Origin of the sequence: Bradyrhizobium jicamae (genome assembly GCF_018130215.1) — a bacterium.
GTDB classification, from domain to species: domain Bacteria; phylum Pseudomonadota; class Alphaproteobacteria; order Rhizobiales; family Xanthobacteraceae; genus Bradyrhizobium; species Bradyrhizobium jicamae_A.
Genome location: NZ_JAFCKQ010000023.1, coordinates 55,104 through 108,644, shown reverse-complemented (window position 1 = coordinate 108,644; position 53,541 = coordinate 55,104). Strand labels below are relative to the sequence as shown.

57 protein-coding genes and 1 pseudogene (1 of these 58 cut by a window edge) are annotated in these 53,541 nt (G+C 65.1%); 35 read left to right on the top strand and 23 right to left on the bottom strand.

Going from position 1 to position 53,541, the window contains the following annotated elements:
• The first annotated feature begins 503 nt into the window (after positions 1–503).
• Positions 504–887 carry a hypothetical protein gene (locus JQ586_RS23580; RefSeq protein ID WP_212397003.1) on the top strand — a complete coding sequence of 128 codons (384 nt, stop codon included), beginning with the start codon at positions 504–506 and terminating at the stop codon, positions 885–887.
• A gap of 99 nt (positions 888–986) precedes the next feature.
• Here the strand turns inward: JQ586_RS23580 and JQ586_RS23575 are convergent, their stop codons facing one another.
• Entirely contained in the window at positions 987–1,892 is a 906-nt protein-coding gene (locus JQ586_RS23575; RefSeq protein WP_212397002.1) for a LysR family transcriptional regulator, read from the bottom strand.
• 125 nt (positions 1,893–2,017) lie between these two features.
• Here JQ586_RS23575 and JQ586_RS23570 point away from each other — a divergent pair, with 125 nt between their 5' ends.
• Together JQ586_RS23570 and JQ586_RS23565 are read left to right on the top strand one after the other, a co-directional pair.
• Positions 2,018–2,440: a DoxX family protein gene (locus JQ586_RS23570; protein WP_212397001.1), complete on the top strand. Its 423-nt coding sequence runs from the start codon at positions 2,018–2,020 to the stop codon at positions 2,438–2,440.
• A 44-nt stretch (positions 2,441–2,484) separates the two neighbouring features.
• Positions 2,485–3,357, top strand: coding sequence for an NmrA family NAD(P)-binding protein (locus JQ586_RS23565; protein WP_212397000.1), 873 nt, complete (start codon positions 2,485–2,487; stop codon positions 3,355–3,357).
• A gap of 178 nt (positions 3,358–3,535) precedes the next feature.
• Here the strand turns inward: JQ586_RS23565 and uvrB are convergent, their stop codons facing one another.
• The 5 genes from uvrB to JQ586_RS23540 all read right to left on the bottom strand — a co-directional run bounded on the left by uvrB (position 3,536) and on the right by JQ586_RS23540 (position 9,387).
• Complete coding sequence (uvrB, locus tag JQ586_RS23560; protein WP_212396999.1) at positions 3,536–6,460, bottom strand: excinuclease ABC subunit UvrB; 2,925 nt, start codon at positions 6,458–6,460, stop codon at positions 3,536–3,538.
• Between the two features lie 254 nt (positions 6,461–6,714).
• Positions 6,715–6,906 (bottom strand): hypothetical protein, encoded by a 192-nt coding sequence (locus JQ586_RS23555; protein ID WP_212396998.1) that lies wholly within the window; start codon positions 6,904–6,906, stop codon positions 6,715–6,717.
• Between the two features lie 11 nt (positions 6,907–6,917).
• Positions 6,918–7,154, bottom strand: coding sequence for a hypothetical protein (locus tag JQ586_RS23550; RefSeq protein ID WP_212396997.1), 237 nt, complete (start codon positions 7,152–7,154; stop codon positions 6,918–6,920).
• Between the two features lie 114 nt (positions 7,155–7,268).
• Complete coding sequence (locus tag JQ586_RS23545; protein ID WP_212396996.1) at positions 7,269–8,492, bottom strand: NAD(P)-binding domain-containing protein; 1,224 nt, start codon at positions 8,490–8,492, stop codon at positions 7,269–7,271.
• Positions 8,482–9,387 carry a LysR substrate-binding domain-containing protein gene (locus tag JQ586_RS23540; protein ID WP_212396995.1) on the bottom strand — a complete coding sequence of 302 codons (906 nt, stop codon included), beginning with the start codon at positions 9,385–9,387 and terminating at the stop codon, positions 8,482–8,484. The genes JQ586_RS23545 and JQ586_RS23540 overlap by 11 nt, the downstream gene beginning before the upstream one ends.
• A gap of 159 nt (positions 9,388–9,546) precedes the next feature.
• Between JQ586_RS23540 and JQ586_RS23535 the strand changes: the two genes are divergently transcribed.
• Positions 9,547–9,780, top strand: coding sequence for a hypothetical protein (locus tag JQ586_RS23535; RefSeq protein ID WP_212396994.1), 234 nt, complete (start codon positions 9,547–9,549; stop codon positions 9,778–9,780).
• Here JQ586_RS23535 and JQ586_RS23530 read toward each other — a convergent pair.
• From JQ586_RS23530 to JQ586_RS23520, 3 genes are read right to left on the bottom strand one after another with little or no spacing between them, the layout of a single operon-like run.
• Positions 9,777–10,403, bottom strand: a complete 627-nt coding sequence (locus JQ586_RS23530) for an SCO family protein (protein WP_212396993.1) — start codon at positions 10,401–10,403, stop codon at positions 9,777–9,779. The genes JQ586_RS23535 and JQ586_RS23530 overlap by 4 nt on opposite strands.
• Complete coding sequence (locus tag JQ586_RS23525) at positions 10,400–11,515, bottom strand: MBL fold metallo-hydrolase (RefSeq protein WP_212396992.1); 1,116 nt, start codon at positions 11,513–11,515, stop codon at positions 10,400–10,402. The genes JQ586_RS23530 and JQ586_RS23525 overlap by 4 nt, the downstream gene beginning before the upstream one ends.
• Before the next feature lie 50 nt (positions 11,516–11,565).
• Positions 11,566–11,733 carry a hypothetical protein gene (locus JQ586_RS23520; protein ID WP_212396991.1) on the bottom strand — a complete coding sequence of 56 codons (168 nt, stop codon included), beginning with the start codon at positions 11,731–11,733 and terminating at the stop codon, positions 11,566–11,568.
• On the opposite strand from JQ586_RS23520, the gene JQ586_RS23515 reads away from it, so the two are divergent.
• The gene (locus JQ586_RS23515) at positions 11,732–12,439 is read left to right on the top strand and encodes a glutathione binding-like protein (protein WP_212396990.1); all 708 of its coding nucleotides are present in this window, start codon (positions 11,732–11,734) and stop codon (positions 12,437–12,439) included. The two genes, JQ586_RS23520 and JQ586_RS23515, sit on opposite strands and share 2 nt — an antisense overlap.
• 18 nt (positions 12,440–12,457) lie before the next feature.
• Here JQ586_RS23515 and JQ586_RS23510 read toward each other — a convergent pair whose 3' ends face one another.
• Positions 12,458–13,246: a crotonase/enoyl-CoA hydratase family protein gene (locus tag JQ586_RS23510; protein WP_212396989.1), complete on the bottom strand. Its 789-nt coding sequence runs from the start codon at positions 13,244–13,246 to the stop codon at positions 12,458–12,460.
• Positions 13,247–13,334: 88 nt separating this feature from the next.
• Here JQ586_RS23510 and JQ586_RS23505 point away from each other — a divergent pair, with 88 nt between their 5' ends.
• Positions 13,335–13,943, top strand: coding sequence for a TetR/AcrR family transcriptional regulator (locus JQ586_RS23505; protein WP_212396988.1), 609 nt, complete (start codon positions 13,335–13,337; stop codon positions 13,941–13,943).
• A gap of 106 nt (positions 13,944–14,049) precedes the next feature.
• Complete coding sequence (locus JQ586_RS23500; protein ID WP_212396987.1) at positions 14,050–14,697, top strand: VOC family protein; 648 nt, start codon at positions 14,050–14,052, stop codon at positions 14,695–14,697.
• A 61-nt stretch (positions 14,698–14,758) separates the two neighbouring features.
• On the opposite strand, the gene JQ586_RS23495 is transcribed toward JQ586_RS23500, so the two are convergent.
• The gene (locus tag JQ586_RS23495; protein ID WP_312017004.1) at positions 14,759–15,448 is read right to left on the bottom strand and encodes an HAD family phosphatase; all 690 of its coding nucleotides are present in this window, start codon (positions 15,446–15,448) and stop codon (positions 14,759–14,761) included.
• 330 nt (positions 15,449–15,778) lie between these two features.
• Here JQ586_RS23495 and JQ586_RS23490 point away from each other — a divergent pair, with 330 nt between their 5' ends.
• From JQ586_RS23490 to JQ586_RS23480, 3 genes are all read left to right on the top strand, one after another.
• Complete coding sequence (locus JQ586_RS23490) at positions 15,779–17,347, top strand: DUF1800 domain-containing protein (protein ID WP_212396985.1); 1,569 nt, start codon at positions 15,779–15,781, stop codon at positions 17,345–17,347.
• Complete coding sequence (locus JQ586_RS23485) at positions 17,344–18,588, top strand: DUF1501 domain-containing protein (RefSeq protein ID WP_212396984.1); 1,245 nt, start codon at positions 17,344–17,346, stop codon at positions 18,586–18,588. Before JQ586_RS23490 ends, JQ586_RS23485 begins: the two co-directional genes overlap by 4 nt.
• A gap of 81 nt (positions 18,589–18,669) precedes the next feature.
• The gene (locus JQ586_RS23480) at positions 18,670–19,020 is read left to right on the top strand and encodes an endonuclease domain-containing protein (protein WP_212397012.1); all 351 of its coding nucleotides are present in this window, start codon (positions 18,670–18,672) and stop codon (positions 19,018–19,020) included.
• 474 nt (positions 19,021–19,494) lie between these two features.
• On the opposite strand, the gene JQ586_RS23475 is transcribed toward JQ586_RS23480, so the two are convergent.
• On the bottom strand, positions 19,495–19,956 hold the full coding sequence (locus JQ586_RS23475) for a GNAT family N-acetyltransferase (protein WP_212396983.1): 462 nt from the start codon (positions 19,954–19,956) through the stop codon (positions 19,495–19,497).
• A 76-nt stretch (positions 19,957–20,032) separates the two neighbouring features.
• Complete coding sequence (locus JQ586_RS23470; RefSeq protein ID WP_212396982.1) at positions 20,033–20,851, bottom strand: PAS-domain containing protein; 819 nt, start codon at positions 20,849–20,851, stop codon at positions 20,033–20,035.
• Positions 20,852–21,060: 209 nt separating this feature from the next.
• Between JQ586_RS23470 and JQ586_RS23465 the strand changes: the two genes are divergently transcribed.
• Positions 21,061–21,411 (top strand): DMT family protein, encoded by a 351-nt coding sequence (locus JQ586_RS23465; RefSeq protein WP_212396981.1) that lies wholly within the window; start codon positions 21,061–21,063, stop codon positions 21,409–21,411.
• 89 nt (positions 21,412–21,500) lie between these two features.
• Here JQ586_RS23465 and JQ586_RS23460 read toward each other — a convergent pair whose 3' ends face one another.
• From JQ586_RS23460 to JQ586_RS23450, 3 genes are all read right to left on the bottom strand, one after another.
• Complete coding sequence (locus JQ586_RS23460) at positions 21,501–21,641, bottom strand: hypothetical protein (protein WP_212396980.1); 141 nt, start codon at positions 21,639–21,641, stop codon at positions 21,501–21,503.
• A gap of 61 nt (positions 21,642–21,702) precedes the next feature.
• Positions 21,703–21,894 carry a hypothetical protein gene (locus tag JQ586_RS23455; protein WP_212396979.1) on the bottom strand — a complete coding sequence of 64 codons (192 nt, stop codon included), beginning with the start codon at positions 21,892–21,894 and terminating at the stop codon, positions 21,703–21,705.
• A 164-nt stretch (positions 21,895–22,058) separates the two neighbouring features.
• Positions 22,059–22,712, bottom strand: coding sequence for a glutathione S-transferase family protein (locus JQ586_RS23450; RefSeq protein ID WP_212397011.1), 654 nt, complete (start codon positions 22,710–22,712; stop codon positions 22,059–22,061).
• A 738-nt stretch (positions 22,713–23,450) separates the two neighbouring features.
• Here JQ586_RS23450 and JQ586_RS23445 point away from each other — a divergent pair.
• The 3 genes from JQ586_RS23445 to JQ586_RS23435 all read left to right on the top strand — a co-directional run bounded on the left by JQ586_RS23445 (position 23,451) and on the right by JQ586_RS23435 (position 26,152).
• A complete protein-coding gene (locus tag JQ586_RS23445) occupies positions 23,451–24,653 on the top strand; it encodes a pyridoxal phosphate-dependent aminotransferase (protein ID WP_212396978.1) in 1,203 nt (400 codons plus the stop codon).
• 273 nt (positions 24,654–24,926) lie between these two features.
• Positions 24,927–25,445, top strand: a complete 519-nt coding sequence (locus tag JQ586_RS23440) for a DUF992 domain-containing protein (RefSeq protein WP_212396977.1) — start codon at positions 24,927–24,929, stop codon at positions 25,443–25,445.
• Between the two features lie 221 nt (positions 25,446–25,666).
• Positions 25,667–26,152 carry a DUF992 domain-containing protein gene (locus JQ586_RS23435; RefSeq protein ID WP_212396976.1) on the top strand — a complete coding sequence of 162 codons (486 nt, stop codon included), beginning with the start codon at positions 25,667–25,669 and terminating at the stop codon, positions 26,150–26,152.
• 50 nt (positions 26,153–26,202) lie between these two features.
• On the opposite strand, the pseudogene JQ586_RS40605 reads toward JQ586_RS23435, so the two are convergent.
• A pseudogene (locus JQ586_RS40605) lies at positions 26,203–26,493 on the bottom strand (LysR family transcriptional regulator); the annotation flags it as partial.
• Here JQ586_RS40605 and JQ586_RS23430 point away from each other — a divergent pair.
• From JQ586_RS23430 to JQ586_RS23405, 6 genes are all read left to right on the top strand, one after another.
• Complete coding sequence (locus tag JQ586_RS23430; protein ID WP_212396975.1) at positions 26,425–26,568, top strand: hypothetical protein; 144 nt, start codon at positions 26,425–26,427, stop codon at positions 26,566–26,568. The pseudogene JQ586_RS40605 and the gene JQ586_RS23430 overlap by 69 nt on opposite strands.
• Positions 26,569–26,738: 170 nt before the next feature.
• Complete coding sequence (locus JQ586_RS23425) at positions 26,739–28,787, top strand: elongation factor G (RefSeq protein WP_212396974.1); 2,049 nt, start codon at positions 26,739–26,741, stop codon at positions 28,785–28,787.
• Between the two features lie 74 nt (positions 28,788–28,861).
• The gene (locus JQ586_RS23420; protein ID WP_212396973.1) at positions 28,862–29,503 is read left to right on the top strand and encodes a YoaK family protein; all 642 of its coding nucleotides are present in this window, start codon (positions 28,862–28,864) and stop codon (positions 29,501–29,503) included.
• A gap of 13 nt (positions 29,504–29,516) precedes the next feature.
• Entirely contained in the window at positions 29,517–30,377 is an 861-nt protein-coding gene (locus JQ586_RS23415; RefSeq protein ID WP_212396972.1) for a shikimate dehydrogenase, read from the top strand.
• 153 nt (positions 30,378–30,530) lie between these two features.
• Positions 30,531–31,109 carry a hypothetical protein gene (locus tag JQ586_RS23410; protein ID WP_409334527.1) on the top strand — a complete coding sequence of 193 codons (579 nt, stop codon included), beginning with the start codon at positions 30,531–30,533 and terminating at the stop codon, positions 31,107–31,109.
• A 162-nt stretch (positions 31,110–31,271) separates the two neighbouring features.
• Positions 31,272–31,880: a hypothetical protein gene (locus JQ586_RS23405; protein ID WP_212396970.1), complete on the top strand. Its 609-nt coding sequence runs from the start codon at positions 31,272–31,274 to the stop codon at positions 31,878–31,880.
• Positions 31,881–31,951: 71 nt separating this feature from the next.
• On the opposite strand, the gene JQ586_RS23400 is transcribed toward JQ586_RS23405, so the two are convergent.
• Entirely contained in the window at positions 31,952–33,088 is a 1,137-nt protein-coding gene (locus JQ586_RS23400) for an alpha-hydroxy acid oxidase (protein WP_212396969.1), read from the bottom strand.
• 110 nt (positions 33,089–33,198) lie between these two features.
• Here JQ586_RS23400 and JQ586_RS23395 point away from each other — a divergent pair, with 110 nt between their 5' ends.
• From JQ586_RS23395 to JQ586_RS23345, 11 genes are all read left to right on the top strand, one after another.
• Positions 33,199–33,372 carry a hypothetical protein gene (locus tag JQ586_RS23395; RefSeq protein ID WP_212396968.1) on the top strand — a complete coding sequence of 58 codons (174 nt, stop codon included), beginning with the start codon at positions 33,199–33,201 and terminating at the stop codon, positions 33,370–33,372.
• A gap of 205 nt (positions 33,373–33,577) precedes the next feature.
• Positions 33,578–34,921, top strand: coding sequence for a phosphoglucosamine mutase (gene glmM, locus JQ586_RS23390; protein WP_212396967.1), 1,344 nt, complete (start codon positions 33,578–33,580; stop codon positions 34,919–34,921).
• A gap of 301 nt (positions 34,922–35,222) precedes the next feature.
• A complete protein-coding gene (locus JQ586_RS23385; protein ID WP_212396966.1) occupies positions 35,223–36,479 on the top strand; it encodes an MFS transporter in 1,257 nt (418 codons plus the stop codon).
• A gap of 304 nt (positions 36,480–36,783) precedes the next feature.
• On the top strand, positions 36,784–37,629 hold the full coding sequence (locus JQ586_RS23380) for an outer membrane protein (protein WP_212396965.1): 846 nt from the start codon (positions 36,784–36,786) through the stop codon (positions 37,627–37,629).
• Between the two features lie 195 nt (positions 37,630–37,824).
• Positions 37,825–38,652, top strand: coding sequence for an outer membrane protein (locus JQ586_RS23375; protein WP_212396964.1), 828 nt, complete (start codon positions 37,825–37,827; stop codon positions 38,650–38,652).
• Positions 38,653–38,729: 77 nt separating this feature from the next.
• Complete coding sequence (locus tag JQ586_RS23370) at positions 38,730–39,320, top strand: glutathione S-transferase family protein (RefSeq protein ID WP_212396963.1); 591 nt, start codon at positions 38,730–38,732, stop codon at positions 39,318–39,320.
• A 19-nt stretch (positions 39,321–39,339) separates the two neighbouring features.
• Positions 39,340–39,810 carry a GNAT family N-acetyltransferase gene (locus JQ586_RS23365; protein WP_212396962.1) on the top strand — a complete coding sequence of 157 codons (471 nt, stop codon included), beginning with the start codon at positions 39,340–39,342 and terminating at the stop codon, positions 39,808–39,810.
• Positions 39,811–39,979: 169 nt separating this feature from the next.
• The gene (locus JQ586_RS23360) at positions 39,980–40,192 is read left to right on the top strand and encodes a hypothetical protein (RefSeq protein WP_212396961.1); all 213 of its coding nucleotides are present in this window, start codon (positions 39,980–39,982) and stop codon (positions 40,190–40,192) included.
• Positions 40,193–40,270: 78 nt separating this feature from the next.
• A complete protein-coding gene (locus tag JQ586_RS23355) occupies positions 40,271–41,443 on the top strand; it encodes a phosphoserine transaminase (RefSeq protein ID WP_212396960.1) in 1,173 nt (390 codons plus the stop codon).
• A 204-nt stretch (positions 41,444–41,647) separates the two neighbouring features.
• A complete protein-coding gene (gene serA, locus JQ586_RS23350; RefSeq protein ID WP_212396959.1) occupies positions 41,648–43,237 on the top strand; it encodes a phosphoglycerate dehydrogenase in 1,590 nt (529 codons plus the stop codon).
• 238 nt (positions 43,238–43,475) lie between these two features.
• Positions 43,476–44,648: a thiolase family protein gene (locus JQ586_RS23345; protein ID WP_212396958.1), complete on the top strand. Its 1,173-nt coding sequence runs from the start codon at positions 43,476–43,478 to the stop codon at positions 44,646–44,648.
• A 57-nt stretch (positions 44,649–44,705) separates the two neighbouring features.
• On the opposite strand, the gene JQ586_RS23340 is transcribed toward JQ586_RS23345, so the two are convergent.
• Positions 44,706–45,167, bottom strand: a complete 462-nt coding sequence (locus tag JQ586_RS23340; protein ID WP_212396957.1) for a MarR family winged helix-turn-helix transcriptional regulator — start codon at positions 45,165–45,167, stop codon at positions 44,706–44,708.
• 89 nt (positions 45,168–45,256) lie between these two features.
• Here JQ586_RS23340 and JQ586_RS23335 point away from each other — a divergent pair, with 89 nt between their 5' ends.
• From JQ586_RS23335 to JQ586_RS23320, 4 genes are all read left to right on the top strand, one after another.
• Entirely contained in the window at positions 45,257–46,681 is a 1,425-nt protein-coding gene (locus JQ586_RS23335) for an MFS transporter (RefSeq protein ID WP_212396956.1), read from the top strand.
• Between the two features lie 178 nt (positions 46,682–46,859).
• A complete protein-coding gene (locus JQ586_RS23330) occupies positions 46,860–48,542 on the top strand; it encodes a mucoidy inhibitor MuiA family protein (protein ID WP_212396955.1) in 1,683 nt (560 codons plus the stop codon).
• Between the two features lie 83 nt (positions 48,543–48,625).
• On the top strand, positions 48,626–49,462 hold the full coding sequence (locus JQ586_RS23325; protein ID WP_212396954.1) for an enoyl-CoA hydratase-related protein: 837 nt from the start codon (positions 48,626–48,628) through the stop codon (positions 49,460–49,462).
• Positions 49,463–49,554: 92 nt separating this feature from the next.
• Positions 49,555–49,890 carry an antibiotic biosynthesis monooxygenase gene (locus JQ586_RS23320; protein WP_212396953.1) on the top strand — a complete coding sequence of 112 codons (336 nt, stop codon included), beginning with the start codon at positions 49,555–49,557 and terminating at the stop codon, positions 49,888–49,890.
• 20 nt (positions 49,891–49,910) lie between these two features.
• Here JQ586_RS23320 and JQ586_RS23315 read toward each other — a convergent pair whose 3' ends face one another.
• The 4 genes from JQ586_RS23315 to JQ586_RS23300 all read right to left on the bottom strand — a co-directional run.
• Positions 49,911–50,807 (bottom strand): carbohydrate ABC transporter permease, encoded by an 897-nt coding sequence (locus JQ586_RS23315; RefSeq protein ID WP_212396952.1) that lies wholly within the window; start codon positions 50,805–50,807, stop codon positions 49,911–49,913.
• Complete coding sequence (locus JQ586_RS23310; RefSeq protein WP_212396951.1) at positions 50,800–51,756, bottom strand: carbohydrate ABC transporter permease; 957 nt, start codon at positions 51,754–51,756, stop codon at positions 50,800–50,802. Before JQ586_RS23310 ends, JQ586_RS23315 begins: the two co-directional genes overlap by 8 nt.
• Positions 51,757–51,885: 129 nt before the next feature.
• On the bottom strand, positions 51,886–53,232 hold the full coding sequence (locus JQ586_RS23305) for an ABC transporter substrate-binding protein (protein ID WP_212396950.1): 1,347 nt from the start codon (positions 53,230–53,232) through the stop codon (positions 51,886–51,888).
• A gap of 150 nt (positions 53,233–53,382) precedes the next feature.
• Positions 53,383–53,541: the 3' end of a C-terminal binding protein gene (locus JQ586_RS23300; RefSeq protein ID WP_212396949.1), read on the bottom strand. The gene runs 885 nt beyond the window's last position; the window shows 159 of its 1,044 coding nt (coding positions 886–1,044); its start codon lies off the right edge, out of view — the gene reads right to left on this strand; its stop codon occupies positions 53,383–53,385.

Below are 53,541 nucleotides of genomic sequence, written 5' to 3'. Positions count from 1 at the left end.
CAACCCGGCTTTCCCTGCGCGATGGGTTACGGCTTATACGTGCTCTCCCCGGCGAGACTGGGCTTTCTTGTCACCGCCGTCAGCAAGAGACCTTGGTCTCTTGCTGACAGGACACCTGCCACCAGGGCGTCAGGCCTGCACGACTTCACCGTCCGCGCCGGCTGCTCTCGTCAGTCGCAGTCGTCGCGTCCACCGCATCCCACACCACGTTCATGACGATCGCGAGCGCCCCTCGAGCGGGTGAGACGGATCGATCTATATACTGATTTTGTATTTTGATAAACAGAAACATTTCTTCTGCCGGCGCTTGACAGGTTTTGCGCTGATTTGCCCGTCGTGTCGAATTTGTCACGACTCTGCTCTCGGCGTCATTCCGGCGAATGCCAGGGCGACGATGCAGATGGGCAACGTCGTTCCCGCGGCGTGACACGCATCACGTCGCGGCTCGTCGCCCGCGGCTAGCGTGGCGGCATCGGATCAATCGATCGCACAGGGAATCCGCCATGAACGCCATCACCGCACCGAAATCCTCCGCGCAGAACCGGCTCGAGGGCTTTGCGCTGACCGCAATCTTCCAGGGCCTGCCGACCTTCGCCGCCGCCGTGCTGATGCTGAAGCTGATCGGCGCCCGCGAGATCGTCGGCGACCGCGGCGGTGCCGCGACCTTCGTCGTGCTCGCCTCGCTGATCTACGCGCTGCTCGCGCCGAAGCTCGCATCCTGGTTTCCGCGCATGCGGAACGGCCACGAGCCGCTGTTCTATGACGCGAGCCTGTCGGTTTCGAACAAGATCGCGCAGTGGCGCGCCCAGCCGAAGGTCTCGCAGCAACTCGTGACCACGGCGATCATGCTGTCGCTGCTGGCGGTGGCGGTCGTGAGCGTGGGGTGACGCCGTCGGATCAGGCGGCAAGAAATTCCAGCGCCTTCTCGCGCGAAGTGAAGCGACCGAGCTCGCAATAGTCTGGATCGAGCTCAGCAAAGGCCCTTGCTACTCCAGATACGGCTTCAGCACTTCTTCGATCCATTTCATGAATGCGCGGACTCGGCGCGACAGATTGCTCCGATGCGCTACGACGAGGGACACGGCGAGCGCCCGGCGACGAAAATCGGGTATGATCTCCACAAGCGCTCCACTCTCCAAGTATCGGCCAATCCCCAAGAGTGGCGCCTGAATCAGGCCAAGGCCGGCGAGGGCAGCGGCTTCGTAGGTCTGCGCGCTGTTGACGTGCAGCGCACCTGGCAACTGAAGCGTCGCGTAGCTGCCGCCGTCCGGATATTCCCATCCATATGGTCTCGCCCCCAGCATCGTCGAAAAATGAATTGTCCGATGTTTCTGACGCTGGAGATCTTCTAACGATCGAGGGACGCCATAGCGCGCCAGGTAGGCGGGACTGGCTGCGTTGATCATGCGCAACTTGCCCAGCGGGCGGGCGATCAGCGTCTCGTCCCCAATAGGGCCAAGCCGCAATACACAGTCGAACCCCTCTTGAACCAGATCGACTTGCCGGTCCGTACTCGACACCTCCAGCTCCAACTCGGGGTGGGTCGCCATGAAATCCGGCAAGGCTGGCACTATCGTCGAGCGCGCCACCTCGGTCGGAAGATCGACCCGCAAACGCCCGCGAAGTGCCACGCGATCGCCTGCGAACATCGAGTGTAGGTCATCGACTTCAGCAAGCAGATCGCGGGCACGGGCATGAAATGCGCGTCCGTCCTCCGTCAACTGCACGCTGCGCGTTGTCCGGTGCAAGAGTCTGGCACCGATATCTTCCTCCAGCTTCCGGACTGCCGTTGAGGCCCTCCCCTTTTGGATGCCCAGGCTATCAGCCGCGCGGGTGAAGCTCCCCATTTCTGCAACCGTTATGAAAATGAGGATGGGTTCGAGGTTCTGCATTTTCGTGCCTTAGGATTGTTCACCGTAACGAGAACAGTGAGTTCATTTCCTCGGCATTTATTATACCCGAGAGACACAGTAGGCAGTAGGCCACGAATACAGGTGCCCCCCTCGGAGAACCACAAATGTCTGAAACGATGAACCTGCTGCAGGTGCCTGAAGCCATCAACTTGCATCGTGCCCTGTGGGCCGGCCGGATAATGAGTGCGGTTGTCGTTGTCGCTCTGGTGGCAGACGGCACTATTCAGCTTTTCGCGCCGGCACAGATCGCGAGCATGTTGCAGGAAACCGGGTTCGCGATGGACCTGACCCGTGTCGTGGGTCCGATCATATTCGTCTGCGCCATCCTCTACGCCATCCCAGCGACCGCCGTCCTCGGCGCGATCCTGGTGACGGGCTTTTTGGGAGGCGCCATCTGCGCCCATGTCCGGATCGGTGAGTTGGGGTCGCCGCCGGAAATCATTTCCCTGCTTCTCGGCGCGATGACATGGGGCGGCCTCTACGCGCGCGATCCCCGAATCCGGGCCTTCCTGCCACTCATCCGTTGAACCAGCAGGGCACTGCCCTGTCCCTCAAAATCAGGAGAATGCACATGTTTTTAGTAATGGGAATCACGGGAAAGGTAGGCGGCGCAACGGCAGAACATCTGTTGGCGCGCGGCAAGGAGGTACGCGCGCTGGTCCGCAATCGCGAGAAGGCATCAGGCTGGGCGAACAAGGGCGTGGAACTGGTTGACGGTGATTGGAATGATTCGGCGGCCATCGAGCGGGCACTCAAAGGCGTCGAAGGCGCGTATGTCATGTTGCCGGCTGTCTGGGCACCCTCGCCCGATTACAAGGAAGCAAAGGGCGTGATTGCAAACTACGTCGAGGCGCTCACCAATGTAGCGCCGCCGCGAGTGGTTGCGCTCTCGTCGATGGGTGCGAACAGGACCAGCGGGCTTGGGATGATCACGGCCTTGTCGCTTCTGGAGCAAGCTTTTCGCGCGCTGATATCGCCAATCGCGTTTGTGCGCGCAGGTGGATTCTTTGAAAACTTCCTCTACGGCTTGCAGGTCGCCCGGGGCGGAACGCTACCGGTCTACTACAGTCCGACAAACCGGAAATCGACCATGGTCGCGACAAACGACATCGGCGCGGAGGTCGCAACCCTTTTGACCGGGCCAGCGTGGTCAGGGCAGCGCGTCGTCGAGCTTGGTTCGATGGTCACTGCGGATGAAGTCGCGGAACAATTGGGTGAAGTCCTGGGTCTCGACGTGAAAGCCTTGGCAGTCCCGCGTGCAGGGTGGACGGAAGCGTTCGAACAGTTCGGCATCCCGAAGGGGCACACCGGACCCGCCGAAGAAATGTTTGAGGCCGTGAACGCGGGATGGATGGACCTCGGAGCCGAGGATACGGAGCACGTCGCGGGTACGACGTCCGCACGCGAGGTATTCGAGGCTGCACGGAATGCCGCCAAGGCGTGAGTTCGGGACAGATCATGGCGGGCCGTATGGCGTTGCCAGGAAAGGCCGCGGGCGCGGCCGGCATCGATGGTGTAGTCGACCATCGACGTCAGCGGTTCCGTATTTTCAGCGCCTCGTGCCGAAGGGCGCGCCTGCGCCGCGATGTCAGCTACCTGCGCCGCCGACCTCGTGTGAGAACCTACCGCTTCTTCCACCCGCCCCGCTTGCCCGGTGCCCCGCCGCTGCTTCGCGGCGACGGGCCGAACTCCGGGCCCGACTGCCGCGAGTCCGTCGGCTGGATGATCCGGCTCGTCGTGCCGAACGGTTTTGCGGGCAGGGCCCCGCTCGGGCGGAAGGGCAACGACTCCGGGCCGTGCATCTCGTCGAGATCGGGCTTGTGCACCCGCGAGCCGGACTTGCCGCCGCGGCCTGCCTTCAAGGACGTCGCCGCGCCCTTGTTCTTCATGGCGCTGACCGGAAGATTTGCGGCTTCGCCGTATTTCTTCATGCCGGCATAGGCACCGGCCTGTTTCTGCACATTGCGCTGCTTGGCGGTCGGGTCGTCGACCACGGCCATCTCGGTGGCGCGCAGGCGCTTCACCTCGTCGCGGAGCCTTGCGGCTTCCTCGAAGTTCAAATCGGCGGCGGCTTCGCGCATCCGGGTTTCGAGATCGCTCAGCACGGCCTCGAAATTGTGGCCGATGCTGATGACATCGTCGGCCATGCCGCCGTCGCCGATCTCGACCAGCACGTGGTCGCGCTCGTAGACCGAGTTGAGGATGTCGCCGATCGATTTCTTCACGCTTTCCGGCGTGATGCCGTTGGCCTCATTGTATTCCACCTGCTTCTCGCGGCGGCGCGTGGTCTCGGCCATCGCCCGGTCCATCGAGCCGGTCATGCTGTCGGCGTAGAGGATCACCTTGCCGTCGACATTGCGCGCGGCGCGGCCGATGGTCTGGATCAGCGAGGTCTCGCTGCGCAGGAAACCTTCCTTGTCGGCGTCGAGGATGGCGACCAGCGCGCATTCGGGAATGTCGAGGCCTTCGCGCAGCAGGTTGATGCCGACCAGCGCATCGAAGGCGCCGAGGCGGAGATCCCTGATGATCTCGATGCGCTCGATGGTGTCGATGTCGGAGTGCATGTAGCGGACGCGGATGCCCTGCTCATGCAGATATTCGGTGAGGTCCTCCGCCATGCGCTTGGTCAGCACCGTGATCAGCGAGCGATAGCCGGCGGCCGCGGTGGCGCGGACCTCGCCGACGAGATCGTCGACCTGGGTGCGGGCGGGGCGGATGTCGACGGGCGGATCAATCAGGCCGGTCGGGCGGATCACCTGCTCGACGAACACGCCGCCGCTCTCGTTCAGCTCCCAGCCGCTCGGCGTCGCCGACACCGCGACCGTCTGCGGCCGCATCATGTCCCATTCCTCGAAGCGCAGCGGGCGGTTGTCCATGCAGGAGGGCAGGCGGAAGCCGTATTCGGCGAGCGTCGCCTTGCGGCGGAAGTCGCCGCGGAACATGCCGCCGATCTGCGGCACCGTGACGTGGCTCTCGTCGGCGAAGACAAGCGCATTGTCGGGCACGTATTCGAACAGCGTCGGCGGCGGCTCGCCGGGGCGGCGGCCGGTGAGATAGCGCGAATAGTTCTCGATGCCGGCGCAACTCCCGGTCGCTTCCATCATTTCCAGATCGAAGGTGGTGCGCTGCTCGAGCCGCTGCGCTTCCAAGAGGCGGCCCTGGTCGTTGAGCTGGTCGAGGCGCAGCTTCAATTCCGATTTGATCGACTTGATCGCCTGCACCAGGGTCGGGCGCGGCGTCACATAGTGCGAGTTGGCGTACATCTTGATGAATTCGAGCTCGTCCTGCTTGTGGCCGGTGAGCGGATCGAATTCCTCGATGGTCTCGATGGTGTCGCCGAACAGGTTCACGCGCCAGGCGCGGTCCTCGTAGTGCGCCGGGAAGATGTCGATGACGTCGCCGCGGACGCGGAAGGTGCCGCGGGTGAATTCGGCCTGGGTGCGCTTGTACTGCAGCGCGACGAGGTCGGCGATCAATTGCCGCTGGTCGATGCGTTCGCCCTTCTTCAGCGCGAACGTCATCGCGGTGTAGGTCTCGACCGAGCCGATACCGTAGATGCAGGACACCGACGCGACGATGATGACGTCGTCGCGCTCCAGCAGCGCACGTGTCGCGGAGTGGCGCATGCGGTCGATCTGCTCGTTGATCGAGGAATCCTTTTCGATGTAGGTGTCGGTACGCGGGACATACGCTTCCGGCTGGTAATAGTCGTAGTACGAGACGAAATACTCAACGGCGTTGTCGGGGAAGAAGCTCTTGAACTCGCCATAGAGCTGCGCGGCCAGCGTCTTGTTCGGCGCCAGGATTAGCGCCGGGCGCTGCGTCGCCTCGATCACCTTGGCCATGGTGTAGGTCTTGCCCGAGCCGGTGACGCCGAGCAGCACCTGGGTGCGGTCGTTGCGCTGGATGCCCTCGACCAGCTCGGCGATCGCGGTCGGCTGGTCGCCCTTCGGCTCGTAGGCCGACTTGATCTCGAAGCGCACGCCGCCCTCGGATTTTTCCGGGCGCGGCGGCCGGTGCGGAGTCCACACCTTCAGCGAGCCGTCGTCCTTGCGGAACTCGGGACGGCCGTCGCGGATCAGATTCTCCAGCGCGTCGGCGGTTGCCTTGACGCCGAGCGCCTCCATCTTGCTGCGCGGCGGACGCGCCAGGGCTTCCTCGTCATCCTCTGCGGTCGGCAGCCCGAGTTGCCGCGCCAGCTCGGGGTCGAGGGTCGGGATGGTGGCCGAGGTGCCGTAATTGGGGCCGTAATTTCCTTGGGGCGCTTCCTCTAGACCCGAGGCATCGCGCCTGGCGACATCCTCGCTGGTTCCGCGGGTCGACGCTCGCGCGCGGTGCGCGGCAGCCTCGCCGCCGGCGCGGCGATCCCAGGAATTGTCCGGCGGCGGCTGCAATCCGGTGCCCGAGCCCATGCCCGCATCGCCGCGGTTGATCGCGGGATTGAGCAGTTCGGCCAGCGCAGGCCCGATCGGCTGGACCTCGGGCCGGTGTGCTTTGGATTTGGGGGATTTGCCGGGCTTTTTCGGAGTGCTTGGTGTCTTCGCCATGGCCGGAATATGGGACGAGTCCGGCAGCGAGAAAAGAGCAAACGGCGCGAGGATCGCCCCGCAGGCAAGGCTGCTGACAGCAGGGTGGCAGCAGCCTCGCTCTCTCCGTTCCCGCACCCCGTTCTTCTCGGGGAGAGGGGCAGGATGAGGGGCTCCATCCGCGAGTTGTCAGTGTCGTGAAGCCTGTGCGCCCTCACCCGAAATTCGCTACGCGGATTTCGGCGTCTCCCCGCAGGCGGGGCGGGCGGAGCGCGCTACGTGCGCGGCTTGTCGACGATGTCCATGTGGATGCCGCCGCAGCCGTCGCAGCGCATGGTCCAATACTCGGCGGCGCTGCCGGGAATGACGCGCAGCAGTTCGAGCTGCGCGGCGCAGTCCGGGCAATGCGTGCGCACCTGCGCCGGCCGCTCCGGTTCGGGCTCCGGCTGCGCGATCGCTGCGACCATGGCGCCGCCGATCAGGCCGAAGCCGTTGCCGACGGCATTGTCACCCCATACCGCTGCGGGAAACGGTCGATAAGCAGCTTCGCGTCCGCGATCGCTGCATCCCGATCGGACCACGCAAAGCCGATGTCGAGCGTCGGAAACGAGATGCCATCGATGACGACCGGCCTTTGATCGGTGCGTTGAATCCTGGCGTGCCATTGCCCTTTTCCCGCTTCAAATGACTTGATTTCAAAACCGCCGTAGATCATCCCCGACTCCGGTCGTTTTGCCCCGGGCCGATCGAACCACGCGTGCCCGCGATCAATTGTGATCGGGTTCACACATCGCGCGGTTTATTTGTGCGAAGCGGCGGAACCGGGCGCTCAAAGCCTGGTCACGATATGATCGGCGAGCACGGCCGCATCGTCGCCGACGCCTGACAGGAACGAGGACTTCATCCGCGAAAGCCATTGCAGGCCGAGGAAATAGAGACCCGGCACCTCCGAAATGCCGTGGCGATGTCGCGGCTCGCCCCTGGCGTCCAGCACCGGGATGTCGATCCAGCCGAGATCGAGGCCATAGCCGGTGGCCCAGATCACGGCGCCGATGCCCTCGGCGCGCAGGTCGAGCGTGCGCAGCGCCGCGGTAAGGCTGGGCGGATCGGGCAGGCGGGCGCGCGCCGCGGCATCATCGGGGCAAGCGAGGCCGCGCGTCCCGATGAAGTCGTCCACCATCCCGAGAAACGTCGCGTAGAAGGCATCGCCATTGGAAACGCTCGTGACCAGATCGGGCGCGATCTCGATCACGCCGTCGCGCGCCGCCGTGGCGCGGCCGAGCAGGGTGACGCCTTCGGCGGCGAAGCGGCGGAAATCGATCGTGTTGCCGCCATAGGCACCCGATATGACCGGCAGCAGGCGTGACGGGCCGCGCTGCTCGACCGGCGTCTGGTCGATGCCCATCTCGGCCAGCCACCAGAACAGGTCGCGCCCGCGATAGCGGCGCGGCAGGCGGTTGTGACGCCCGACCGACAGGAACACCCGCCGGCCGGCGCGCAGCAGTTCCTCGGCGATCTGCGCGCCCGAGGCGCCCGCGCCGATCACCAGTACCGCGCCGCCGGGCAGTTGCGCCGGGTTCTTGTAGCCGCTGGCATGGACCTGGAAGAGGTTCTCGTGATCGCGCAGCAGCTCCGGCCGTAGTGGCCGCTGGTAGGGACCGGTGGCGACGACGACGTTTCTCGCGGCGATGCGCCCGTCGCCGGTTTCGGCGACGAAGCCTGCACCCTGATCGCGGCGCAGCTTCCTGACCTCGACGCCGCAGCGGATCGGCGGCGCAACGAAGGCGGCGTAGCCCTCGATGAATTCGATGATGTCGGAGGTCGGCGAGAAGCCGTCGGGTTCGCTGTGGGAAAAGGGAAATTCCGGCAGCCGCACCGACCAGTTCGGAAACTGGAACATCAGCCCGTCCCAGCGTTCGCTGCGCCAGCGCTCGGCGATGCGCCGCCGCTCCAGCACCAGATGCGTGATGCCGCGCTGCTTCAGCCGGTGGCTCATGGTGAGGCCGGCCTGGCCGCCTCCGATCACCAATGTATCGATGGTCTCATCCGGCACTGCGCGCTCCCTTTCGTCGAACCGTGGGCTCGGCCGCGGCGCGGATGATCCAGCGGCGGAACGCGGCAAAGTCGCGCTGCTCGGCATGGAAGCCGCGATAGACCAGGTACCAGCGCATGCCCTTCGGCACGCTGAGCGCAAACGGCGCCACCAGCCGGCCGGCGGCGAGATCGTCGTCGATATAGGGCCGGATGCCCATCGCGATGCCGAGCCCGTCGACGGCGGCCTGCAGCGCCTGGCCGTAGAACTGGAATTCCGGCCCGCGCGCGCTTTGTCGCGGGACGCCGGCGGCCTTCAGCCAGGACGGCCAGTCGTCGGGCGAATGCGCGACGCGGATCAGGCTCGGGCCCTTGAGGTCGGCGGGACGCTTCAATCCGCCGGCGAGCCGCGCCGTGCACACCGGCAGCAGGTCGGCGGCGAACAGCGGCTCGGCGACGAGGCCCGGCCATTCGCCGTCGCCGAGCTGGATGCCGCAGCTCCAGTCGTCGCCGAACGGCGCCTGCATGCCGCCGGTCGTGATCCGCACCTCGATGTCGGGCTCCTGTCTGCGGAAATCGGCGAGGTGCGGGATCATCCACTTCATCGCGAATGTCGGCCCGACGCCGACCGTGAGCACGCGCGAGCTGGCTGAGGCGGTGACCTGCGCAGTCAGGCTCGCCAGCGCATCGAAGATCGGGGTCAGCCCGCCTTGATAGGCACGGCCGGCCTGGGTCGTCACCAGCCGGTTTGCCTTGCGCTCGAACAGCGGCACTCCGAGCCGCTCTTCCAGCAGGTGCACCATCCGGCTGATCGCGGCGGCCGAGACGTTCAGCTCGTTCCCCGCGGCGGCAAAGCTGCCGGTGCGCGCCGCGGCCTCGAACGCCTTGATGCCGTTGAGAAAGAGCAACCGCCGCATTCACCACCCTCAGGAAACCTGATGCATGGGCAAGATAACTCAGTTTGTGTGGGCCGTCCAAGCGGGCGAGAATCGGGCCGGCGGGGACAAGGCGTCGTCGGACGCGGGAATATTGGTGCCGCCACAGGATCATGCTCTGGACGTTGAAGGAGACATTCGATGGCAGAGACGACCGACGCCCTGGTGCTGGATCTCGTGGAGTGGGTCGCGCGCGAGCCGCGGCCCTACGCCGAGGTGATCGAGGTCTGGCGCACCTCGTGCCCGCGGCTGACGATCTGGGAGGACGCCGTCGACCGCGGATATGTCGCGCGCCGGCCCTCGGTCGAGGGCATGCGGGTGACGGTGACGGATAGCGGCCAGAGCTTTTTGCGCGCGCATGGTCGCATGCATTAGTGCCCCGGCTGCGCCAGCCGCGGCTTGATGATCTCCACCATGCGCTCGGCGGAGGTGCCGGGCGGGAAGAAGCCGAGATAATTGCCGTCGCGGTCCATCAGATAGATGTAGGCGGTGTGGTCCACGGTGTAGTCGCCGGCATCCTTCAGCGGCACCCTTGCATAGTAGACCTTGTAGGCGTCGGCGACCTTCCGGATCGCCTCCGCGCTGCCGGTGAGCCCGATCAGGCGCGGGTGGAACAGCGGCACGTAGTCGGCGAGATGCGCGGCAGTGTCTCGTTCGGGATCGACCGTGATGAAGATCGGCTGCACCTCCTCGCCGTCATGGCCGAGCTTGTCGATCGCCTGTCCGATCGCCTGCAAATCGGTCGGGCAGACGTCGGGGCAAAAGGTGAAGCCGAAATAGACCAGCATCAGTCTGCCGCGAAAATCCTTGTCGGTTCTGGCCTGGCCGGCCTGGTCGGTGAGCGCGAACGGGCCGCCGACCGGCTCCCTGTTCCACATCAGGATGTCCATGATCTCGGCGGCCGAGCGCGTCGACTGCGCCGGCGCGTCGGCGGCGAGCGCACACGCCAGCGTCAGCCACAGGCCGGCGCCGGCGCCGGCGATGGTGCGGAAAATCATATGCCGAAGGAGAGACGGCTGCCGGTGGTCGTGACCAGCACCTTGTCGCCCATCTGCGCGGTCGCCTCCTGCACGAAGTTGAGCCCGGAGCAGTGCATCGGGACCACCACGTCGGGCTCGAGCTTCTTGATCTCGGCGACCACCTCGGTGAGGTAGTCCTTCGGCGCCGGCCCGAGATGGAAGCCGCCGACGATGGCGTGCACCTTCTGGATGCCCGAGACCTCCTGCGCCTGCTTGACCGAATTGACGATGCCGACATGGCCGCAGGACGAGATCACCACCAGGCCCATGTCCCTGACGTTGAAGCAGGTCGCGTGCTCGTGGATATGCTCGTCGGGCACGATCTTGCCGTCCAGCTCGGCCGGCAGATAGTGGCTGGTGTTGCAGCCGAGCCCGTCCTTGATGCCGAATTCGACCCAGGTCTGCGGCAGCACGCGCTCGATGCTGCGGCGGGCGATCTTGCCGGTGGTGAAGGCGTGTCCGGCGATCACGGTCGGCGTCTCGCACAGCACGGTGGTGACGCGTTGCGCGGCGAGCTGGCGGCGGTCCAGCGTGCCGAAATCGGCGAACTGGCCCTTGGTCGGCGTCGGGCTGACGCGATGGCAGAAATTGTCCTCGCCGCCGGCGTAGAGCCTGACGTCGGCAGGCAGCTTGTCGCGGAACTTGTCGAGGAAGCCGTTGAGGCCGCCGAAATGATCGTAGTGCCCGTGGCTGACGATCAGCGCGTCGATCTTCGCCGGATCGACGCCGATCAGCGCCATGTTGTTGAGCAGGACATCGGGGGTGTAGCCATAATCGAGCATCAGCGTGCGCTGCGCGCCACTGGCCTCAGACTCCAGCCACAGCGACAGACCCCATTCATTGTGCAGCGACCTCTGGTAGTCGGCGCTGCGTGGCGGCGCTGCGATCGAGACGCCGCCCGCCTGTTTCGGCTTGAAGAACAGGTCGAAGCTGGAATCGACGAGGACGCGGATCGACAGTTTGTCGACGGTCGGCACCTCGATCGGGGCTGCGCTCGCGATCTCGACGCAGGAGAACGCACCGGCCGCTGCTGCACCGGCGAGTGCCGCCGACCCCTTCAGAAAATCACGTCGCGCCAGATTCCGTGTCATGGCAATCACTCTCCCTGAAATTCATTCGATGCAGTCCGCAATGGGGCAGCCTAGGAGCAATCGGGTTCCAGCTCAATCGCCTGCGCCGTTTGCACATCACGTTCGCGCGGGGCGCATTGCGCGCACATTGACTCGGGCCGGGCTTTGCGCCCAAATCCATGCAATCGCATCCTTTTCCCGATGCGCGATGTTCTCATCCAGCGCAGGATCGCCGCCATGATCGACCTCCATTACTGGTCCACGCCGAACGGTCACAAGATCACGATGTTCCTCGAGGAGACCGGGCTCGAATACAGGGTCTTCCCGGTCCAGATCGGCAAGGGCGACCAGTTCAAGCCGGAATTCCTGCAGATCGCGCCGAACAACCGCATTCCGGCGATCGTGGATCACGCGCCGAGGGGCGGCGGCGAGCCGATCTCGATTTTCGAGTCGGGTGCGATCCTGCTGTATCTCGCCGAGAAGACCGGAAAATTCCTGCCAGTCGATCTTTACGGCCGCTATGACGTGATCCAGTGGACGTTCTGGCAGATGGGCGGGCTCGGGCCGATGGCCGGCCAGAACCACCACTTCCGCAACTACGCAGTCGAGAAGCTGCCTTATGCGATCGACCGCTATGTCAACGAGACCAACCGCCTCTACGGCGTGCTCAACAAGCGCCTCGCCGACCGCGAGTTCATCGCCGGCGACTATTCGATTGCGGACATGGCGAGCTATCCATGGGTGGTGCCCTACAAGAACCAGGGCCAGGAGATCGACGACTTCCCGCATCTGAAGCGCTGGCTCGAGACCATCGCCGCGCGTCCCGCCACGGTGCGCGCCTATGCCAAGGCGAAGGAGGTCAACCCCAATTTCGGCCAGCCCGCGATCCGGACCGAGGAAGAGCGCAAGCTGCTGTTCGGGCAGACCGCGGCGGTGGTGCGATAGGTTTCGACTCTATCCCCGTCATTGCGAGGAGTTCGTGACGCGCCGCTGCTTCCACGCCGTGAGCCCCTCGGCGAGGTCGCGGCCTGGCACCAGCGCGGCGAATTGCTCGCTCTCGACCAGCAGTCCCTCGGCAATCGGCATGTTGAGCCCGCGCGTCACCGCGGTGATGACGCCGCCGACCGCGCCAGGGGAGTGCCCGATGATCCGGCCAGCCAGCTCGCGCGCAGCGGTCAGCAGCTGATCGTGCGGCACGATGCTGTTGACGAGCCCGATCTCGCGGGCATGCTGTGGCGAGAACGGTTCGCCGGTCAACAGCAGCTCGAGCCCGCGCTTGCGGCCGGCGAGGCGAGGCAGCCGCTGCGTGCCGCCGAAGGTCGGCGGCATGCCGAGCTTGATCTCGGGCTTGGCGAACAGCGCACGGTCGCTGGCAATAGCGAGATGCACGGCCTCCGCGATCTCGCAGCCGCCGCCGAACGCGATGCCGTTGATTGCGGCGACGACGGGCTTCCTGAACGCCTCGAGCCGCGCCGTCATCGCCTGTCCGCGCCGGACGAAATCGCGCACGGCGATCGCGGGTCCATGCCGCACGCTGCCGGAGAATTCATGGATGTCGGCGCCGGCCGAAAAGGCGCGCGTCCCCGCGCCGGTCAGGATCACGGCGCGCACGGCGTCGTCGCCCTCGATCCGGTCGAGCGCAGCCATCAGCCGGTCGATCAGGTCGTAGCTGAGCGCGTTCAGCCGCTGCGGGCGGTTCAGCGTCACCAGCGCAATGGCCCCGTCGATTTCGAGCAGGATGGGGTCGGTCATGATGTGATCTCCGGTATTCGTGCGTCGGAGCTCAAGGTAGACGCCGCGGCGATTTGTGTATATTCACTGGTTAGTATACATACGCATCATGCCAAGACCCTCCGAACCTACCCGCGAACGCATCATCAAGGCGGCCAGTGCCCTGTTCTACAGCGAAGGCATCAGGCGCGTCAGCGTCGACGAGGTAGCCGCCAAGGCCGGCCTCACCAAGCGCACGCTGTACTATCACTTCCGGAGCAAGGACGACCTCGTCGCCGCCTACCTCGCCGCGCGCGACCAGCCCAATCTGGTGCTGTTCCGGACATGGTTCGCCGACGCCGAAGGCGGTGTGCCGGCCAAGGTGGAGGCGATCTTCCGCAACCTCGCGCGCTCGGCGCGACATCCAAAGTGGAAGGGCTGCGGCTTCCTGCGCACCTCGGCCGAGCTCGCCAACATGCCCGGACATCCGGCAATCAGGATCGGTGCCGCGCACAAGAAGAAGTTCGAGGACTGGATGCGTGCGACGTTCGCCGCGGAGGGAATCAGTGACCCGCTGCAACTGGCGCGGCAGGTCCTGTTGCTGCTGGACGGCTCATTCGCCGTCGTGCTGCTGCACCGCGATGCCAGCTACATGGAGACGGCAGGCGAGGCGGTGCGTGCGCTGATCGAGATGGCGCTGGCGAAGCGACGGAGCAGGAAGCGTCAGCTGCCCGGTTGACAGCCGCGCGGCATACCGGCATCGTCCCCTCGCTGCATGTAGGGCGCATCGGCCTTCGGCCGAAGGGGCAATGCCCACCTACGCGACGTCAACCGTAGCCGCGCCCATGCCTCATCTCGAAAACCTTCGCAAGCAGGCCAAGCTTATCCTGCGCAGGCACCGCGACCGCTATTATCCGGTCGCGGCCCAGATCAGGTCGGGCTTGCCCCGTTTCAGCCGGATGACCGACTCCGAAATCCTCGCCCAGGCATTCAAGCTGGGTGATGCGCAGGAGCTGGTCGCCCGGCAGCATGGGTTCGAGAGCTGGCACGCACTCAGAGCAGGACTCTCCACCATGCCCGATCATGCAGCCGCCCAATCGACCAGGCCGGTCATCACCGCCGCCGAGCCGCAGCTCTTCGTCGCCGACATCAAGTCGGCCTGCGACTTCTTTGCCGACAGGCTCGGCTTTTCCACCGCCTTCACCTATGGCGAGCCACCGTTTTACGCGCAGGTCATGCGCGACGGCGCGCGCCTCAATCTGCGATGCGTGTCGCAGCCGCCGATCGACGGAGCCTTGCGCGATCGGGAACAGTTGCTTGCCGCCTCCCTGACAGTCGCGACCGCGGAGGAGATCAAGGCGCTGTTCCTCGAATATCAGGCGGCTGGCGCGACCTTCTTCCAGACGTTGAGGCGGCAACCATGGGGCGCGAAGGACTTCATCGTTAAGGATGCAGACGGCAATTTGTTGCTGTTTGCGGGGCCTGCGGAATAACTGCTGTCGCTTCAGCGAAAAATTGCATCGCAATTTTGTCGTGAGCTCCTCGCGAGGGCGGTCAAGACGATTGTCGGGCGAACACGCCCCGCTCCCGCAGCAACGCCAGCACCGCATTCAGATCCGGCAGCACCGCCGCGCATCTGGTGCGCGTTTCCGCGGTCGGTTGCGCCATGTCCGGAACCATCAGCGTGATGGCGCCGGCGGCGTGCGCAGCGGCGACGCCGTGGTTGGAATCTTCCACGGCGACGCAGGCCTGCGGGATCACGCCGAGGCGGGCGGCCGCCGTCAGATAGAGCTCCGGGTCCGGCTTGCCGTGCGTGACGTCGTCGAGCGTCAGCAGCGTGTCGAAGCGATCGCGGATGCCGGCGAGTGCAAGGTGTCGTTCCGCCGTGCGGCGGGATGACGAGGTCACGATCGCCATCGGGCAGTTGGTGGCGGCAAGGCCGTCGAGCAGTTCGATCGTGCCTGATTTCAGCGGCAGTGTGGCCTCGAACATCCGATCGCGGTTGAGGATGAAGGCACGGTTGACCTCGGCGAGCGGAAACGCAGACCCGTAGCGATCGAGCAGCATCGCTTCGCAGACCGGTCCGGGAAGGCCGACCATGGAACGGCAGAGCGACACGACGTCGTCGTTGTAGCCGCACCCGTTCAGCGCCGCGACGAGGCTGTCGAAATACACTTTCTCGGTGTCGAGCAGTGTGCCGTCCATGTCGAGCAGGACGGCGCTTACGGTCCAACGTTTGCTCACGCGGCGCTCGCGCCGGCGTGTTGTTCCGCGGCCGCCATTCGCAGGCAGCTCGGGCACAGGCATTCGCCGCCATCTGACGGCATCGGCAGGCGAAAGCTTTCCTCTGAACACCAGCACGCCCCGGCGGGGTTGCACGAAAACGCGGTGCCACAGCCCGCGCAGATCAATCGGCTCGTGGAGTTTTTTTCGGAAACGTCGTTCATCAGGTGTACGTGATTCTAACCGCGATTTAATGCGCGAATTAATCCCGGGTTCATCCCGGGCAGCGCTATGATGCCCGGGTGATCATATCGCCGGGATCGGCCGAAGGGAATTCCCAAGGACAGTTCGATGGCCCGTGATTCGCAAGCTGCGCTGACAGCCCTCAATCGCTTCGGATTTGGCGCCCGCGGCGGCGCCGCCGGGGACTTCATGAATGCGGCCTCCGATCCGCGCGGCTTCGTCAAGGCCGGGCTTTCGCGACCGAACGGTGCGCTGCTCGAGGTTCCCGGGCTGCTCTCGACACCCGAACTCGCCAGGCAGGTGTTCGACTATCAGTTCGAGATCCAGCAGGCTCGCGAGGCCGCCAGGGTCGCACAGTCCACCGCGAGCGAGTCGCCGCCGCAAGCCCCGGACGGAAAGCAGCCGCCGCAGCGGCGCAACCTGTCGCTGCCCTCGGTCGCCAAGGAGATCGCGGCGAAGGATCCGACGATGCAGGCGCAGACCGCCGACAACGCCAATGCGGCGATGACGCCGGGTGCGATGCAGCCGTCGGTCAATCCGCAGAAGCCGCCGGTTGAGCCGCCCAACATCATCCAGAAGACGTTCCGCGCCGAGGCGCTGGCGCGACTGCAGCGCAGCGTGGTCGCCGATTGCGGCTTCGTCGAGCGCCTGGTCGTGTTCTGGTCGAACCACTTCTGCATCTCCGCCAACAAGGGCGCGCTGGCGCGGATGTGGGCCGGCTCGTTCGAGCGCGAGGCGATCCGCCCGCATGTGCTCGGCCGCTTCGGCGACATGCTGAAGGCGGTCGAGCAGCATCCGGCGATGCTGTTCTTCCTCGACAATCAGCAATCGCTCGGTCCGGATTCGCGCGCCGGCATCAACCGTCACCGCGGGCTGAACGAGAACCTGGCGCGCGAGATCATGGAGCTGCATACGCTCGGCGTCGGCGGCGGCTACACCCAGGACGACGTGACGTCGCTGGCGCGCATCATCACCGGGTGGACCTTTGCCGGCCGGCAGGGCAGGCTCGGCACGCCCGGCAGCTTCGTGTTCAACGCCAATGCGCATGAGCCCGGGACGCATCTGGTGCTGGGCAAGACCTACCTGCCCAATGGCCTCGCGCAGGGCGAGGCGGTGCTGTCAGATATCGCGCGGCATCCGTCGACCGCGAAATTCATCGCCACCAAGTTCACGCGCCACTTCGTCGCCGATGATCCGCCGCCGGCGCTGGTGGCCAGGCTGCAGGATGTCTTCACGAAGAGCGGCGGCGACCTCGCGGTTCTCGCCACCGCGCTGGTCGATTCGAACGAAGCATGGCAGGCGCCGCCGACCAAGATGCGCTCGCCCTACGAATTCCTGGTGGCCTCGGGTCGCCTGCTGGCACGCAATCCGGAGGATCCGGGCCGCTATCTCAACGGCCTCAACGTGCTCGGCCAGCCGCTATGGTCGCCGGCAGGCCCCAACGGCTTTCCCGACACGAGTGCCGCATGGGCCTCGCCCGAGGGTCTCAAGCTGCGGCTCGACATCTCCGCGCAGGTGGCCTCGCAACTGGCCGATCGGTTCGATCCGCGCGAACTGCTCGAGCTGGTCGCCGCGGATGCCGCTTCGCCCGAGACGCGGCGCACCATCGAGCGGGCGGAATCGCGCCAGCAGGCGCTGGCGCTGCTGTTGATGTCGCCGGAATTCCAGAGGAGATGACGATGGACTGCTCCGAGAACCTGGTGATGCAGGCGACGTCGCGCCGCGCGCTTCTGCTCGGCGGCGCGTCATTCGCGGCCTGGGCCTATTTACCGAAACTCGCGCGCGCCGCCGACGGAAGCGATCCGCGGCTTGTGGTCGTGATCCTGCGCGGCGCGCTCGATGGCCTCGCCACCGTGGCTCCGATCGGCGACCCTGATTATGCCGGCCTGCACGGCGCGATCGCGCTGCGCGCCGACGGACCGAATGCCGCCATGATGCTCGATCCGTTCTTCGGCCTGCATCCGGCGATGCCGGAATTCGCGCGGATGTATCGCGCCAAGCAGGCCGCGGTGGTCCATGCGGTTGCGACCTCCTATCGCGACCGATCGCATTTCGACGGCCAGGACGTGCTCGAGAGCGGCTTTCCCGGGCCGGGCCGGGTGCAGTCCGGCTGGCTCAACCGTGCGCTGGAGGCACTGCCCAGGGGAGATCGCATCGCGGGCGAGCGGGCGATGAGCGCGCTTGCGGTCGGTCCGACCACGCCGCTGGTGCTGCGTGGCGCGGCGCCGACAGTCGGCTGGTCGCCGGTCGCGCTGCCGCAGGCCGCCGACGACACCGCGATGCGGCTGGTCGATCTCTATCAGCACCGCGATCCCGCGCTGGCGAGCGCATTGACGCAAGGCTTGCAACTCGAGAAGCAGGCGCAGGGCGACGACATGAAGCCGAAGCCAGGTGCAGGTGGCGCGGCCGCGATGCGGCTGGTGGCGCGCGGCGCCGCCAAGTTGATGGCGGCCGACGACGGCCCGCGGATCGGCGCGCTCGCCTTCGACGGCTGGGACACCCACGCCAATGAGGGCGGCCCGGTCGGCCGTCTCGCGCAACTGCTCGGCGGTCTCGACGGCGCGCTGGCGGAATTCGAAAGCGGCCTGGGTGATCGCTGGCGCCACACCGTTATCGTGGTCGCCACCGAATTCGGCCGCACCGCGCGCATCAACGGCACCGAGGGAACCGACCACGGCACCGGCACCGTCGCGCTGCTCGCCGGTGGCGCGGTGAAGGGCGGCCGCATGATCACGGACTGGCCGGGCCTCAAGACGGCCAATCTCTACCAGGCCCGCGACCTCGCCCCGACCACCGATCTGCGCGCGGTGATGAAAGGCGTGTTGCACGACCAGTTCGGCGTCGGCGAGCGCGCGCTGGCGGATACGGTGTTTCCGGACAGCACCCCGGTGAAGCCGATGAAGGGGTTGGTGGCTTGACTTTCCCTAACCTCTCCCCGCCCTTTGCGGGGAGAGGTCGGAAGCGACGCGCAGCGTTGCTTCCGGGTGAAGGGCAAGACGATGCGTGGCGGCAATCCGAAGACGATCCGAATTGCGCGACGGCTGCGCGTCGATCAGACGGACGCGGAAAACGTCCAATGGAATCGTATTCGCAACCGCCAGATCGACGGCCACAAATTCGCCCGTCAGGTCCCGATCGGGACTTGCATCTGTGATTTCGTCTGCCGCGAGATGCAGGTCGTTGTCGAGGTCGATGGCAGACAGCACGCCGAGTCGGCTGCGGACGCCGACCGCGATCGCTATCTGGTCAGCGAGGGGTATCGCGTGCTTCGCTTCTGGAACAACGACGTGCTCGGCAATATCGACGGGGTGTTGATCGCAATTCAGACTGAACTGAGCAGTCTCCCCTAACCTCGCCCCGCTTGCGGGGAGAGGTCGGATCGCATCGTCGATGCGATCCGGGTGAGGGGGTACAGGCCTCACTGTGTTGAGAACTCGTGGAAGCGGCCCCTCACCCCGACCCTCTCCCCGTGAAGAACGGGGGGAGGGAGCGAGAAAGCGCTGCTGGCCCGACGATATCTGTCGATCTTCCCTAACCTCGCCCCGCTTGCCGGGAGAGGTCGGATCGCATCGTCGGATGCGATCCGGGTGAGGGGGTACAGGTCTCACTGCGTTCAGAACTCGTGGAGGCAGCCCCTCACCCCACAAGAGCGGGGAGAGGGGGCGGATAGAGTGACGCAAAAAAAAGCGGTCCCGGTCAGACGCGGCGACTGACGGGGACCGCTCGGGGGCGAAGATCTGAGACGGGGGGCCTGATCTTGCGCGAGGCGAAGCCTAGCCGGGGTTTGTAACGCGGCGGTGACACCTGCGTAATTCACGACCGGCTCAGAACATCTTGCGGTAGATGACGAAGCCCGGCTTCTCCGCGACCTTGTCATAGAGCTGCATCGCGGTGTGGTTGGTCTCGTGGGTCTGCCAGTAGACCCGCGACGCTCCTGCAAGCTTCGCCTGCGCATAGACGCCGTTGATCAGCGCGCGGCCGACGCCCTTGCCGCGCGCGGCTTCATTGGTGAAAAGATCCTGCAAATAGCAGTTCGGCTCGATCATCGTGGTCGAGCGGTGATACAGATAGTGCGTCAGGCCGAGAAGCCGGCCGCCCTGATCGGCGACCAGCGCGTGGACAGGCTCATAGGCATCGAAGAAGCGCTGCCACGTCACCGCGGTGATCTCGGGCGCGAGCGCGGTCGGCCCCGAGCGCCCGTAGAACGCATTGTAGCCGTCCCACAAGGGAAGCCACTGCGCGTAATCCTGCCGGGTGACGAAGCGGATGGTGATGTCGTCGGGCATGAGGGATCCCCGTGCGGAAGATGTTTGCGACGTTCTATCGTCGCGGTCGCACGGGATCAATTGCCGGGGATGCCAGTCACTCGGCCGCGCGCAGATGCCGCGCCGGGCTGTGCTCGCCACCGCTGCCGCGCAGCGAGCGATAATAGTCGGCCTTGTCGGGATCGTCGGTTGCGCGCACGAGGTCCGTAACCGGCGTGTAGCTCAGCATCCGGCCGCCGTCAGGCAGCGCGGTGCAGCTGAAGCGCAGCACCTCGCCGTCGGCGAGGTTGAGGTTGATCGGCGTGGAATCGCCCGCGCGCATCCGCTCGGTGCGCTCGGCGATGAAGGCGCCGAGTTCGTCCTCGGGCAACTCCCACGCGCCGGTGTCGCGGCCGTGATACATCAGCGCGATGAAAGGCGGCTTTGCGTCGGCCTGCGCGTCGGAAAGCGCGAAATATTCGCGGAAGGCGCGGTTGATGAATTCGGCGCGGGTATCGGAATCGAGCAGCACGATGCCGATGTCGACCTGGTCGAGCGCTGCGGCGAGCCGCGTCGCGGTCGTGTGCTGCTCCTGCTCGGAGGCAAAGGCCTCGATCCATTTTTGCCGCAGCAGCCCGGTGATGACGGCAGTGCCGGCGGCGGTTGCGGCAAGCATCAGCATCCGCGAAATGTCCGAGACGTCGTAACCGGGCAGCGCGCGGTGATCGAGGAAGAACAGCGCCGAGGCGACCACCGCGATGGCGGCGCTGATCAGCCCGGAAGTGATGCCGCTCGTCGAGCTCGCGAGCGCCACGATGCAGACGAACAGCGGTGCCGGATTGGGCACGGTGATGACATAACGGTCGATGAGGAAGGCACTCACGGCGGTGATGGCCGTCAGTGCCGGACCTGAAATTGCACGCCAGTCGAAACGCATGCCCGTTCCCGTTGCTTGCCGAACAAACAATAGGGCCTCAGTCTGACGACAGGCCTGCAACACCGGCGGCATTTTCGTTCCCACCGTTAAGGCGGCCCTGCCGCGGCCGCGAGAGGTTTCATCGCATTCGAATCAAATGTTATGCACGGGCATGGAACCGAGTTCCGGTCGCGCGGGTTACCGCGTGCCCGCTTGCAAGAGGGACATCGATGCCCGCCATTTCGCCGTCGCTGCTGCCGGTCCTGATGTTGTTTGCCTCGAACGTCTTCATGACCTTCGCATGGTACGGCCATCTCAAGTTCAAGGCTCATCCGCTTCCCATCGTGATCATGGTGAGCTGGGGCATCGCCTTCTTCGAATACTGGCTGGCGGTGCCGGCCAATCGCTGGGGCAGCGCGGTCTATTCGGCGGCGCAGCTCAAGACCATGCAGGAGGTGATCACGCTGGTGGTGTTCGCGGCCTTCTCGGTGCTCTACCTGAAGGAGCCGCTGGGCTGGAATCACGCGCTGGGCTTTGCCTTCATCGCGGCCGGCGCGTTCTTCGTCTTCCACAAATGGTGACAGCCGCGCGCCCGCTCAGGAGAACTCCAGGAGAGAATTCCAAGGAGAGGCGGGCTTCCGTCGCTGCTCGATCATTTTCTGGGTGACGCCTACCTGGCGGCAGGCGTCATGATGCGCATCGGATGCGCGCGGTCCTCGCCCTGCGTGCCGGTCACGATCAGGAGCGATGCCGCAAGCAGGATCGCCACCGTCAACGTCACGGTCACAAGTCCGACGGGTGTCTTCATCATGTCGAGCCGCGCTGTCTCCACCGCGCCTGTCGCGCCAAGGTGCCAACCGGAAAATGCCGAGCTATGTCACGATCGTCGTCGCCATCGTGAGATCGGCCATGGTGACCTTGCTCGACAGCACCGTCAGCGTGACGACGAGACACAGCGTCAGTGCGCTAATCGCGAGCGAGGCTGCGATCGCATGTGTCAGCCGGGGCGATGCCACGGGGGCAGGGCGGCCCTGGAAGCCTGCCGTGCCGTACGACCGTTTCATGGTCCAAATCCCTCGAGCTGCGGGCGAATCACCCGCGACTTCGGCGAAATGTGCGAGACGTCGCCGGCAAGATTGCGGCGGCGATTGCCTCGAAAATGGCGAAACCGCGGCGGCGAACGAGCTTTTGCCCGCTATTTGAGCGGTTTTCCCGCTATCCCCGCTGTTCAGGCACCGGCGGCGACGCGCGTTGGCGCCTCGATCTCGGCTCCCGGCTGCCAGTCCATGGTCACGAACCCGGGGGTCTGTTCGACGCGCCGAAGCCAGTTGCGGATCGCAGGAAAGGTCGAGAGGTCGAAGTCGCAGCGTTCGGCGACATGGGTGTAGCCGTACAGGGCGATGTCGGCGACCGTGAACTGGTCGGCGGCGAAATAGGCGTGATTCTTGAGATGATTTTCCATCACCTGGAGTGCCGCGTAGCCGCGCTCCATCCAGTCTTCCAGCGCATGCGTCTGCAGGTCGCGCCCGCCCCTGACCAGCGACAGCCAGAAATAGGCGGCGCCGATGTTCGGCTCCAGCGCGTGCTGCTCGAAGAACATCCATTGCAGCGCCTCGGCGCGCTCGATCCGGGATTCCGGAGCCAGCGGCGTGCCGACCGCGACGAACCAGAGGATGGCGTTGGACTCGGCGAGGTAGCGGCCGTCGTCGACTTCGAGCAGCGGCACCTGGCCGCTCGGATTCTTGGCGAGGAATTCCGGCGTGCGGCTCTCGCCGCGCAGGATGTCGATCTCCACCGCTTCGTAGGGCGTCTTCAGCAAGGCCAGTGCCAGGCGAGCCTTGTAGCTGTTGCCGGAGCGCTGCATCGAATAGAGCTTGTACATTGCGTCGGGGTTCACTCGATCTGAAGACGGAACGCTGAAGACTGCGCGGCCTGTCACACCGCAATGCGCGTAGACAATGATGCCGATGCGGCAGCGTCGCAAGGCCTGAACGATAGAAAAAGTCGAAGCTTCTACCGCACTGCACGCGCGCAGAACGATTCCATCAACACGTCCTAACAATTCGGATCACGCCTGCGCGACTCACGTCGGGCATCCTGCGAGGTTAACTCGGGCAGAGTTGTGGTCGCAAATATTAGCGCGCTCAGGGCGTGGTGATTCGCGGACGTTTCTGATTGCAAATCCTCTCTCGTCTCCCTCTCCCCGTCCTTCACGGGGAGAGGGTTGGGGTGAGGGGCTGTCTCCGCGACCTCCGAACGTGGTGAGACCCGTACCTTCACCCGGATTGCATCTTCGATGCGATCCGACCTCTCCCCGCAAGCGGGGCGTAGGAAGAATCGATCACGACGTGGCCAACGCGCATGAGAATTGTCCTCGGAGCAATTTGCGCTGGAGCGCACGCCTGCAAGCCTCGTCCATGTGCCCGTGCGCGGCTTGCCGGATATGAGCGATTTGGCCGCGGAACTTGCGGAATGTTGCGCGCGTCACGAGCGATCGCGCGAAAGTTTCGGGCCTTGCCGCGAAGTTTCTTGCGATGCAGCGGCGACAGGCCTAGGGTGCGTCGATCCCATTCAAATCAAGTCGTGGCCACCGGCTCACGACGTTTGCCAGGAGATGATTATGGCCTTCCTGTCCGCTGCGCTCGACCGTGTGAAGCCGTCCGCGACGATCGCGGTCACGGACAAAGCACGCGCGCTGAAAGCCGCGGGCCGCAACGTCATCGGCCTCGGCGCCGGCGAGCCTGACTTCGACACGCCCGCCAACATCAAGCTGGCGGCGATCCGCGCGATCGAAGCCGGCAAGACCAAGTACACCGATGTCGGCGGCATTCCGGAGCTGAAGGAAGCCATCATCAGCAAATTCCAGCGTGAGAACGGCCTGACCTACAAGCCAAACCAGGTCATCGTCGGCACCGGTGGCAAGCAGGTGCTCTACAATGCCCTGATGGCAACCATCAATCCGGGAGACGAGGTGATCATCCCGGCGCCGTACTGGGTGAGCTATCCCGAGATGGTGGCGCTCGCCGGCGGCGAGCCGGTCGCAGTGGTGTGCCCGGCCTCGACCGGCTTCAAGCTGCGCCCGGAGGATCTGGAGAAGGCGATCACGCCGAAGACCAAGTGGGTCATCCTTTGCTCGCCGTCGAACCCGACCGGCTCGGCCTATACGAAGCGCGAGCTGAAGGCGCTCACCGACGTGCTGGTCAAGCATCCCCATGTCTGGGTGATGACCGACGACATGTACGAGCACCTGGTCTATGACGACTTCGTCTTCACCACCGCAGCACAGGTCGAGCCGGCGCTCTATGATCGCACGCTCACCGTGAACGGCGTGTCGAAGGCCTATTGCATGACCGGCTGGCGCATCGGCTATGCCGGCGGCCCGGCACAGCTGATCAAGGCGATGGCGACGATCCAGTCGCAGTCGACCTCAAACCCGTCGTCGATCGCGCAGTGGGCCTCGGTCGAGGCGCTCAACGGTCCGCAGGAGTTCATCCCCGCGAACAACAAGGTGTTCAAGGAACGCCGTGACCTCGTGGTGGCGATGCTCAACCAGGCGACCGGCATCGAGTGCCCGCGGCCCGAAGGCGCGTTCTACGTCTATCCGTCCTGTGCCGGCACGATCGGCAAGAAGGCGCCGTCGGGCAAGGTGCTCTCCAACGACGAGGACTTCGTCACCGAGCTGCTCGAGAGCGAGGGCGTTGCCGTGGTGCAGGGATCCGCGTTCGGGCTCGGACCGGCATTCCGCATCTCCTACGCCACCAAGACCTCCGACCTCGAGGAAGCGTGCAAGCGCATCCAGCGCTTCTGCGGCAACCTGCGCTAGGCACTGTCACACTGCGAAGAGGCTCCTGCACCGCGTGCGGGAGCCTTTTTCTTTTCGTATCTCTTCCTGTTCGTATTTCCTTTTCGTCGAGATCGCAGGCACCAGTAAAACCGGCATGTCAAATCACTTCGCGCTCACCTCTTCGCGATGTGCGCGCGTTCTGATGCCACACGCAGGAAGTTTTTACGGCCTCTTTGCGTGCTGCCTTGTTTTGGACACGACGCTTCCCTTCTGTCCGCCGCGCAAATTCAGTTCACCTGCGGAGACAGACCTATGCGACTTTCGACACTCACTCTTGCTGCGCTCGCGCTGCTGGCGCCCGTCGCCAGCGCCAACGCGATGCCCCCGGTCCAGGCCGGCGTCCTGGAATGCCAGGGCGGGCAGAATGTCGGCTTCGTCGTCGGCTCCGTCACCCAGCTTGAGTGCGTATTCCAGAGCGGTAACCGCCGGCCCGAGCCGTATCTTGCGACCGTGAAGCGTATCGGCCTCGACCTCGGCGTCACCGCGCAGACCCAGCTCGCCTGGGCGGTGAGCGCGCCGACCACGCAGGTTGCGCGCGGTTCTCTCGCCGGCAGCTACGGCGGCGTCGGCGTTAACGCCTCGGTCGGCCTTGGCGCCGGCGGCAACTTCCTGTTCGGCGGCCCGAACAATGCCTATGCGCTGCAGCCGATCAGCGTGCAGGGCCAGACCGGCCTCAACGTCGCGGCCGGCATCGCCGGGATCGACCTCGAACCGGTCCACGTCGGCGGTCCGCGCCGGCACTATCACCGCCACCATCACCATCATCACTGAGTGACAGGGTGTGAAGCTCAAAGGGGCCCGCAACAGCGGGCCCCTTTTTTGTGCCTGTATGTGGCAATGTCGCGCGGGCCACATCCCGTAACAATCGCAGCTTGTGCCGCCCAAATCTGGCACGGAGTACGATGTTATGGCATAGGAAGCCGGGTGCCCCCGGGCACCGCGCCCGTTTCGCTCTCTGCTCGCATCACGCCTTTCAGCCGGAGATTCCCTTCATGCGTCGCTTCATCCTCCTTGCCGGTGCTGCACTCGTCGCGCTGGCTGCCTCGATTTCCGGCAGCCAGGCGCAACAGCCGATGCAACGCGTTCAGGTCGGCGTGCTGGAATGCCGCGGCGGCGCAAGCATCGGCTTCATCGTCGGCTCCGTGACCAATCTCGGCTGCGTGCTGCGCATCGACGGCCAGCCGGAGGATCGCTACATCGCTACCATCCGCAAGGTCGGCATCGACCTCGGCATCACGCAGGAATCGGCATTGGCCTGGGGCGTGTGGGCGCCGGTGTCACGGCTCGGGCCGGGCGACCTGGCCGGTGACTATGCCGGCGCGCAGGGCAGCGCGACGCTGGGTGTCGGTGTCGGCGGCAATGTGCTGGTCGGCGGCTCCAACAACACGATCGCGCTGCAGCCGATGAGCGTGCAGGGCCAGGTCGGCATCAACGTCGCCGCCGGCCTCGAAGCCCTCGAACTGCGTCCGGGCCGCTGAGCCGGCATAGCCTTCGTCGACCGGCAGTTCGTCGGCGCATCGTCCGTCGCCGTCACTCGCGGGATTTGGATAGTCCCGCGAGCAGCGGCGCGTAGTACGCCCTGGTCGCGTCCGAACACGCGCGTCTCAAGCTGGGTCGACGATGCTTCCATCCGGACTGCGAATCCGAGGACCTCTTCGCCCGCATCCGTCAGTCGATAGCCCGTCGGCAGCTTCTCGAACTGTGCGCGCCAACCGTTCCTCCAATTGGGCACACGTCGCAATACGGTGGAGTGGTTCACCCCGAGGAACTCACCGCGGCGGCGCTCTTCCTCGCCTCGGACGAGAGCTCGTTCATGACGGGCTCCGACATGTCGTCGACGGTGGCGTCGGCAACGTCTGGCGGCGGCATCCCGATGAAATTCCTGCAGCGATGATATGGAGAACAGCATGACACCTGCTGATCGATCATGTTCGCCACCCGTGCCGAGGTTGCGCGACGCCGCACCGCAGCGACGTTTTCCCGCTTGCCAAACGGCTGACGCAGGCAGAGCATGAATGGTCGCCGACCCAATCATGGGCCGAGCTCCAAAACGAGGAGGCGGCAATGGGACAAGACGTCAGAAGTCCCCGAGGTCCACGGTGCATTGCACTGGTGGGCCCTTTCCAAAGCGGTAAAACCACACTTCTGGAAGCGATCATGGCGCGCACGGGCGCCATCAAGTCAGCCGGCAGCGTCGATGCCGGAACCTCCGTCGGCGATAGCAGCCCCGAGGCGCGCCAGCACAAGATGGGCGTCGGCCTCACCGCCGCCACCACCTCCTTCATGGGCGACAGCTACACTTTCATCGATTGTCCCGGTTCGATCGAATTCGCGCACGATATGCGTGCCGCGTTGCCGGCGGTCGACGCCGCGGTCGTGGTCTGCGAGGCCGATGAGAAGAAGCTGCCGCAGCTCCAGATCATCCTGCGCGAGCTCGAGGATCTCGGCATTCCCCGTTTCCTGTTCCTGAACAAGATCGATCGCGCCAACAAGCGCATCCGGGAGACGCTCGCGACCCTGCAGCCGGCCTCGCGCGTGCCGCTGGTGCTGCGCCAGATCCCGATCTGGAACGGCGATCTGATCGAAGGCTTCGTCGATCTCGCGCTGGAGCGCGCCTTCGTCTATCGCGAGCACAAGCCGTCGGAGGTCATCTCGCTCGTGGGCGGCGATCTCGACCGCGAGAAGGAAGCGCGCTTCTCGATGCTGGAGAAGCTTGCCGACCATGACGACGCGCTGATGGAGCAGCTGCTCGAAGACATCCAGCCGCCGCGCGATGCTGTGTTCGACGATCTCGCCCGTGAGCTGCGCGAAGGGCTGATCTGCCCGGTGCTGCTCGGCGCCGCATGCCGCGAGAACGGCGTGCTCAGGCTGATGAAGGCGCTGCGCCACGAGGCGCCCGGCGTCGCGGAGACCGCCCGGCGGCTCGGCGTGGCGGACCAGAAGGACGCACTGGCCTATGTGTTCAAGACCATGCATCTGCAGCACGGCGGCAAGCTGTCGCTGGCACGCGTGCTGGCCGGCCGTCTCGACGACGGCGCGACGCTGCAGTCGTCGTCCGGCGAGAGCGGGCGGGTCTCCGGCATCCTGTCGGTCTCGGGCGGGCATGACAGCAAGCGGCCGTCGGCGGAGGCCGGCGACGCCGTCGCGCTCGGCAAGCTCGATGCGGTCAAGACCGGCGAGACGCTCTCGAGCGGCAAGACCGCACCTGGCTCGCTGGTGAAGGTCGAGCCGACCTCGCCGGTGTTGTCGATCTCGATTGCGGCCACCGACCGCAAGGACGACGTCAAGCTCGGCCAGGCGCTGCTCAGGCTGAACGAGGAGGATCCCTCGCTGACGATGATCCAGAATCCGCGCACCCACGACACAGTGCTGTGGGGGCAGGGCGAGATGCATCTTCGCGTCGCGCAGGAGCGGCTGAAGGATCGCTTCGGCGTCAACGTCAAGGCGCACCCGCCCGCGATCGGCTACCAGGAGACCATCCGCAAGTCGATCACGCAGCGCGGCCGGCACAAGAAGCAGTCCGGCGGCCACGGCCAGTTCGGCGACGTCGTGCTCGACATCAAGCCGAAGCCGCGCGGGACCGGCTTCGAATTCCACGAGAAGGTGGTCGGCGGTGCAGTGCCGCGCAACTATATCGGCGCGGTCGAGGAGGGCGTCGTCGACGCTCTCGCGCGCGGGCCACTCGGCTTCCCCGTCATAGACGTCGACGTCACGCTGACGGACGGCTCCTATCACAGCGTCGATTCCTCCGACCTCGCCTTCCGCACCGCGGCGCGGATCGGGGTCAGCGAGGGATTGCCGCAATGCCAGCCGGTGCTGCTGGAGCCGATTCATCTGGTCGAGATCGTCTGCCCGACGGAGGCGACCGCCAAGATCAACGCGATCCTGTCGGCGCGCCGCGGCCAGATCCTCGGCTTCGACACCCGCGAGGGCTGGAGCGGCTGGGACTGCGTCCGTGCCACGATGCCGGAGGCCGAAATCGGCGACCTGATCGTGGAACTGCGTTCGGCCACCGCCGGCGCCGGCAGTTTCACCCGCCAGTTCGACCGCATGGCCGAAGTGACCGGCCGCGCCGCCGACCAGATCATCGCCGCGCATCGCGACGCGGCGTGATTTTGGCATCGTCATTCCGGGTCCGATGCTGTCGCATCGTCCCGGAATGACTGCATTGGCGACTTCCGAACATCATGCTCGAATCCCGCCGCAACCTGGCGCTGGCCTGCGCACTGAGCGCGCTGGCCGGCTATGTCGACGCCATCGGCTATCTGCAACTCGGCGGCCTGTTCGTCTCCTTCATGAGCGGCAACTCGACGCGGCTCGGCGTGACCCTGGCCGAGGCGCACTGGGAGCATGCGCTCGAGGCATTGGCCCTGATCTTGCTGTTCGTTGCAGGCGCCGCGGCCGGCAGCCTGATCGTGCTGAGCCGCATCGCGTATCGGCAGCCGCTGGTCCTGCTCGCCGAGGCGCTGCTGCTCGCGGCCGCGGCGCTGGCCTATGCGTTCGGCGCGCCGACCCTCGCGGTTGCCGCGATTGTGCTGGCGATGGGGCTCGAGAACGCAGTGTTTCAGATCGACGGCGGCGCAGGCCTCGGCCTGACCTATGTCACCGGCGCGCTGGTGAAGGTCGGCCAGCTCATCGCAGCTGCGCTGACCGGCGGCGCGCGCTGGGCCTGGCTGCCGAACCTGTTGCTGTGGGCGGCGCTGGTCCTGGGCGCGCTCGGCGGCGCGCTGGCCTACCGCTGGATCAACCTCGCCGCGGTCTGGTTTGCCGCCGGCACGGCGCTCGCCTTGAGCGTACTGGTTGCCGCAACCGCGAAGCGGACGGATTGACAGCGCTTGTGCCATGGCCGATGTCACCGCCATGACATCCTCGACCAAAACCCGCGCCGCGTGCCTGATCGGCTGGCCGGCGGCGCATTCCCGCTCGCCGCTGATCCACCATTACTGGCTGCGCATGCTCGGCATCGAGGGCGGCTATGTCATCGAGGCGGTGCCGCCGGATGATTTCAAGGATTTCCTGTTTCGGCTGTCGCTGCGCGGCTTCGTCGGCGCCAACGTCACCATCCCCCACAAGGAGCGCGCGCTGGCGCTGTCGACGCCGGACGATCGCGCCCGCGCCGTCGGCGCAGCGAACACGCTGTGGTTCGCCGATGGTGAATTGCGCTCGACCAACACCGACGTCGAGGGCTTCATCAACAATCTCGACGCCTGCGCGCCCGGCTGGGACCAGGCCGAGGACGCGCTGGTGCTCGGCGCCGGCGGCTCGGCGCGGGCGGTGGTGTTCGGCCTGGTCGAGCGCGGCATCGCGCGGGTGCATCTGGTCAACCGCACCATCGACCGCGCCCGCGCGCTGGCCGATCAGTTCGGCGCCCGTGTTCACCCTGCGACATGGGACGACGTCCCCGCATTGCTGCCGCGCGCCGGCCTGTTGGTGAACACCACCTCGCTCGGTATGCAGGGCCAGCCGGCGCTCGAAATCGACGTCGGCTTGTTGCCGCAAGGCGCCGTTGTTTCCGATCTTGTCTATGTGCCGCTGGTGACACCTTTGCTTGCGGCCGCCGAGAGGCGCGGGCTTAAGATCGCCGACGGACTCGGCATGCTTCTGCACCAGGCGGTGCGCGGATTCGAATTGTGGTTCGGGCAGCGCCCGCAGGTCACGCCGGAATTGCGTGCGCTGGTGGAGGCCGATCTCACAAAGACTTGAGGCGGGACACAAAGACTTGAGGCGGGACACAAAGACTTGAGGCGGGAATAGCATCTCGGAGCCGGGGTCAGATGTTAGGTCAACTGCCCCTCCTGGAGTTCCCCCATGCCGTTCCGTCCTGCCCAATTCGTTCGTCCGTTCATTGCGCTTGCGATGGTGACGGCTTCGACGCTCTACGCGATCGCACAGCAGCCGCCGACGCCGACGCGGGTGCGCGGAACCGTCGAAGGCGTCGACGGCGATACGCTTTCAGTCAAGTCGCGCAGCGGTGAAGATGTCAGGCTTCACATGACCGGCAATATGGTTGTGCTCGGCCTCACCAGGATCGCGCTGTCGGAGATCAAGGTCGGTTCCTTCATCGGCACTACCACGGTTCCGGGGCCGGACGGCGTGCCGAAGGCGATCGAGGTGCATGTCTTCCCCGAGAACATGCGCGGTACGGGCGAGGGCTCGCGGCCCTATGATCTCAAGCCCAACAGCAGCATGACCAACGCCACCGTCGCCGAATCCGTTGTCGGCAATGACGGTCACACGCTGCGCGTCAAGTACAAGGACGGCGAGAAGACGGTGCTGGTCTCGCCGGATACGCCGGTCGTGACCTACGTTAGCGCCGACAAGTCCGAACTGAAGGCGGGCGCCAAAATCATCGCCTTCATGAAGAAGCTGCCGGACGGCTCCTTGGAAACCGATCGCGTCAGCGTCGGCCGCGACGGCCTGACGCCGCCGATGTGAGGCTTGCTTCGTACCCCGGATGGGGCGAAGCGAAATCCGGGAATCTTTCCGTTGAGGGACCGTCCCGGATTGCGCTTCGCTCCATCCGGGCTAGGAAACTGCGGAATAGTGCCCGCCGCTCGGTGTTCCTGACTCCGCCAGCCAATCTCCGGGAGAACCATCATGCTGAAATCGCCCTTGCTCGCGGCGCTGTTCGCCACTGCCCTCGTCTCGATTGCATCCGCGCAGCAGCCGCCGGCGGTGCGCATCCGCGGCACCATCGAGGCGGTCGACGGCCCGCTGCTTTCGATCAAGTCGCGTGACGGCACCGACATGAAGGTGCGCACGACGGACAACGTCGCGGTGTTCGGCGTCGCCAAGACCGATTTGTCGGAGATCAAGCCGGGCTCCTATATCGGCATCACGGCGATGCCGGAGCCGGACGGAACGCAGAAGGCGATCGCGGTTCACATCTTCCCGGAGAACCAGCGCGGTGCCGCCGAAGGCTTTCGTCCCTGGGACCTGCGCCCCAACTCGACCATGACCAACGCCACCGTGGCAGAGACAGTGGCGAGCGCCGACGGTCAGAAAATCCTCGTGAAGTACAAGGACGGCGAGAAGAAGGTCGTGGTGCCGCCGGGCACGCCCGTTGTCACCTTCGTCGCCGGCGACAAGTCCGAGCTCAAGCCGGGTGCCAAGATCATCATTTTCGGCGCACAGAAGAAGGACGACGGCACGCTGGAAGCCAATCGCGTCAACGTCGGCCGCGACGGGATCACGCCGCCGATGTGATGTTCACGCGGTCTCTCTCAACACGTCGTCCCGGCTTTCGCCGGGACGACAGCCGTTACGGGCTACGGCAATCACACCGCCAGCACGTGGTCGTCGATCTCGGCGATGGTGTTGACGCCGCACAGGCCCATCGTGGTGGTGAGCTCCTTGGCCAGAATGTCGATCGCCTTCGCGACCCCTTCCTGGCCGCCGGCCCCCAGCCCGTAGGCATAGGCGCGGCCGATCATGCAGGACTTTGCGCCGAGCGCGAGCGCACGCATCATGTCCATGCCGGTGCGGATGCCGCCGTCAAACATGATCTCCATCTGCGAGCCGATCGCATCCGCGATCTCCGGCAGCACCTCGATCGACGACGGCGCGCCGTCGAGCTGGCGGCCGCCATGGTTGGAGACCACGATCGCCTGCGCGCCGGTCTTGGCGGCGAGCTCGGCATCCTCGACGTCGAGGATGCCCTTGAGGATCAGCTTGCCAGGCCAGATGCTGCGGATCCAGTCGATGTCCTTCCAGCTCAGCGACGTGTCGAACTGCGAGGCGGTCCATTCCGACAGCTTGGTCAGGTCCTCGGTGCCCTTCACGTGACCGGCGATGTTGCCGAACGTGCGGCGCTTGCCTTGCAGCACGCCGGACACCCAGGCAGGCTTCGTCGCAAAATCGATCAGCTTCGACAGCGACCATTCGGGCGGCACCGTCATGCCGTTCTTGATGTCCTGGTGACGTTGCCCGATCACCTGGAGATCGACGGTCAGCACCAGCGCCGAGCACTTCGCCGCGATCGCGCGCTCGATCAGCGATTTGATGAAGCCGCGGTCCTTCATGACGTAGAGCTGGAACCAGAACGGCTTGTCGACGGACGCCGCGATGTCCTCGATCGAGCAGATCGACATCGTGCTCTGGGTGAAGGGAATGCCGGCTGCCTGCGCCGCGCGGCAGGCGTAGATCTCACCGTCGCCATGCTGCATGCCGAGCAGGCCGACCGGCGCCAGGATCAGCGGCATCGCCGCGGGCTCGCCAAGGATCGTGGTCGACAGATTGCGCCGGGAGACGTCGACCAGGATTCGCTGGCGGAACTTGATCTGCTGCAGGTCCTCCGAATTGGCGCGCAGCGTGTCCTCGGTATAGGAACCGCGATCCGCATAATCGAAAAACGCCTTCGGCACACGGCGCTTGTGCAGCTGACGCAAATCCTCGATGCAGGTAATGTGCTTCATGGAGGTTCCCGGCCCTTCTAGTATGTCGCAAATCTTGCAGGTCTTGAGATCTTGCCGTCATCTAGCATGGTTGGACCACCTGCCAAATCGGCTGATGCATGGAGAGCACGATGACGCAATCAGGCTCCAGACCGAAACCCGACGACAGTGCCGAAAAGCGCCGCCTGGACGATGCCCTGGAAGAGGGGCTCGAAGAGACCTTTCCCGGTTCCGACCCCGTCAACGTAACCCAGCCGGCGCCGAGCAAGGGCGACCGCCATGTCAGGCGCAAGGGCGATGGCTGACGGCAGGCGGTTCATGCGGCAGGGAGTAATCCTTTATTTCACAAAGACTTAGCCTCAATCCTGGCGGATAGATGGCAGTAACGATTCATCATATTTTTTGAAGTCATTCTCACGTGTGAAGGATTATAAGGCCGATGCACGATAAAATGGTGGGTATTCAAGACCTTCTCGCCGGGTGGTTCGAGAGGTCCGTGCTGGGGGTTACATGAGCCGCAAATATTTCGGGACCGACGGGATTCGGGGCCGCGCCAATGGACTGATCACGCCTGAGCTCGCGCTCAAGGTCGGGCAGGCCGCGGGCCTGGTGTTTCAGCGCGGCGATCATCGCCATCGCGTCGTGATCGGCAAGGACACGCGGCTGTCCGGCTACATGATCGAGTACGCCATGGTGGCGGGCTTCACCTCGGTCGGCATGGACGTGCTGCTGCTCGGCCCGATGCCGACACCGGCGGTCGCGATGCTGACCAAGTCGATGCGCGCCGATCTCGGCGTCATGATCTCGGCCTCGCACAATCTGTTCGAGGACAACGGCATCAAGTTGTTCGGCCCGCAGGGCTTCAAGCTGTCTGACGACGTCGAGAAGCAGATCGAGCAGCTGCTCGACGAATCGCTCGATCGCCGCCTGGCGCAGAGCGCGAGCCTCGGCCGCGCCCGCCGCATCGATGGCGTCCACGACCGCTACATCGAATTCGCCAAGCGCACTCTGCCGCGCGATCTCTCGCTCGACGGCCTGCGTGTCGTGATCGATTGCGCCAACGGCGCGGCCTACAAGGTGGTCCCGGAAGCGCTGTGGGAGCTCGGCGCCGACGTCGTGCCGATCGGCGTCGAACCCGACGGCTTCAACATCAACAAGGAATGCGGATCCACCTCGCCGGAAGCGCTGGCGCGCAAGGTGCGAGAGATGCGCGCGGATATCGGGATTGCGCTCGACGGCGATGCCGACCGCGTCATCCTGGTCGACGAGCGCGGCCACATCGTCGACGGCGACCAGCTGCTCGCGGTGATCGCGCAGAGCTGGAAGGAAGACGGCCGTCTTGCCAAGCCCGGCATCGTCGCCACCGTGATGTCCAATCTTGGGCTGGAGCGCTTCCTGCAGGGCCACGGCGTGGAGCTCATCCGCACGCCGGTCGGCGACCGCTACGTGCTCGAGCAGATGCTGAGCGGCGGCTATAATCTCGGCGGCGAACAATCGGGCCACATCATCCTGTCCGACTATGCCACCACCGGCGACGGCTTCGTGGCCGCGCTGCAGGTGCTGGCCGTGGTGCAGAAGCTGCGCCGCCCGGTCTCGGAGGTCTGCCGCCGTTTTGATCCGCTGCCGCAAATTCTCAAGAACGTGCGCTATCGCAGCGGCAAGCCGCTCGACGACGCGGAGGTCAAGTCCGCGATCACCGCCGGCGAGAATCGTCTCAACGGCCACGGCCGCCTGCTGATCCGCGCCTCCGGCACCGAGCCCGTCATCCGCGTGATGGGCGAGGGTGACGACCGCATCCTGGTCGAGGACGTCGTCGACAACATCGTCCACGCGCTCGGCCAGGCCGCGGCGTAAGCCCAGTGAGCGAACCCTGCTCCAGCCACGCCCCGCCCGCGGGGAGAGGCCGGATCGCATGAAGCGAAGTGCAATGCGATCCGGGTGAGGGGATCTCCACGAATCCAATTTCTACTGTCTGCTCTGAAGCAGCCCTCACCCCAACCTTCCCGCCGCGAAGGGCGGGGAGAGGGAGAAGATCAGCGCACCTGCTGCCCCGCACCGCACAACGCATCGCTGCCATCGGCTGGCGCGACTGGTCGCCGCCGCCGCCGCGTCGTACCACAGCTATCTGCGCGAATCCGTTGCCGGGAATGATCTCTTGAACAAGCCTGTCGTGAGTGAAGAGGCACTGGGCGAGCCGGTGCTGGTGCCCGAGCTGACGCCCGCGCTGGCAGCGAAAGCGGCCAGCGCGGGACCGGCCTATGTGGTGCTCGCCGGCATCAGCTTCTCGCATTTCCTCAACGACACCATGCAGTCGCTGATCGCCTCGGTCTATCCGATCCTGAAGGACAATTACGCGCTCGACTTCGCGCAGATCGGCATGATCACGCTGGCGTTCCAGTTCACGGCCTCGCTGCTGCAGCCGGTGGTCGGGCACGTCACCGACAAGAAGGCGCAGCCGTTCTCGCTCGCGATCGGCATGGGCTTCACTTTCTTCGGCCTCCTGCTGCTCAGCGTCGCGCATGCCTACGGGATGATCCTGGTCGCGGCGTCGCTTGTCGGTCTCGGATCGGCGGTGTTCCATCCGGAGTCTGCGCGGATCGCGCGGCTCGCCTCGGGCGGACGCTACGGCTTTGCCCAATCGGTGTTCCAGCTCGGTGGCAGCTTCGGCACCGCGATGGGGCCAGTGCTCGCGGCGCTGATCGTGGTGCCGTTCGGCCAGCCCTCGATCGCCTGGTTCTCCTCGATCGCGTTCCTCGCCATCGTCATCCTGTGGCGCATCGGTGCCTGGTACAAGCCGCAGATCGCGGCGAAGAAGGCGGCGCCGATCGAGCTGCACCCCGATCATCCCGACGATCGGCGCGTGAGAATCGCGCTGATCGTGCTGGTCGCGCTCTTGTTCTCCAAGCAGCTCTACGTGTCGAGCCTGTCGAGCTATTACATCTTCTACCTGATCGACAGGTTCGGCGTCTCGACCCAGGCCGCACAGCTCTATCTGTTCATTTTCCTCGCCGCGAACGCCGCTGGCGCGTTCTTCGGCGGACCGATCGGCGACCGCTTCGGCCGCAAATACGTGATCTGGTTCTCGATCCTCGGCGCGCTGCCGTTCACGCTGGCGCTGCCCTATGCCGGCCTGCTGGCGAGTGCGGTGCTGACGGTGTTCATCGGCCTGATCATCTCGTCGGCGACATCGTCGATCATCGTGTTCGCGCAGGAGCTGATGCCGCATCGCTTCGGCATGATCTCTGGCGTGTTCTTCGGCGTCGCTTTCGGCATCGGCGGCCTCGGCGCCGCCGTGCTCGGCAAGCTCGCCGACCACACCTCGATCGCCTTCGTCTACCATCTCTGCGCATTTCTGCCGGCGATCGGCCTGCTCGCAGTGTTCCTGCCCAGGATGCCGAAACCCGTTCGCTGAGCGTTCCGCGCGGCGAGGTCGTGGTTCTGTCAAGCATTGGCCGACGCTGCGGTGGCTCGCGCGCCCGCGGTTGTGCGCGTTTCTCAACACATCGTTAGCGTTTGTGGCGGTTTCGCCATTTTTCGTGTGGCAGTTTCGCCGCGTTGATCGACCTATAAGCGAAGGCCACAAAAAAGGGTCAGAGAAAATCAACCTTAAAAATTAGGGTTAAGTGGCGCTTAAGCATTTGCTGCCATCGTCCGCGCCGTGAGTTTCAGAATGTGGGGCTTCCGAGTTCGCCTCACCGGCCAAAAGGACGAAGCCAATGCGTAGCGTTAAGTCTCTGATTGCCGCCGGCGCGGCAACTTTGCTGTCCTCGGCGGCGTTTGCTGCCGACATGCCCATCATGCCGCCGCCCCAGATGGCGTATGCGCCTCCGCCGGTGCAGGACTTCGGCGGCTGGTATCTGCGCGGCGACATCGGCATGACCAACCAGACCGCCAAGCTGCACACGAACATTTATGACACGCTGCCGGCCGGCACGGTCCTCAACCAGTACGGCACCGGCTTCGACGGCGGCATGCTCTACGGCATCGGCATCGGCTATCAGTTCAACAATTGGTTCCGCGCCGACATCACCGGTGAATATCGCTCGAAGGTCAGCTTCAACGGCACCGACTTCGCCACGTTCCCCGGGCCGAGCCCGCTGGGTGATACTTATCACGGCGGCTTCTCGAGCTGGGTCGCCCTTGCGAACATCTACGCCGATCTCGGAACCTGGTGGTGCTTGACTCCGTTCATCGGCGCCGGTGTCGGTGCCGCGAGCATCACGACGACTGACTTCTCCGATGTCACCACGTTCCCGAGCGGCTCGGGCCTCTCCAGCTCCTATATCGCCGAGGGCGCGACCAAGACCAACTTCGCCTGGGCGGCGCATGCCGGTGTCGCCTACAGGGTCAGCAACAACTTCACGGTTGAACTGGCTTATCGCTATCTCGACATGGGCACCGCCGGCCACGGCCAGGGTCACTTCTTCGACGGCACGCCGGCCGGTATCTCGACCTTCCAGTTCCGCGACATCGTCTCGCAGGACGTGAAGCTCGGCGTGCGCTGGAACCTGAACTGCTGCGACGTGCCGCCGCCGCCGCCGCCGCTGATCCGCAAGGGCTGATCTCCAAAGGTTAACTCCAGTCTCGATTGGTTAACGATTGCAGACGGCGCGGGATCATCCCGCGCCGTTTTGCTTTGCGTCGTGGTGTCGCGGGAAATTCAACGCGGGCTTGCCAAAAAGCGCGCACGACAACGATTGGTTAAGGTTAACAGGCGATGATCAGCGCGTGATCGATGTGGTCGATGGAGCGTTGCGATGCGTAGGTTGTTGCTGGCGGCGATGATGTTCGGGGCGGTGAGCGGCGCACGCGCGGCCGATCTTCCGGATCTTCCGGTTCTGCGCGGCGGCTTCACCGACGACTCGCTGAGCCGATCGAGCACCAACTGGTCTGGCTTCTATATCGGCGGCCAGGGCGGGTACGGAACGTCCACCGAGAATTTCGGCGGCACCAACGCCAACCTGCTCGCGGGCCTGCTCGATCACAACGTGATCCAGCAGATGGATGTCGCGAACTGGAATCTCGGGCTCGGCAAGGTATCGCAGCACGGCACGGGCTTTGGCGGCTTTGCCGGCTACAATTGGCAATATGACGACGTCGTCGTCGGTGCCGAAATGAGCTATCTGCACGGCACCTATGGCGGCACCTCGATCGCGACCAAGGAACTGGTCAGCGGCACGGCTCTGACCGACAGCTTCTTCCATGACGTGCGCGTCGATTCGTCCGCATCGATCCAGATCACCGACATGGCCACGTTCCGTGGTCGCGCCGGCTATGCCTGGGGCTGCTTGCTGCCCTACATCTTCGGCGGAGTCGGATTCGGCAACGCCAACATTTCGCGCTCCGTCACCGTCCACGACGCGGTCAGCGCCACGGCCCTCGGCACTTTCATTCCGCTGCAGCCCCTGACCGCAACGGAAGAGCGGCACAACAACCTGATCGTCGGCTACAGCGGCGGGCTCGGCATCGATGTGAGCCTGACGGCCGGCCTGTTCATGCGCGCCGAATGGGAATACGCGCGCTACACCACCGTCGTCGACACCAGCGTCAACACGGTACGCCTCGGTCTCGGCTACAAGTTCTGATCCGCGGCGCCGCATCTTCTTGACAGCCAGTTGCGGCGCTGGTCCTCTGCCGCTCCGGAAGATCGGAGCGCGTTCGGATGAAAATCTTCGGCGACAGCAATTCGGGCAATTGCCTGAAGGTGAAATGGGTGTCCGACAAGCTGGCGCTGCCCTACACATGGGTCGAGATCGACACCATGAAGGGCGGCAGCCGGACGGCAGAGTTCCTCAAGTTGAACGGCTGGGGGCAGGTGCCGACGGTGGAGCTGGACGACGGCCGCACGCTCGCCCAGTCCAACGCCATCATCCGCTATCTTTCCCGCGGCACCGAGTTGGTCCCCTCTGATGCGTACCGCGTCGCGCAGATGGACGCGTGGATGTTCTGGGAGCAGAACAGCCACGAACCCTATGTCGCGGTCTGCCGGTTTCAGACCGTGTATCTCGGCAAGGCCGTCACCGATCTCGACCCCAATCTGGTGAAGCGCGGCTATGTGGCGCTCGATCACCTCGAGCGGCATCTCGGCGGTGCGCGGTTCCTGGTCGGTGAGGCGTTCTCGCTCGCCGACGTCTCGCTGCTCGCCTACACGCGGGTCGCGCGAGACGGCGGCTTCGATCTCGACCGCTATCCGGCGGTGCGCCGCTGGATTGCCGACGCCGAACGGGAGCTCGGCCTGCCGCCTGCGCGGTGAGCCGGGACGGAACGAGCGCATGACCGCAACCTTATCCATCACCATCCGTCGCGCCCTGCGCGACGATGTTGCCGCGATCGTCGGCATGCTGGCCGACGACCGGCTCGGCAGCGCGCGCGAGCGGATCGAGGAGCCGCTGCCGACGAGCTACTATCAGGCGTTCGAGCGGGTCGAGCGGGATCCCAACCTGCAACTCGTGGTCGCAGTCGACGGCGAGGGGGCCGTGGTCGGCTGCCTGCAACTCGCGATCCTGCCGGGACTGAGCTCGCAGGGCGCCTCACGCGGATTGCTCGAGGATGTTCGCGTCGCAAGCCATTGCAGAAGCCGCGGCATCGGCGAGAAGCTGGTGCAGTGGGCGGTCGGGGAGGCGCGCATGAAAGGTTGCGTGCTCGTCGAGTTGTTGACGCATCACACGCGCGTCGATGCGCAGCGCTTCTATGAACGGCTCGGATTTGCGCGCAGCCATGTCGGCATGACGATCCGCTTCTGAGATGTGCGTATCAGTTGCGTGCTTCGGCTTGATGGGCCAGCGGTAGTCCTCGCTCTCGCATTCAGTTAAGGACCGATAAACTAAGCCGGCCTCCGTGATTTTACGGAGAGGAACGACTGCGCTATGTCAACGTCTCCCATTAGGTGCGGCGGCAGCTTGGGGATTTCCGATGCCAGATTATTCAATCGTGCGGGTCGGTAACGAGTACATCGTTCAGGCCGGCGAGAAGAGCATTTTGAAGATTTCGAGCCGTCGACGAGCGGTGAAGCTTGTGACCGATGCGGCGGAGCTCCTGGACCAGCAGGCCGCGCAGCCGGCCGGCGATTCCGCATCAATCAGGCGTGATCCCGATATTTTGCCCGGCCCTTCCGAGCTTCCTTGACGTTTTCGGGCCTTTCCACTATCTCCGGCGGCGGGAAACCTCTCCCCACCGAGAGGCAGCTATCTGGAAGGGTAGATTATGACTGCAGCGAAGCCCGCTTCGCGGCCCAATGTGCCGCATTTCTCCTCCGGCCCCTGTGCCAAGCGCCCCGGCTGGAACCCCGACAATCTCAAGGACGCAGCCCTCGGCCGCTCGCATCGCGCGAAGGTCGGCAAGGCCAAGCTCAGGCTCGCGATCGAACTGACGCGCGAAGTGCTTGAGGTACCTGCTGATTACAAGATCGGCATCGTCCCGGCATCGGACACCGGTGCGGTCGAGATGGCGCTGTGGTCGCTGCTCGGCGCGCGGCCCGTCACCACGCTCGCCTGGGAATCCTTCGGCGAGGGCTGGGTCAGCGACATCGTCAAGGAATTGAAGCTCAAGGACGTCACCAAGCTCAACGCGGCCTATGGCGAAATCCCCGATCTCGCCAAGGTCGATCCGGGGTCGGACGTCGTCTTCACCTGGAACGGTACCACCTCGGGCGTGCGCGTGCCCAACGCTGACTGGATCAGCGCCACCCGCGAAGGGCTGACGATCTGCGACGCCACCTCGGCCGCTTTCGCGCAGCCGCTCGACTTCGCGAAGCTCGACGTCGTCACCTTCTCCTGGCAGAAGGCGCTCGGCGGCGAGGCCGCGCATGGCATGCTGATCCTGTCGCCGCGCGCGGTGGAACGGCTCGAGACCTACAAGCCGGCCTGGCCGCTGCCGAAGATCTTCCGCCTCACCAAGGGCGGCAAGCTCAACCAGGGCATCTTCGAGGGCGAGACCATCAACACGCCGTCGATGCTCTGTGTCGAGGATTATCTCGATGCGCTGAACTGGGCCAAGTCGATCGGCGGCCTGAAGGCGCTGATCGCGCGCGCCGACGCCAACACCAGGGTGCTCGCCGACTGGAAGGCGAAGACGCCGTGGATCGATTTCCTGGCGAAGGATCCCGCGATCCGCTCCAACACCTCGGTGTGCCTGAAGTTCACCGATCCCGCGATCACCTCGCTTCCGTCGGACGCGCAGGCCGACTTCTGCAAGAAGCTGGTGGCGCTGGTGGAGAAGGAGAACGCCGGTTTCGACTTCGCGTATTATCGCGATGCGCCGGCGGGCCTGCGGATCTGGTGCGGCGCGACCGTCGAGGCCAGGGACGTCGAATTGCTGACGCAGTGGATCGACTGGGCCTTTGCAGAGACCAAGGCGGCGCTGCCCAAGGCAGCCTGATTTCCCTTGTCGCCTCTCCCCGCCTTACGGGGAGAGGTCGGGGCATAGCGCCGGGTGAGGGGCCTCTCACCACTCACGCTGGTGTTTGTGGCTGCCCCTCACCCCCAACCCTCTCCCCGTAAGAACGGGGAGAGGGAGAAGTGATCAGAGACTTCACCCGTTGATCCAGGACGCCCGCTCGCTGCGTGGCGAAGGAACATCCAAATGTCGAAACCCAAAGTTCTCATTTCCGACGCGCTGTCTCCTGCCGCCGTGCAGATCTTCAAGGATCGGGGCGTCGAGGTCGACTTCCAGCCCAATCTCGGCAAGGACAAGGACAAGCTCGCCGAGATCATCGGCGACTATGACGGCCTCGCGATCCGCTCGGCCACCAAGGCGACCGCCAAGATCCTCGAGAAGGCCAAGAAGCTCAAGGTGATCGGCCGTGCCGGCATCGGTGTCGACAATGTCGAGATTCCGGCTGCGACCGCCAAGGGCATCATCGTGATGAACACGCCGTTCGGCAACTCGATCACGACCGCCGAGCACGCCATTACCCTGATGCTGGCGCTGGCCCGCGAAATCCCGCAGGCCGACGCCTCGACCCAGGCTGGCAAGTGGGAGAAGAACCGCTTCATGGGCGTCGAGATCACCGCCAAGACGCTGGGCGTGATCGGCTGCGGCAATATCGGAACGATCGTCGCCGACCGGGCGCTCGGCCTGCGCATGAAGGTGATCGCGTTCGACCCGTTCCTGTCGCCGGAACGCGCCAAGGACATCGGCGTCGAGAAGGTCGAACTCGACGACCTGCTCAAGCGCGCCGATTTCATCACGCTGCACACGCCGCTCACCGAGAAGACCCGCAACGTGATCGACGCGGCTGCGATCGCCAAGATGAAGAAGGGCGTGCGCATCATCAACTGCGCCCGGGGCGGCCTGGTCGACGAGCAGGCGCTGGTCGATGCGCTGAACTCCAAGCACGTCGCGGGCGCCGCCTTCGACGTGTTCACCGAGGAGCCCGCGACCTCGAACGTGCTGTTCGGCCATCCCAACGTGATCTGCACCCCGCATCTCGGCGCCTCCACCACGGAAGCGCAGGAGAACGTCGCGCTGCAGGTCGCCGAGCAGATGTCGGACTATCTGCTGTCGGGCGCGATCTCGAACGCGGTGAATTTCCCCTCGATCACCGCCGAAGAAGCGCCGAAGCTGAAGCCGTTCATCGAGCTCGCCGAGAAGCTCGGCTCGTTCGCCGGCCAGCTCACCGAGAGCGGCATCCTCAAGACCCAGATCACCTATGAGGGCCATGTCGCCGAGATGAAGATCAAGGCGATCACGTCAGCGGTGCTGTCCGGCCTGCTGCGCCCGATGCTTGGCGAGGTCAACGTCGTCTCGGCGCCCATCGTCGCCAAGGAGCGCGGCATGGTGGTGGACGAGGTGGTCCGTGCCGCGCAGAGCGACTATGAAAGCCTGATCACGGTCACCGTCACCACCGAGCGGCAGGAGCGTTCGGTGTCGGGCACGGTCTATGCCGACGGCAAGCCGCGCCTCGTCGACATCAAGGGCATTCGTGTCGATGCCGAGTTCGGCAAGTCGATGATCTACGTGACCAACGAGGACAAGCCGGGCTTCATCGGCGCGTTCGCAAGCCTGCTCGGCGATGCCAAGATCAACATCGCGACCTTCCATCTCGGCCGCGTCAAGCAGGGCGGCGACGCCATCGCGCTGGTCGAGGTCGACGGCGCGGTGCCGGCCGAGCTGCTCAACAAGGTGCAGGGGCTGCCGCAGGTGAAGCAGGCCAAGGCGCTGACGTTCTGATCGCCCTCCATGTCATGGCCGGGCAAAAGTGCGAAGCGCGTCTTCGCGCAGGTCACCCGGCCATGAGGCGTGTTTCAAACACAACGATATTCCGATCTGCGGAACAGAACGCCGTCTCCGGCCCCGGAGGCGGCGTTTGTCGTTGCGAGGCGTCTGGTATTCCTGTTGCGACGGCCAAAATTTGTGTACGAACGGGTCAAGACGCGCCACTATCCGGCGATCTCAGAGGGAGAAAACAATGCGTGAAGCCGTAATCGTTTCCTATGCACGCACCGGCCTGGCGAAGTCCGGCCGTGGCGGATTCAACATCACCCCGCCGATGTCGCTGGCCGCGCATGCCATCAAGCATGCGGTCGATCGCGCCGGCGTCGACAAGGAGTATGTCGAGGACTGCTACCTCGGCAATTGCGCGCATGGCGCGCCGAATATCGGCCGCCAGGCAGCGCTGCTCGCCGGCCTGCCGAAATCGACCGCCGGCGTTTCGGTCAACCGCTTCTGCTCGTCGGGTCTGCAGACCATCGCGATGGCCGCAAACTCGATCCGCTCCGACGGCTCGGATTGCATCGTCGCCGGCGGCGTCGAGAGCATCTCGATCCCGGGCGGCGGCTCGCCGAAGGAATCGATCGATCCGGAACTGCTGAAGACCGCGCCCGATATCTTCATGGCGATGATCGACACCGCCGATATCGTCGCCGAGCGCTACAAGCTCAGCCGCGAATACCAGGATGAGTATTCGCTGGAGTCGCAGCGTCGCATGGCGGCCGCGCAGCAGGCCAACAAGTTCAAGGACGAGATCGTCCCGATGAAGACGAAGATGAAGGTGGTCGACAAGGCGACCAAGGCCGAGTCGATCGTCGACTACGTCGTCGATCGCGACGAGTGCAATCGTCCCGAGACCACGCTGGAAGGGCTCGCCAAGCTCGAGCCGGTGAAGGGCCCGGGCAAATTCGTTACCGCCGGCAACGCCAGCCAGCTCTCCGACGGCGCCGCCGCGGTGGTGCTGATGGAAGCCAAGGATGCCGAGAAGCGCGGACTCAACCCGATGGGCCGCTTCGTCGCCTGGGCCTCGGCCGGCTGCGAGCCCGACGAAATGGGCATCGGCCCGATCTACGCCGTGCCGAAGCTGCTGAAGCGCCACGGCCTGAAGATCGACGACATCGATCTCTGGGAGCTCAACGAGGCTTTCGCCAGCCAGTGCCTCTATTCCCGCGACAAGCTCGGCATCGATCCCGAGAAGTACAACGTCAACGGCGGCTCGATCGCGATCGGCCATCCGTTCGGCATGACCGGCGCCCGTCTCACCGGCCACCTGTTGCAGGAAGGCGCGCGCCGCAAGGCGAAATGGGGCGTCGTGACCATGTGCATCGGCGGCGGCCAGGGCGGCGCCGGCCTGTTCGAGATCTATAGCTGAGTTCGACCAAACGGCTCGTGAGCGAAGGGCGGCCCGGCATCGATGCCGGGCCGCTCGTCATTTGAGGGCCCGTGAAGGCACCGGTGCTTCGCCGAATTCCAGCGATGCGACCAGCTCGAGCGTTTGTCGCAGATCCGCAGCCTGCTTCGCGCCGAACGCGGTTTCGAACCGTTCCTGGGCCTGCTGCCAGGCGGTCCTGGTCTCCGCCAGCCTGGCCTCGCCGCGCTTGGTCAGCCGCACCAGCCTGCTGCGGCGGTCATCCTTGTCGACCGTGACGGTCACGAGGCCGTCGCGCTGAAGCGGCTTGAGGTTGTGGTTGAGAGCGGTGCGGTCGAGCACCAGCGCAGCGGCAAGCTCGCTCATCGTCGGCGCTCCCGATCTTGCGACATGGACCAGAATGCCCCGTTGCGTGCCGCGCAGCCCGGATGGAGCGAGGAGCGCGTCGTAGAGCTGCGACACGCGCCGTGTCGCCTTGCGCAGGGCCGTGAGATTGCACCGGGTGGGTTCTGTTGTCGTCATCGATGCGCTGCCTCCAAATCAGGCTTGACAGTTACATGCATATGCACCTATTTGCAATAGATGCATATGCACGTATTTGGGAGGGCGGGATGCCGGAGATGGATGCGGAAACGATCGAGCTGCCCGTCGTCGCGGGAACGCGGCCACGGGCGACGGCTTCCCCGAGGCAGGTCCTCGCGATCGTCTCGGTCGGCATCTGTCTCGCCAATCTCGACCTCTTCATCGTCAATGTCGGGCTGCCGAACATCGCGCAGGATTTTCGCGACGCCTCGCTGGAAGACCTGTCCTGGATCCTCAACGGCTATGCGATTGCCTATGCGGCCTTGCTGGTCTTCTTCGGGCGGCTGGCCGAGCGGCACAGCCGCAATTTGAGCTTCCTGCTTGGCGTTGCGCTGTTCACGCTTGCGTCCGCCGCGTGTGCGCTCGCCCGCAATGTCGAATTCCTCGTCGTCGCGCGGATCGCGCAGGCCGCGGGCGCTGCGCTGATGACCCCGACATCGATCGGCCTGCTGCTCGCATCGTTTCCTCCCGAGCAGCGCGCCGGCGCGGTCCGCACCTGGACCGCCGTCGGCGGGCTGGCTGCGGCGCTGGGGCCGCTGGTCGGCGGCGTGCTGGTGACGTTCGACTGGCGCTGGATCTTCATCGTCAACGTTCCGATCGGCCTGATCGCGATCCTGATCGGCTGGCTGCGGCTGCCCGAGGTCCCGGGTCATGACGTGCCGCGCCCCAATCCCTTCGCGGCGCTGCTTGTGACCTGCGGCATCGGCGCACTGACCTTTGCGATCGTGAAGGCGAACGATTGGGGATGGAGTTCACCTGGCATCATCATCGGCTTTGCTGCCGCGGCGGTCTGCCTCGCTGCCTTCATCCGGCACTGCCTGAGATCAGAGAACCCCTTCGTCGATCCCGCATTGTTCTCGGTGAGGCCGTTCACCGGCGCGACCCTGGTGATGGCGCCTTACTCGGCGGCGTTCGGCGCCATGCTGTTCTCCGTTGCGCTGTGGGAGCAGACCGTGTGGAACTGGTCCGCGCTGCAAACCGGACTTGCGATCGCGCCGGGCCCGCTGCTTGTCCCGATCACCTCGCTGCTGTTCGCGGGCCGGCTGATCGCACGGTTTGGTGCCGCAGCCGTGGCTTCCGCTGGTATCTTGAGCTTTGCGGCTGGGCTCGTCGTTTGGGCCACCCTGATGGGCGCGGAAGCCAACGTCACGGCCGTCGTCGTGGGCATCATGCTGACCGGGATCGGCGTTGGATTGACCTTTCCGACCCTGATGGGCGTGGGGGCGGGGTCCTTGCCGTCATCCTCGTTCGCGACCGGCTCCGGCGTGATCAACATGATCCGCCAGGCGGCGCTGGCGATTGGCGTTGCGATCTTTGTCGCGATCCTTGCGACACCGGTTTCGCTGGCCGACAAGATCGCGGCGTTCCACCGCGGCTGGTGGATCCTGGTTGCGATCACCATCGCCGCTCTAGTGCCGAACTACCTCTACATCCGGCGCAAGGTGGCGCGCTGATCCGCAAAGGACATCGCCACGCCGCGATGCAGCCGTAGCGGCGCCACCACCGCGCCGCACGGAAACCTCAATCGAACCAGTTCCTTCGTCGCCGCGTCTCACGCGAGAAGTGGTGCGCCTACGGGGCAGGCACACCGCCATGTCTCGCGCGCGATGCCGCGCTTTCCGGAGGGATATCATGCGATTGATTGCGAACTGCCTGGTTACGACCAGCCTCGTGCTGGTGAGTGCGCTGGCGGCCCCACTGCACGCGGCCGATCTCGATGCGGCGTCGAGCATCGATGCCGTGACCGTCTATCCCGATGGCGCGAGCGTCACCCGCGTCGTCGCGCTGGACCTGCCCGCCGGCGACAACACGCTGGTCGCGAGGGATTTCCCGTTGTCGCTCGATCCATCCTCGCTGCGGGTCGAGGGCGAAGGAGGTGCGAAAGTCACGATCGGCGCGATCGACGCGCGGCAACCGCTGGCCGTGCCAGTCAACCTGCCCGAGATCGACAAGCGCATCGAGGCACTGAAGGACCAGCGCGCCGATTTGCAGGGCACTATTCGCGCAGCCGAGGCGCGGCGCAAATTCGCCGAGCGCTTTGCCCAGGATGCGCCGGCTGGCCTGGGCGAGAAGGGCGAGGCGCGCCCGATCAGCGAGTGGCGCACGGCGTTCTCGGCGGTCGCAGATGAAGTCGCAACCGCCGAGAGCGCGATCCGTGATGCCGGGCGCAAGATCCGCGACATCGATCGCGAGGTCGCGCGCCTCGAAACGGACCGTGCCGCGAAGCCGCCGAGCAAGCTCGAGGTCCGGATCGAGGTAAACTCCCAGGCCGCGACCAGGGCGACGCTGCGCGTCACCTATTCGGTGCCGGGGGCGCGCTGGGCGCCGCTCTATGACGCGCGCCTCGATAGTGGTGCCAGGGATCGCAAGCCCGCGATCGAACTGGTGCGGCGCGCCGAGATCACCCAGTCCACGGGGGAGGACTGGTCGAACGTGACTCTCGGCGTCTCCACCGTGCGGGTCGGGCGCGGCGGCAACGCGCCCGATCTCAATTCGCTGATCGTGCAATATCCGCAGCCGCTGGCGCAGGCCAGCAAGGCGACCGACAGCATGCGGCTGCGTTCCGCGCTCGCGCCGGCGCCGGCCTCCGAGCCAGCCCAGGCGGACATGGCCTTTGGCGGCAAGCTCGCCGACAATGGCAAGGTCGCCGAGGAACGCGAGGCGACGGCGGAGGTGGGCGCCTTCCAGGCGACCTTCAGAATTCCTGGCCGTGTCAGCGTCGCCGCCAATGAAGGCGCCAAGAGCCTGCGGATCTCGACCGCGACAATCGTCCCTGATCTCATGGTGCGCGCGGTCCCGGTGATCGATCCGACCGCGTTCCTCGAAGCAAGTTTCGTGCAGGCCGAGGACGCACCACTGCTGCCGGGGCGCGTGGCGATCTATCGCGACGGTATCTTCGTCGGTCGCGGCCGGATGGCCGCTGCGGCAAAGGACGAGATCGTGCGGCTCGGCTTCGGCGCCGACGACAAGATCAAGATCGAACGCACAGTGGTCAAGCGCAACGAGGGCTCGGCCGGGCTGATCGTGACGACGTCGAAGACCGACGAGCGCGCTTTCAAGACCACGGTGCGCAACGGTCACGACTTCCCGGTCAAGGTCGCGATCCAGGATCAGCTTCCGGTCAGCGAGAACCAGGACATCGTTGTCGAGATGCTGCCGCAGACGACGCCGCCGACCACCACCAATCTGCGCGACAGACGCGGCGTGCTGGAATGGGCGTTCGAGGCCAAGCCCGGCGAGGCGCGCAACATCGACTTCGCCTGGCGGGTGCGCTGGCCCAAGGACAAGGGCGTGGTGATGGTGCCGGCGGGGTGATCTGCGTTCACGGCCGATGACAACCCTCCCGATCTCGGGCAACAATTTGCCAAGGACAACAGAGCCGGAGATCGGGAGGAACCATGACCTATCAGCACATCATCGTCGACGATCCTCGCCCGCGCGTCCGGCGTATCACGCTGAACCGGCCGGAGAAGCGCAACGCGCTCAACAACCGGCTTCGCGGCGAGATCTTCGAGGTGCTCGAGCAGGCTGACCGCGATCCGGATGTCTCGATCTCGATCGTGCGTGGTGCGGGACCCTGCTTTTCGGCGGGCTATGATCTATCCGCCGACAATCGCGTCGACCAGCCCTATCATTCGGCCTCCGGCCCCGGCCAATGGTCGCGTCACGTGGTCGAAGGCTGGTTCTCGATCTGGGATCTCGCAAAGCCCGTGATCGCGCAGGTGCACGGCTATTGTCTCGCCGGCGGCACCGAGCTCGCAACCGCCTGCGACGTCGTCTATGTCGCCGACGATGCCCAGATCGGCTATCCGCCGGTGCGGCTGATGAGCCCGCCCGACATGCAGTATCACCCCTGGCTGGTCGGCATGCGCCGCGCCATGGAGCTGATGCTGACGGGGGATGCGATGTCCGGCCGCGAAGCCGCCGAATGGGGATATGCGACCCGATCGTTTCCATTGGCCGAGCTGGAGGCAAACACACTCGACTTCGCGGAGCGCGCTGCCAAGGTGCCGGTCGAGTTGCAGCAGCTCAACAAGCGCAGCGTGCATCGCGCGATGGAGATCATGGGTGCGCGGGCTGCGATGCGCGCCGGCACCGAGATCCAGGCGCTGGCCTTCACGACGGAGGCGAGCAAGGCCTACATGGCGGGCTTTCGCCGTGACGGCGGCAGCGTGAAGGCCCAGCTCGACCAGCGCGACACGACGTTCGGGGATTACCGGACGAAGAAGGGGTGATGGCTGCCTGAAACGCCGCTGGACAGGTCGTGCTATCAACGAGGCCGACCGGTGGCATCCGGAATATCCGCCGAGAAGAGGAGAATGCTTTCATGTTCATCGCAATGAACAGGTTTCAGGTGAAGAAGGGCTCGGAGCAGGCGTTCGAGACGGTCTGGAACACAAGGGAATCCTATCTCGGCGACACGCCGGGCTTCATCGAATTTCATCTGGTGAAGGGGCCAGAGGCAGAGGACCACACGCTCTATGCGACGCATACGGTGTGGGCCGACAGGCCGGCATTCGAAGCATGGACCAGGTCGGAATCATTCCGCCGCGCGCATTCCCGTGCCGGCAACGAAACCGGAGGCAGCCTCTATCTCGGTCATCCCAAATTCGAGGGTTTCGAGGTGCTGATCACCGAGCGGGGGAAGACGACCGCGGCGTGACGGAGGGATGACGAGTTTCGTTACTCCTTCACCGCGCCGGTCAGCGACGACACGTAGTAGTCGACGAACAGCGAATAGAACAGTGCGACCGGCAGCGAGCCGAGCAGGGAGCCGGCCATCAGCGCGCCCCACTGGTAGACGTCGCCGGTGATGAGCTCGGTCAGGATCGCGACCGGTACGGTCTTGTTGGCGCCGCTCTGGATGAAGGCGAGCGCATAGATGAATTCGTTCCAGGACAGCGTGAACGAGAAGATACCGGCCGAGATCAGCCCGGGCACCGCGAGCGGCAGCGTGATCCGCCACAGGATCTGCAGCCTGGTCGCGCCGTCGACCAGCGCGCATTCCTCGAGCTCGTAGGGAATCGATTTGAAATAGCCGATCAGGAGCCAGGTACAGAACGGCACCAGGAAGGTCGGGTAGACCAGAACCAGCGCCAGCGGCGAGTCGAACAGCCCGAACTGCACGATCACGGTCGCCAGTGGAATGAACAGGATCGACGGCGGCACCAGGTAGGCGAGGTAGATGCCGAGGCCGACATAGGGGCTGCCGCGGAAGCGCAGCCGCTCGATGGCGTAGGCCGCGAGGGTCGAGGCGAACAGCGACAGGACGGTCGAGCCGATCGCGACCAGCATCGTCGTCTTCAGCCAGCGCGGATAATCGGTGTCGAACAGCAGGTGCTTGACATGCGCGAGTGTCGGCGAGGTGATCCAGAACGGATTGTGCTCCTTGTAATTCAGGAGCTCCGCGTTCGGTTTGAACGAGGTGATCGTCATCCAGTAGAACGGGAACAGCAGGATCACGATGAAGCAGGCCAGCGGCAGATAGATCATCACCACGCGCCGGGCGCGGGAATCCCACGCCATCGGGTCGGGCGTGGCGCTGCGGGCATTGCCGGACTGCGCGGCTACGTCAGTCATTGGCTTCTCCCTGCTGCCATTTGCGGCGCGCGAGGCCGAAATAGGAGAACAGCGTCGCGAACACCAGGAAGGGGATCATCGACACCGCGATCGCAGCACCCTCGCCGAGCTCGCCGCCGGCGATGCCACGCTGGAACGCCAGTGTCGCGAGCAAATGGGTCGAGTTGACCGGGCCGCCGCGGGTGATGGCATAGACCAGCTGGAAGTCGGTGAAGGTGAAGATGATCGAGAAGGTCATTACGATCGCCAGGATCGGCATCATCATCGGGAACGTGATGTAGCGGAAGCGTTGCCAGGCGGTGGCGCCGTCGAGCATCGCGGCCTCATAGAGCGAGGGCGAGATGGTCTGCAGGCCCGCGAGCAGCGAGATCGCGACGAACGGGATGCCGCGCCAGATGTTGGCCGCGATCAGCGAGAACCGCGCAGGCCAGGGCGAGCCGAGGAAATCGACATTGGTCGAGCGCAAATGCAGCACATCGACCAGCAGATAGGAGATGATCGAGAACTGCGGATCGTAGATCCACCAGAATGCCAGCGCCGACAGCACGGTCGGCACGATCCACGGTAGCAGCACGATGGCGCGGACCAGGCTCTTGAACGGGAAATGGTTGTTGAGCAGCAGCGCCAGCCAGAAGCCGAGCGCGAATTTACCGAAGGTTGCGACCGCGGTGTAGAAGATCGAGTAGAACACCGCGTTCCACCACAGCTGGTCCTTGAGCAGGTACTGGAAATTCTCAAGGCCGATATAGATGCCGCGCTGGCCGATCGTGGTGTCGGTGAAGGCGAGCCAGATGCCGAGTCCGAGCGGATAGGTGAGGAACACCAGCAGCAGGCCGATCGCGGGTGTCAGGCACATCACGATCAGGAACGGCTTGTAGTCGAACACGCGCGCGATCCAGCCCTGCTGCCGGAGCGCCAGGGTGCGTGATGGGAGGGTCGTTACGGACATCGGATCCTTGCCCCGGTCTGACTTCCAATGTCGTTCCGGGGCGATGCAGCATCGAACCCGGAATCTCGAGATTCCGGGTTCGTCCTTCGGACGCCCCGGAATGACTGCGTCTCAATGTTCCGACCGCCGTTACCCGCGTTGCCGCCGGAAGTACCGCTTCGCCCGCTGCTCCGCTTCGGCCGCGGCCGCCTCCGGCGTCGCGGCGTCGGTGGCGACCGAGGCGCACATCTGCACCAGCACGTAGTCGGCGTTGACGGCGCCGGTCGCGGTCGAGATCGGTCCCTTGTAGCCGTTGTAGTAGGGGCTCTTCATGGTGTCCTTGAAGATCGCGACCTTGGAGTCGCCCGACCAGACCGCAGCGTCGGCATAGGCCGCGAGCGGCTGCGCCCAGTACCCCGAGTTGGCATTGAGCCACGGCTCATACTGTTCCTTCTCCAGCATGAACTGCAGGAACGCCTTTGCGGCGTTGGGGTAGGGGCTGTGCTTGAAGACCATCGCGTTCAGGGTCAGGCCCGACATCGGATAGGTCGAAGCCAGGCCCTTGGGCAGGAACTGGTGCTCGGTGTCGTCGGCGATCGCCTTGGTGGCGGGATCGTTCTTCAGCGAGAAGTACAGCGAGACGCCATTGGCGGTCAGGCCGATCTCCTGCGACGAGTAGGCGCGGTTGTTGGAGACGTCGTTCCAGGACGGCGTGCCGGCGATGAAGGTCGGATACAGCTCCTTCAGGTATTTCAGCGCCGCGATCGTCTCCTTGCTGTTGATGGTGATGTTGCCTTCCTCATCGAGCAAGGCGGCATTGTGCGACCACAGCAGCCAGCTGGCGAAGCCGTTGCCGTCGCCGACCGCGTTGCCGAGCGCGAAGCCTGCGGGCTTGCCGGCTGCCTTCAGTTTCTTGCACAGTTCGAGGATGCCGGCATGGTCATCCGGCACCCGGTCGAAGCCGGCCGCATTGACCAGCGACTTGCGGTAGACCAGTGGTCCGCCGGACGCGCCGAACGGCAGGCCGATCCAGGTATTGGACTTGGCGCGCTTGCCGTAGGTCTGCGCCAGCGCCAGCCAGCCGCCATAGCGCTTGCCGAGATAGTCGGCAACGTCGGTGAGGTCGATCAGCTTGTCGACATAGATGTGCGGCGCGTCGCCGAAGCCGATGATGATATCCGGACCGGCACCGGAGTTCGAAGTCACAGCCGTCTGCTGGTTGATGTCCTCCCAGCCGACGAAGTCGACCTTGACCTCGACGCCGGTCTTGTCGGTGAACTTCTTGGCATTGGCGCGGAACACGTCTTCATCGGTCTGCACGAAGCGCACCGGGCGCAGCATGCGCAAGCTCGCGCCCTTTTCGATCGGCAGCGACGGCGCCGCGACGTCTGTGGCCTTCACCCTCGATGCATCCTGCGCGCTGGCCCCGGTCGCGGCGAGCGCCGCCGCGGAAACCCCAAGCGCCAAGGCGTCACGGCGCGTGATCTCGGTTGTCATGTCGTTCGCTCTCCCTGTTCTTTTTTGTTCTATTGTTCTTGTTCTTCCCGGCGTTGGCCGCCGGTGAAGCGTCGCATTGGTCCCGGCGCTAAGGAAAGTTCGTGGCCCCCCATTGCATGCGGTACCAGCCCTTCGTGAAGCAGGCGCCGCCTAGCTGTTCGGACCGCGATCCATGCTGACCGGCTGCCAGCGTCGCAGCGCGGTGGATTGCAGCACCGAAGGATTGACGCAGCTTACCGGCCACATGCCTTGCAGCACCAGTGACAATTCGTAGCCCACCCGGCGCTTGCGCGCTTCGTCGAAACGTGC

Excerpts from the sequence above, each read along its gene's own strand:
- JQ586_RS23580 (WP_212397003.1), top strand. The coding sequence starts at position 504 with ATGAACGCCATCACCGCACCGAAATCCTCCGCGCAGAACCGGCTCGAG.
- JQ586_RS23575 (WP_212397002.1), bottom strand. The coding sequence starts at position 1,892 with ATGCAGAACCTCGAACCCATCCTCATTTTCATAACGGTTGCAGAAATG.
- JQ586_RS23570 (WP_212397001.1), top strand. The coding sequence starts at position 2,018 with ATGTCTGAAACGATGAACCTGCTGCAGGTGCCTGAAGCCATCAACTTG.
- JQ586_RS23565 (WP_212397000.1), top strand. The coding sequence starts at position 2,485 with ATGTTTTTAGTAATGGGAATCACGGGAAAGGTAGGCGGCGCAACGGCA.
- uvrB (WP_212396999.1), bottom strand. The coding sequence starts at position 6,460 with ATGGCGAAGACACCAAGCACTCCGAAAAAGCCCGGCAAATCCCCCAAA.
- JQ586_RS23555 (WP_212396998.1), bottom strand. The coding sequence starts at position 6,906 with ATGGTCGCAGCGATCGCGCAGCCGGAGCCCGAACCGGAGCGGCCGGCG.
- JQ586_RS23550 (WP_212396997.1), bottom strand. The coding sequence starts at position 7,154 with ATGATCTACGGCGGTTTTGAAATCAAGTCATTTGAAGCGGGAAAAGGG.
- JQ586_RS23540 (WP_212396995.1), bottom strand. The coding sequence starts at position 9,387 with ATGCGGCGGTTGCTCTTTCTCAACGGCATCAAGGCGTTCGAGGCCGCG.
- JQ586_RS23535 (WP_212396994.1), top strand. The coding sequence starts at position 9,547 with ATGGCAGAGACGACCGACGCCCTGGTGCTGGATCTCGTGGAGTGGGTC.
- JQ586_RS23530 (WP_212396993.1), bottom strand. The coding sequence starts at position 10,403 with ATGATTTTCCGCACCATCGCCGGCGCCGGCGCCGGCCTGTGGCTGACG.
- JQ586_RS23525 (WP_212396992.1), bottom strand. The coding sequence starts at position 11,515 with ATGACACGGAATCTGGCGCGACGTGATTTTCTGAAGGGGTCGGCGGCA.
- JQ586_RS23515 (WP_212396990.1), top strand. The coding sequence starts at position 11,732 with ATGATCGACCTCCATTACTGGTCCACGCCGAACGGTCACAAGATCACG.
- JQ586_RS23520 (WP_212396991.1), bottom strand. The coding sequence starts at position 11,733 with ATGGCGGCGATCCTGCGCTGGATGAGAACATCGCGCATCGGGAAAAGG.
- JQ586_RS23510 (WP_212396989.1), bottom strand. The coding sequence starts at position 13,246 with ATGACCGACCCCATCCTGCTCGAAATCGACGGGGCCATTGCGCTGGTG.
- JQ586_RS23505 (WP_212396988.1), top strand. The coding sequence starts at position 13,335 with ATGCCAAGACCCTCCGAACCTACCCGCGAACGCATCATCAAGGCGGCC.
- JQ586_RS23500 (WP_212396987.1), top strand. The coding sequence starts at position 14,050 with ATGCCTCATCTCGAAAACCTTCGCAAGCAGGCCAAGCTTATCCTGCGC.
- JQ586_RS23490 (WP_212396985.1), top strand. The coding sequence starts at position 15,779 with ATGGCCCGTGATTCGCAAGCTGCGCTGACAGCCCTCAATCGCTTCGGA.
- JQ586_RS23485 (WP_212396984.1), top strand. The coding sequence starts at position 17,344 with ATGACGATGGACTGCTCCGAGAACCTGGTGATGCAGGCGACGTCGCGC.
- JQ586_RS23480 (WP_212397012.1), top strand. The coding sequence starts at position 18,670 with ATGCGTGGCGGCAATCCGAAGACGATCCGAATTGCGCGACGGCTGCGC.
- JQ586_RS23475 (WP_212396983.1), bottom strand. The coding sequence starts at position 19,956 with ATGCCCGACGACATCACCATCCGCTTCGTCACCCGGCAGGATTACGCG.
- JQ586_RS23470 (WP_212396982.1), bottom strand. The coding sequence starts at position 20,851 with ATGCGTTTCGACTGGCGTGCAATTTCAGGTCCGGCACTGACGGCCATC.
- JQ586_RS23465 (WP_212396981.1), top strand. The coding sequence starts at position 21,061 with ATGCCCGCCATTTCGCCGTCGCTGCTGCCGGTCCTGATGTTGTTTGCC.
- JQ586_RS23460 (WP_212396980.1), bottom strand. The coding sequence starts at position 21,641 with ATGATGAAGACACCCGTCGGACTTGTGACCGTGACGTTGACGGTGGCG.
- JQ586_RS23455 (WP_212396979.1), bottom strand. The coding sequence starts at position 21,894 with ATGAAACGGTCGTACGGCACGGCAGGCTTCCAGGGCCGCCCTGCCCCC.
- JQ586_RS23450 (WP_212397011.1), bottom strand. The coding sequence starts at position 22,712 with ATGTACAAGCTCTATTCGATGCAGCGCTCCGGCAACAGCTACAAGGCT.
- JQ586_RS23445 (WP_212396978.1), top strand. The coding sequence starts at position 23,451 with ATGGCCTTCCTGTCCGCTGCGCTCGACCGTGTGAAGCCGTCCGCGACG.
- JQ586_RS23440 (WP_212396977.1), top strand. The coding sequence starts at position 24,927 with ATGCGACTTTCGACACTCACTCTTGCTGCGCTCGCGCTGCTGGCGCCC.
- JQ586_RS23435 (WP_212396976.1), top strand. The coding sequence starts at position 25,667 with ATGCGTCGCTTCATCCTCCTTGCCGGTGCTGCACTCGTCGCGCTGGCT.
- JQ586_RS23425 (WP_212396974.1), top strand. The coding sequence starts at position 26,739 with ATGGGACAAGACGTCAGAAGTCCCCGAGGTCCACGGTGCATTGCACTG.
- JQ586_RS23420 (WP_212396973.1), top strand. The coding sequence starts at position 28,862 with ATGCTCGAATCCCGCCGCAACCTGGCGCTGGCCTGCGCACTGAGCGCG.
- JQ586_RS23415 (WP_212396972.1), top strand. The coding sequence starts at position 29,517 with ATGGCCGATGTCACCGCCATGACATCCTCGACCAAAACCCGCGCCGCG.
- JQ586_RS23410 (WP_409334527.1), top strand. The coding sequence starts at position 30,531 with ATGGTGACGGCTTCGACGCTCTACGCGATCGCACAGCAGCCGCCGACG.
- JQ586_RS23405 (WP_212396970.1), top strand. The coding sequence starts at position 31,272 with ATGCTGAAATCGCCCTTGCTCGCGGCGCTGTTCGCCACTGCCCTCGTC.
- JQ586_RS23400 (WP_212396969.1), bottom strand. The coding sequence starts at position 33,088 with ATGAAGCACATTACCTGCATCGAGGATTTGCGTCAGCTGCACAAGCGC.
- JQ586_RS23395 (WP_212396968.1), top strand. The coding sequence starts at position 33,199 with ATGACGCAATCAGGCTCCAGACCGAAACCCGACGACAGTGCCGAAAAG.
- glmM (WP_212396967.1), top strand. The coding sequence starts at position 33,578 with ATGAGCCGCAAATATTTCGGGACCGACGGGATTCGGGGCCGCGCCAAT.
- JQ586_RS23380 (WP_212396965.1), top strand. The coding sequence starts at position 36,784 with ATGCGTAGCGTTAAGTCTCTGATTGCCGCCGGCGCGGCAACTTTGCTG.
- JQ586_RS23375 (WP_212396964.1), top strand. The coding sequence starts at position 37,825 with ATGCGTAGGTTGTTGCTGGCGGCGATGATGTTCGGGGCGGTGAGCGGC.
- JQ586_RS23370 (WP_212396963.1), top strand. The coding sequence starts at position 38,730 with ATGAAAATCTTCGGCGACAGCAATTCGGGCAATTGCCTGAAGGTGAAA.
- JQ586_RS23365 (WP_212396962.1), top strand. The coding sequence starts at position 39,340 with ATGACCGCAACCTTATCCATCACCATCCGTCGCGCCCTGCGCGACGAT.
- JQ586_RS23360 (WP_212396961.1), top strand. The coding sequence starts at position 39,980 with ATGCCAGATTATTCAATCGTGCGGGTCGGTAACGAGTACATCGTTCAG.
- JQ586_RS23355 (WP_212396960.1), top strand. The coding sequence starts at position 40,271 with ATGACTGCAGCGAAGCCCGCTTCGCGGCCCAATGTGCCGCATTTCTCC.
- serA (WP_212396959.1), top strand. The coding sequence starts at position 41,648 with ATGTCGAAACCCAAAGTTCTCATTTCCGACGCGCTGTCTCCTGCCGCC.
- JQ586_RS23345 (WP_212396958.1), top strand. The coding sequence starts at position 43,476 with ATGCGTGAAGCCGTAATCGTTTCCTATGCACGCACCGGCCTGGCGAAG.
- JQ586_RS23340 (WP_212396957.1), bottom strand. The coding sequence starts at position 45,167 with ATGACGACAACAGAACCCACCCGGTGCAATCTCACGGCCCTGCGCAAG.
- JQ586_RS23335 (WP_212396956.1), top strand. The coding sequence starts at position 45,257 with ATGCCGGAGATGGATGCGGAAACGATCGAGCTGCCCGTCGTCGCGGGA.
- JQ586_RS23330 (WP_212396955.1), top strand. The coding sequence starts at position 46,860 with ATGCGATTGATTGCGAACTGCCTGGTTACGACCAGCCTCGTGCTGGTG.
- JQ586_RS23325 (WP_212396954.1), top strand. The coding sequence starts at position 48,626 with ATGACCTATCAGCACATCATCGTCGACGATCCTCGCCCGCGCGTCCGG.
- JQ586_RS23320 (WP_212396953.1), top strand. The coding sequence starts at position 49,555 with ATGTTCATCGCAATGAACAGGTTTCAGGTGAAGAAGGGCTCGGAGCAG.
- JQ586_RS23315 (WP_212396952.1), bottom strand. The coding sequence starts at position 50,807 with ATGACTGACGTAGCCGCGCAGTCCGGCAATGCCCGCAGCGCCACGCCC.
- JQ586_RS23310 (WP_212396951.1), bottom strand. The coding sequence starts at position 51,756 with ATGTCCGTAACGACCCTCCCATCACGCACCCTGGCGCTCCGGCAGCAG.
- JQ586_RS23305 (WP_212396950.1), bottom strand. The coding sequence starts at position 53,232 with ATGACAACCGAGATCACGCGCCGTGACGCCTTGGCGCTTGGGGTTTCC.